Genomic DNA, 43868 nt, shown 5'->3' with positions numbered 1-43868 from the left:
TAGCGTTCACAGAGCCGGTTCAGGGGTTGGTGGGCGCCGAACTTCTCATACAGGATCATGGCCAGAAGGCTGGGGCCCGCCCATCCTCGGGGAATTACATGGAACGGTGCGGGTGTCTGGCTGACCTACTCGCAATCACGACACGTGAACTTCTCCCGCACGGTCTCGATGACTTTCCACTGCCGCCTTGGCCAAGTGCCAAAGGGTCATGAGAGCGTGGGTCTTACCGCCGCCGAAACCTGTCGAGAGACGCAGGATCGCTCCGGCCTCAGTCGTCGAGGTCAGCCGCCCGAAAACGTCCCGGCATAGCTTTGCGAGAGCTGCCGTCGGATGTGTGTTCCGGAAAAACTGATCCGGATCACGGTAGATCGTCGGTCCGTCGTTCCTGATCAGCTTACCAAAGCTTGCAGCAAAAATCGCGTCATCCAGTTCGCCCTGAAGAACGTCGTCTCGTGGGGTGCTACCCTTTTTGACACTCATGCCCGGCTCGCCTTCTCAGCGTTGGCGAGTTGCTTGTCCAATGTGACCAGCTCGGCGCCGAGTTGCCGGGCCAGCCAAAGATAGCTTGCGTCGTATGCAGTTAGACCTGTGGCACTTGCCAGCTCTAGAACACCGTCGTGATCAACTGTGGCATTCGACACCTGAAGTCGGTCACGCAAACGGAAGGCCGAAGTGAGTGCTTCCCGCTGCTCCGGATGGCGCCGGCTTTTGATCAGGCAGACATTGGCGAGCTCAAAGCCGAGCAGAGCGGGCGCCGCCAACTGTGCACCATCGAGCTGGGCAGCGATCTTTTCCGCCTCTGGTTCACTGAATAGGAGGGCAGCCAAAGCCGATGCGTCGACCACCTTAACGGCCATCGCGGTCGGCACGGATAATGGCAGCGGCCTCACTTGGCGTTTGGACGCCTAACCGACGCACCTCAGCTAAAATGTCGGCAGGTGTCGCCGGCTCATCCCCTTTAACAGCCGCTTCGATAATAGCTAGCAGTTCGCCCTGCAGGGATCGGTGATGCCGCTCAGCCCGCTCGCGCAGGCGCTGCACAACCCGATCGGGTGCGTTTTTGATAGAAAGGTTTACGGGCATGGTTCCAAATCGGCTCCAGGGCGGATGCGTGAGTAACACCTTTCGAGCAGTTTGTCAGCAAAACGACTTACCTCCCCAGCCCTACCCCCGCTCGTCAGATCGAATTCCGATTGCGGCAACCCGCCCTCCCGGCTTGCCCAGGCACGGTAAACTAGGATTATCGATGGGTTGGCGCAGCGAATTTTTCTACCCCGGATTGTGCTCGATATTCATTCAATAACCGAACGGTAGGCGACAGTGGCAAAGCCGAGTTGCGCCATTCACGTCGCTGGTCACATGCCGTGACAATCTGCACTGCAGTGTGCTGTATTTCCGTCGTTATCAGTGCACAGAGCAGAGGTCTCGATCTAGCCCGCGACCTCCAGCAGCCGTGCTCCTCTGACTATTGTCTTGGGAACTGCGGGGCTGCTGGGTTTCATTAAAAGCCCGTAACGGGTAATTTCAATGTTCGCGTTCGGATAAGCACTTTTCACCAAAGGCATCACCTGTCGGACGCTAGCACCGAGCTTGTGTGAGCGCGCCTCTGAGCCCAGCTGATTCTGGAGATGCTCCCAACGCAAATGCAGATCGGCTTTCAATCGTGGTAACCGATAGGCAAAGAGGGCGTAGAGATCGAGGCCAAGTGAGTTACCTGCCAAAATTGCGATACCTCGCTTATCTAGCGGAACGGCATGCTCGCGAAGATTCTCATGGAATTTCGCGCTCAACTCCACAGTGCCAGACCATCCATCGTTACTCGAGTTCAGGATCTCCAATCCCTCAACAATCTTGGTGTCGCTGATCGTGGTCCGCTCAAAACCCGACTCTCCTGTCTCAGTCCACTGTAGGGTGTACTGGCATCTTGCGATTCGGAGGCATTGTTCCTTCACCGCCATGATAGACCCTCTAGGCCCACCACTGACCGAAAGGCCAAGGGATCGCAGAAAAGCGCTCAGACTAGCGCCCAAAGACACGGTGCGGCTCTTGAGGCCCTCGGTCTGAAGATGGATCATGATGAGCCGCGCCTTTGGACCAAATGGAACGCCAACGTAAGCGGCAGCGTTTTCAGCGTCAGTAAGCTGCCGTCCCTTGGCCTTGCCATCATCCAAAATGCCAGGTGTGATCAGAAGAGTGAAGCGGCCACTCTCACGACGCCAGAAAGTTTGGTTATTGGCCGGTCGAGTGTGAGGCAGACACACTTGGCACAATCCCGAATGGAGGAAGGATAAATCGTCAGCCGCGGGCATACTGGTCAGAAGGCCATGACCGATTTCAGCACGTTTGACGAAGCGGTTTCTCACGGAGAGGTTTGGGCTCTCGGCTTCGATTTGCCTAATACGCTCATCCAGGCCTACGAACGTCAGCTGTGTACCGCTTTCCATCTGGGCCTCCGCGCTCTGCGGGTCATCCTTAAAGCATATTCTTAGCTGTCAAAGCGTTTTTAAGTAATGAAAACGATGGTTTATCCCTGATTCAGCGCTGATATCCCGAACTCATCGTACTGGCAGAGCCGTAGCCGTGTCCTGAGCGCTCCTGGAAGCCAGTGGACCCCCCGAAGTCGCCTTAAATATCCCTGACTCAGCGCAAATATCCCGGACTCATCGTACGTCGATAGGTCGAGTCGCCCGACGGTGGCCATTTTGGGCCTCTAAACGCGATGAGTCCGGGATATTCGAAGGATGGGCTCCGCCGGCAGTACGATGAGTTCGGGATATCAGCCTCCGTGGTTACCCGATAACGCGCTGATAAATATGCCATTCTTTGTGTCGGGGGTTCTGTGACGGGATTTGTAGGTAGTAGGCAGCGAGCGTGTGTGCACGATGAGTTTGGGATATCTTCGCTGCTTTAGAGGATGTTGGTCCTGAAGCTAATGCGATCTCAGGCCCCTCCCCCGGCAGGCTCCATTCGGCAGCGGAAGTTCCGCGAGTCTCTCCGGGGTTGTAGCCGTCAGACGAGTGCTGAGTTCAAGATATCCCCGCTGGAGGTGGAGTTGGGGTTACCCGGCGTTCGTGGCGATACGCTGAGTTCCGCATTGGTCCGGCCTTCTTTTCATCAATCACTTTTCTGATCTAGCTCTCAGTCGCGCGCCCGACCTATCAGAAGATCTTTTATAGACTCTATAGGTAAGATAGTTATCCCGAAGTCATCGTGGAAAAGCACGGGTCATATTCCAAACTCAGCGCGGGACAGTAAAAAGCGTATCCCAGAATCATCGTGTTTTTGTGCCGGACTCATCGTGGATAACTCGAAGTTCCGAAATCATCGTGGATAAGTATCGAAGTGTTATCCGCAACCTATTCCTCGCCTTCGCTGGGGTCTCGCGTCACCCTAGCATTGTCGCTGCGTCAGAATGGGAGCAGCGACACCACCGGGTGCTGCGAGCCATCTCAGCGCCAAGATGCGTCCGGTATCCTCGACGGGCGTATGATCTTGAGAATGAGATTTCTGTCCGTTCTCCGTAATGTTAGAACAACTTGCTCAGATGCGCGCGTGCATCGTAGACCGCTGTTGCTTGGCCTTCTTCTTGATTAGATGGTCAATTTCCTTCTCATATCTCGACGATAAGTCCTCGGTTAAGGCGAACGCGGCAAGTTCGCGTGGCAAAATCCGAAGCGAGGTCATCTTAGGTTGTGCATGATAGCTACATTTCGCGGCAATCATGCTTTGAAACCCGTCCAGCAAAGTGGATTTTTGTAATGATTCCTTCATGATTTGACTGCGAAATTGCTGCATATGTCCCTTACCTGGGACAAGAATTTCTCTACTTCGTCCTTGGGCAGATTCGTTTCGTTGAAGCGGATACGGATCAGACCGGGCCTCTTATCAAGAATGAAGTTTGGCGCCGTCTCCGACTGCTCGTCTGCATCACCCTTTGGCGGGAGACGGGTTAGGTGGCGCAAGATGAGGTCGAACCGCGCGTCGCTGTCCACCGAGGAGGCCTTCCGGCAACTCGTCAGTATGGTCTTCCTCTCTGATTGCCAATCGATTTGCTCTACCGCTTTCGAGAGGTCCATCCATTTGCGGCGGCCCGTTTTTGGGGCAGGGCCGATTGCCACGATCAGCTCCTGCGGTAGGACAGTTGCAATACTAACCATTCGCGACGCTTCAGTTTTGTCGATGTTCAAAGCGGAGCAGATCACGTTTCGCCCGAATTTCTTTGATTCCAAACGCGCGGCAAATGATGCCCGTTCGATGTACGACAGATCAAGACGACTCTGATTCTCCTGCCCCTGAGCGATGATCAGTTCATCATCGGTCAACGTCTTTATCATTGCCTTTATTGGCCGCCCCAAGACCTTAAGCGCACGGTAGCGCCGATGCCCGAAGGCTATTTGGTAGCGGCCCTCGGTGTCAGGGTGCGGCCTTACTAGGATCGGCGTGCGTTGACCGTAGTCTCGAATCGAGGCGATGAATTCCTCCATTCCGCTCCCGTCGCCGATGCGGTCAGTGATGAACGATGGGTCGATCAAGTCAGTGTCGATTTCAGCAACGAATTCGCCTGTTTCGATCCTATCCTTCGCCGTCCGGAGGTCGGCCGCCATGGCCTCAAAAGATTCGCTCATAGCGCCCACCACGCCTACTGCGCGCGAGCCGGGCCTCCGTGGCGCCGTGGGCGCGTAGGTTTCCTCTTCTGACGGTGGAATTAGGGCTTCAAGTAGGTTCTTCCGCCCCATCGTTAAATTTCCCATGCCTGCTCAACTAAGCGTTCGATTTCAGCATTAACTTGATTCATCGATTCCAAAGCGCGGTCGTAGGTTGACCGGGTGAACTGCTCGCGCGTCACCTCGTAAAGCGTCTGTTTCGTGATCGCCGCGTCAGATATCGCGGTGCTCTTCACCATTGCGTTCAAAAGCACGCGCTCACCAAAAAGCGAGCGCATAAAGGCCACCATCTGACTCTGGGGGGCATCGGTAGGTTCATGCCGGGTTACCAGATACCGCATCCAATCGTACTGCATATTGCCGCCGGCTTTGGCCACGACGGCGAGCAAATCAGAAGTCATAAGCAAGAACTGACACATCGACATAATGTCGAGCATCTGGGGATGGACCGTGACTAGGAGGGCGGTCGCAGCGCAGAGCGCCGAGAGTGTCAGAAAACCCAGTTGCGGGGGACAATCAATAATTACGACATCGTAATCGTCTTTAACCTCAGCCAGGGCTTGAGACACGCGCGAGAAGAACATTGTCGACCCTGACTTTTTCTCCGCTAGTGCCACGGGGCTCTCGTGTTCAAACTCCATTAGCTCGATATTGCCCGGAATTAGATCGAGCCCGGGAAAGTACGACTTCTTGATGACATCTTTCGTCGACCGCCGTCCTTTCTTATATTTAATAGCGCCGTACAATGTCTCGTCCGGCCCGACGTCAAACTCAGGCTGATATCCGTGAAGCGCCGTGAGGCTTGCTTGCGGGTCGAGGTCCACGGCAAGAACGCGGTAACCTCGTAGCGCCAAGTACTGGGCAAGGTGCGCGGCGGTTGTCGTTTTCGCTGATCCACCCTTGAAGTTGGCTACACAGATGACCTGAAGATGGTGATCTGCTTTTCGCTGTGGGAGGTAACGCCGATCTCCTTTTCCCCCCTCGTCTAGAAATTCTCGAAGCGCCCGGATATCAGCAAAAGTGTAGGATCGGCGACCATGCATAGTGGTATGTGGAATCGGGCCTTTGCCATCAAGCGTCAGCTGGCGCAGATAGCTATCGGCGACGCCGATGATCTTCGCCGTCTCAGTGGAGGAAAACCGCCGGAGCGTCTTTTCGGCCTTCGGGGGAAATAATTTAAGGCGGTGTGCGTGCAATTTATCCGAGAGTCCATTGGCGTCGTCTGCAATCAGCTCGTGGAGAGCTGTCATAGCCGTCGTTGAATTGGCCGGTTCCGTGTCTACGCGGCGCTTCGTTGGTGACGGCATTTAGCGACTTCCACAAATATTTCCGTCTAAATGTGCCCATCCTGCCAGCCTATGCAAGCAAAATCAGGCTCCGAGGGTACCGGTAGCTGACCGAAAGACCATGTAAGCTTCGTGCGCTAGGTGACGTTCCTAATACGCTATCGCAAAAGGTGCAGATGGCCCCCTGCCCTGCTTGCCATAGCTTTCCAGCTGCTCACCGATACGGCGCGCGGTGCCAAGCGTGTGCTACGCGAAGTGCTGGTCGAGCCTTGAGCTTTCGGACCATTCGACGATCCTAGGCTGGAAACCCGTCGCATTCGGTTTTCACAGGGCGATTGCCCTGACCGCGCAGTAGCTACGTTCAGCAACCCTAACGCCGGACCTTCACATCGCAGTGGAGCACAACCTTCAATCGAGCTTTGTCTCGCCCTGATCCTGGCGGGGGAAGGACAACCCGTCATAAATCTCGCTGACGGGAATTTCGATGCCGATTTCAGGCATAGGGAGGGTTTCATTATTGGTCAGAACTGTCGTTCGCCAAGCCTCGTCTGGCCCTTCCCGCTCCATTACCGTAAGTCCAATGCTCGATGATTCGAGGATGACGTAACGCCGGATGGATGGGACGGCTGCGTATTCCCGCACCTTGACGATCCGGTCGATGCGGCCGGAGGTGGGGCTGAGGACCTCAAACACGACCACAACGCCGGGCACGAGGTGATCCTCGCTCTCTACTTGTGAACACGTGACGAGGGCGTCAGGATAGCGAACGGCCTTATTTACGGTCTCAAGAGCTGAATCGGGACCGAGAGGTTCGCACGGGCCACCGCGGAGCCGGCTGTTTAATGCGTTGTGTAGTCCGCGCATTACGCGGCTGTGTCCCACGTTGCCACCGGTCATAGCTACCGGCTGAAAACCGTCGAATTCGTAGCGGGTCTGCTGGTTTTCGGCCCAGGAGAGGAACTGTTCCTGTGTCCAGGGTTTGTGTAGGGCTATGTCCATGGCTTGACCTTAGCACGGTCTGCGCCGACTTCACTACTTCTGCGGTGGGAAGGACGCGGCGCTACGAGGGGGTTGGCACCGTTTTAGCGTCGCGCGATTCCAACAGCTCAGCGCCAGGGTGGCCAGGTGACCCCTGATCGAGCGGCCCACACTCAAGCAAATCGACGTGTTGACCGCGGTCAACACGTCGTGACTGCTCGGCTCGGCACTCTCTGACCGGCGTCAAGGGCGCTGCTTGCCACCCCAAGGCTAAACGGCGTTGTCGCGAACGGCGGCTTGGCAACATCCTGAGCGAGTCGGCGAACGGTTGACCACGGTCAACTTCGCTTTCGGGCTTTTGGGTGCTGATGGTTTTGGCCTACTGGGGCGACCATCTAGGTTGCGCCGTAGCTGCGCTCATCTACTCGCCAAGGCACGCCGGGCGAAAATAGTCGCACTGCCGCTAGCCGGATCCCAACGCTGTGTGACCGCGGCCGCCGCCCAGTGGTTGAAGCGCGCCTCGGCCGGTGGCTTCGTGGACCCTGTAGCTTGGCCGTGGTCACCCGGAAGTCGTCCGATGATTGCGGACAACTTCTGCCTGCTCGAGCGCGTGGGGCTTTGGCCATAAGATTCCCACAATGCAACCTTGAAAAAGGTGTGCCATGACTGAGCCAGATGGCGAACCTGCGGGTTTGATTCACCCGGAGCGAGTTGACCGCGGTCAATTCACGGACGCGTCAGCGCGGCGGAGGTTGAGGTCGCCAGCCGATGGGCGGACATGCGCAAGCTTGCCGGACTGTTGCCATTGTTCGCTATTGAGTGGGTATCGAACTCGGCGGGCGCGGCGGAAGCTAATGTTGACCGCACCCAATTGTAGCCGGCTAGGCTGGCAGCGTTAGCGACCCTCCAGCGTGTCGCGGCAACTAACGCAATGCCGGCGGAACAATCTGAGATTTGGGCGATCCGGATCGGCGCCGCCGAAAAGGGAGAGTTCCGGACGCCGTGGAGTGTTCGACGAGAAGGCGTGGTCATCGCGGGGCCGACCTTGCCAACGACGGTCCGCCGCGGGCAGAGCAGGAGAGGGCCGCCACCCTGAACAAGTGCAGACCAAGTTCTCGTGGGTTTGATTCGTTCCCAAGCATCCTTGCACCAGTAGGGCGGGGCAGGGGACACCGCCCACAGCCCTTTGCAAGGTGCGTAACAAAAACCGCCCGACAAAATACAGTGCTGACGGCTTCAACGCCGTTCTGGCTCAAAAACCGGCGCTGTCGGACAGGTTTTAAAGATTGACCGCGGGCTTGCCGGTGGCGCCTTTCCAGCCGAAAGCCTTCATGAGTCGGTGTAGGCCCCAAAGCCGAGGCGGTCTCACTGGTTCGATTTGGTGGTAAAACTCTGATCCATGAACATCGTGCTGATACAGCTGCTCAGAAGTCGTACTAGATGCGGTGCTCGCTCAGGCATCCGGGCGATTTTCCTCTCGGTCCTCCGCCCTGACGCAGAAAAACGCTTCATCAGACGTTCGACATTCACTTATGGCAGCGTGTCAATGGCGGCGACGGCACCTGCTGGCGGTGAACAGCGGACCGGGGCGAGAGGGCCGCTCCGGATCAGTCGGACGGACTGCTGCTGCCATCGTGTGTTTGTTGTCCGAAGGCACATGAGCGCAGGGCGGGAGCATCGGCAGTGAGCTGTTGAGAACACATCCCGGCGTTTGGATTGATTGCCTCGCAAAGATAACGTTTTGGGCGGCTGACAACCCGCTGGCGTGGTATCCGACAGCAGAATCAATGACTTTTGCGCGGGTGAGGCACGGTAATCAATTATTACCGTGCCTCCATTAGGGAAACACGTTAGATGCCGCAATCGGTGGTTCGATGCTTCTGCGGCCTTGGCAATGGCCGCAGCTATTCGGCGGACTGTCGCTAATCAAGTGGAGAGGGGGAGGGGGAGGGGTGGCCGGGACCGTGGCGATCGAACGCGCTCCGCCTTTCTCCTCTTCAGCCGTTGCCGGGCAAAGCAGCCACGCCCGCTGTGGCTAGGCTTTCTTCAGTGGGGTTGTGCCAGTCCGCACCTGGACGGCCATTTTCCTGGGAGACGCTCAGATAGGAGCAGGCTTGGGCAATCGGTGTCCGTCGCGGACGTCGCGCGGCCATGCGAGAAAGGCGAAGCGCCGCACCGGCCGACTTAATCCATAGATTAAGCAGCGAGAAGCGCCCACTTCGCGAATGCGGCCCAAGTCTGCGAGATCTGGCCACCCTGGGCCGGGAAGGTCATGAAGCCGGGGGCCAACACTCAAGCTAACGATCAATAGGTCAACGGGTGGACATAGCCATGGGCGACCGCCCAGAGACGCAAGTTGAAGATCGTTAGCCCTGACCAGCATAAAATGAACCTGATCGGTTGCCGCCGGGTGATTATCGTATGGGCTTTTTCCCCGGGGGTTGTTGTCAGGGACACGGCATCGCGGCATCGTGTCTCAACTTCCGCTTCGATGAGTGTTAGGCCACCCTGGTTTACTTCGAGTCCTAAGCGAATTGCGAAGAGCCTCCTCCTGGATGACACAATGGCCGCGCTGCGGGTCCTCCTTGTTGAGGACGAAGGCCTCATTCGCCTCCTGACCGCGGAAGTTCTCCACGAGGAGGGTTTCGAGGTGGTAGAGGCGTGGAACGGTGTTGAAGCCATTCGATTGCTTGACGGTCCAGACGGCTTCGATGTGCTCTTCACCGACGTGCGGATGCCGGGGACGCTTGACGGAATAGATGTGGCCGAGCACGCCCGACGCCGAGACCCCACGATCCCGATACTTGTTGTATCCGGCTATGCTGTCGACCTCAGGAAACGCCTTAGCGCCCTGGAACCGGCCGCCGTCTTCCTCAGCAAGCCCTACAATATGACGGAGATCATGGACGCCCTGAGACGCTTAATGGCGACCCGGTAGCCTCGGCTGTCGGGCCGCTCACTTTGCCAGCCGAGCCTTATTCATCCGCATCGTGATGACCACACCGTCACCCGACCAATCGAACGCGATCGAGCCGCCGAGTTGTCCGGACATGCTCTGCTCGATGAGCCTACTGCCGAACCCGTTTGGTCGCTCGTGGGCGGCGGCTGGTGGACCGCCGTGCTCGGTCCAGATGAGGACGGCCTCATCATCGTCGGCGGTACATGAAACCCCCAGTGTGCCACCCGGCACCGAGAGCGCGCCATATTTGATCGAGTTGGTCGCCAGCTCGTGCACAATCAGGGCGAGCGTCGTGGCTCCTGCCTCTCCAACGCAGACCTCGGGCACTGAGACGTGGACGCGGTCGTGGAAAGCCTCCTCGTGTCGGTAAGGCGAAAGCAGGACGGTCAGCAGATCGCCAAGAAGCGCCGCCTTTTTGGCTGCGCCCGGTATTGGCCGGATCAGGTCGTGGGCACGCCCCAGGGCGGTCAGCCTCTGGGTCAAATCTCGGGCCATCTCCGTCGTCGTCGCTGCCGAGCGCGCGGCGATTGCCGTCAAGGCAGACGCGATGGCAAACAAATTCTTAACCCTATGGCTCATCTCCGCCGCGAGCATGTCGCGCGCTTCCTCGGCAACCTTGCGCTCAGTTACATCGAGGAAAACCCCGAACATAGTGCGATCAATGATGCCGATATCGTCGCCTTGACCGCGCGCCGATACCCAGCGGACATCGCCGTCGTTCAGGATGCGGAAGTCGATTTCGTAGGGACCCAGCACCGCGCGTGTTTCCTTGAAGGCGACCCTGACCCTGTCGAGGTCCGCCGGATGAATTCGCGCTGACAGGTCTTCGAACGTGATCGGCCCGTCCCTCGTCACGCCCCACAAGCCGTAAGCGCGCTCGTCCAGAGCGATCTCATCTGTGTCAACGTTCCACGACCACAGAGCGACCCCTGCGGCATCGGTGGCGGTGCGCAAGCGGTCAACGCCCCAGACCGGGGCGCCCGAACCTTCAAAGGACATTCTACTGCGTTCCTTCACGCCCGACCGACCCGTCCAGGTGTCCTAGGTGTTGAGGCGAAACGATCAGGCCCGTATATATGGAACAAATCAGCTTAGCGACGTGCGTGTCTAGTTGACTTTCTCGCCTGGCGGCTGAGGGCACTGCCCGGACGGAGCAAAACATGCGATCTGCGTTGGACGCGTTCCTCAAGAGGTTCGTCAACATCGGCCGGCTGACGGTGCAATGGCCTGATGGGCAAGTGCAGACCTATTCGGGGCGCGCGGGACCGGAAGCGGGTGTCGTGTTGCGTGATCGGCAAACGGTGCGCCGACTCGTGCTCAATCCGGAGATGGCGGTCGGGGAAGCCTATATGGATGGCGGCCTGAGGCCGCTCGGCGGCAGCACAATCGATGAAGTCCTTGCCGTGCTTTTGGCTAACCTCCGGGCCAATCCCAATGGGGTTCTTGTCGCTTGGCTTCGGCGCTCCGCCGCTCAACTGCGCCGACCCCTTGATCAATTCAATGCGCCCCGACGAGCACGGCGCAACGTAGCGCATCACTATGATCTGAGCGGGAGGCTCTACAGCCTCTTCCTCGATCGTGACCGGCAGTATTCCTGCGCCTACTTTCCCATGGGCACCGAAGCGCTGGAAGAGGCTCAGGCGGCCAAAAAACGTCACATCTCCGCGAAACTCTGCCTAGATCGGCCCGACTTGCACGTGCTCGATATCGGCTGCGGCTGGGGCGGCATGGCGCTGACCTTGGCGCGCGATTACGGCGCCCGCGTGACCGGCATCACCCTTTCCACCGAGCAGCTCAACGAGGCGCGCGCCCGCGCCGAGGCCGCGGGCCTGTCGGATCAGGTCAAATTCGAGCTGCAGGACTACCGGGCGGTGCGGGAGACCTACGATCGCGTCGTCTCGGTCGGCATGTTCGAGCATGTTGGCGTCAGCCACTACCGGACCTTCTTCAACGTCATTAAGCGCGCGCTCAGGCCTGATGGTGTGGCGCTGCTGCATACCGTCGGTCAGTGGGACGGACCCGGGACCAACAATCCCTGGATCAGCAAATACATCTTTCCGGGCGCCTATTGCCCGGCCCTGAGCGAAGTCATGCCCGCGGTTGAGCGCTCGGGTCTGGTGGCCACCGACATCGAGGTACTCCGACTGCACTATGCCGAGACGCTGCGCCATTGGCGGTGGCGTTTCGCCGCCAACAGGGACGCGATTGCGTCGCTTTATGACGAACGCTTTTGTCGCATGTTCGAGTTCTACCTCTCAGGCTGCGAGCTGGGCTTCCGCTACGGCAGCATGGGGGTTTTCCAAATCCAGCTCGCGTGCGAGCAGACGGCCGTGCCGCTGACCCGCGATTACATCACGGATGTTGATCGCAGTCTCATCCGTCAGGTCTGCGCACACCCTTCGGCAGCGGAAGCCGACAGCCAGCCGTCGCGCCACGGTCAATACTGATCACTATAGGCCGGGTAAGGGTTGCCCTGGATATCTGCGACCGGCGCCTTGCCCCTCCAAAACGAACAGGTCCCCCGGAAGCATGGGGACCCGCGCGGACATTTGCCGTTTGAGTGTCGTCATTCGACCGCTGTCTTGGCCGCGTTACTGAGAGCGGGAGAACATCCGGCAGAGCCACGATATCAGCCACCCGCCCCCGCAGCATGTTGCCGTGCGCGCCGGACCCGAATGTTCGCCAGCCTTTGGCTCGCCCGCATTCGCCGGATGCCAAGCTTATAGTGGCCGGACGTGTCCGTTTCCACTGCAGAACGACGCACTGCCAACGCAGGTAGGATCGGTTCTTCGACCCTGAAGCCGGTCACAGACGCTTAGTAGACGCCTTGGTAATAAATTGTATTGATCACATCTGCGTAGCGAGCTCCAGCATTGCCTGGAATCGGCAAATGTCGAACTCATTCCTGTGCGGGAGCTCACGTAGAGTATGCGAAACGGTAGAGCGTTCCCGCCGCGACTTGTAGGATCGGTATGAGCGGCAGCTTTATCGATACGATGAGGCCAATCACTCCGGGCGAGCGCCTAGGGTGGGAGGCTTTCCTTCGCCTACCCGCTGCGCACTGGAAGGCCGCCCGCACCCTATTTCGCCGTTCCTATAGTGGCTGGGATGTGGCGACGAATCTGCTGCACTTCGTCAGCCAGACGGGCGTCTACGACGCGCAGATCATCGCAGCTCGGAGGTGCTCGTTGATCGTGGGCAATCCTACCGTGCCTCAGCAGGGGAGAATGGCGGGTGGCCGCAATTGAGGGTTCGATCTGTTGGACCATCGGCGATGGCCGCCTCAGCGGTCAGGAGGGAGCGGGTCGAACTCGCTCACAGCGTTTGTTGCCTTCAACCGTTGGGGGTTAGTTAGGCAGCCGTGGTCGCTGCGGCTACGCATTCCAAATCCACTAAGGGTGGGGCCGCTCCACCATCCCCACAGAGAACCGGCTCACGCAAATATATCCGTCGACGTGGGCAGTTCGCCTTCAGCTAGCACTGGTCGTCAGCCGACCGCATTTCCCGAGCACACAACCTCAAGTGATTTTGAGGCGTTGGAAGACGGGTACCTTCACCAAGTCCAAGAGGATCGCGAAGACGACGGCCGCGGCCAGCGCGCCGGCCACCACCCACGCCGGCAGTGGTGTCATTGCGATGCCTGCAATGGCCAAGGTGGAGGCAATGAGCAGATCGGCGACGGACGATAGGAGGAGCCAGCTACTCGGACGTGAGGACCACAAATGACGACGCTCACGATTGGTGTAGGTGGTGGCCTGATTGCCGAACACGATGACAATGAAGGCCAAGGTCTGCAGGGCGCCTATCGGGAATTCCATCCTATAGGCGCCAAACGCAAGAATGCCCGTGCAGAGCAGCAACTCGCCAAGGCCCATGATGACACCGGCGATTGTTAGATCCGTAATCTGCCAGCCGTTCGGCGTGACCGACGGCCGGACATTGTCCGTCGTCAGCGACATGCCGAGAAAGTCACCAGTGATCATGATCAGGACCATCAGCAACGGGGTCAGGATCGCATGACCAGTCATAAGCAGGCCGATAGCCAGAAACAGCACCTGCACGGTTTTTTTGGTAATGGAGTTCAGCGTGTAGCTCAGGATGCGCTGGAACGTCACGCGTCCCTCCTTGACCGCGGCAACGATACCGGCGAGTCCTGGCTCGGTCAGCACCATGCCGGCTGCCGATTTGGCGACGTCGGTTGCTGTCGAAACGGCGATTCCCATTTGAGCTTGGCGCAATGCCGGCGCATCATTGGCGCCGTCGCCGCACATGCCGACGGTATGGCCGCCCTTCTGGAATGCTTTGACGAGTTTGTACTTGTCCTCGGGCAAGACACCGGCGAAGACGGCGTATTGCTCGGGGTGGACAGCATCGGGGATCGGGCCGGGCGGACAGATCGCGCCATCGAGCCCCACTGTCTTCGCGACGATGGCCGCTGTGGCCGGCGCATCGCCCGTCACCATGACCGTGCGGACACCAAGGTCATGTAATTCGCTGATCAGGGCGGCCGAGTCTTTGCGAGGCGGGTCGCTAAGCGCAACGAGTCCCGCAAGCTTCATCCCGGTCGCGGGGCCGGAGGCGACCGCCAGCACCCGGAAGCCCTTGTCCTCGAGCTCCTTTGCGGCGGTGGCGGCGGTCGGCGATGCTTGGGCAAGGTCGACAACGACGGCGTAGGCGCCCTTCACGATGCGTTGCGGGTTCCCCGTCGCATCCGTTGTGGTCGCCTCGGACATCTTCTTAGTTGGATCGAAGGCGACGAATTTAATCAACTTCGGCGCATCAGAGAGCTTCTTGCTTGCGGCCGCCGCGTGGATGGCGCCATCGACCGGGTCCTCGCCGCCATCCGAGCTGGCAAGTGCGGCCAACGCCAGAACGTGTACCTCATCGAATCCGGGCATGGGTCGGACGGTTGTGACCGTCAGCGCATTTTGGGTCAGTGTGCCGGTCTTGTCGGCACAAAGAACAACCATCGATGCAGCTTCATCCACGGCCGAGAGGCGGGTCGGAAGGACACCCAGCTTTGCCAGGGCCCGGGCGCCAAGGGCGGACGCGAGGGTGAAGGTAGCCGGGAGTGCGACGGGTATCGATGCCAGGATGGCCGTCAGGACGAGGGGAACGATGTCGACGATCGGCATCTTGAGATACCAGCAGTAGGCCACCAGCAGCACGATGACGACGCCGTTGAACGCGGCGAGATTGCGGACCACACGCAGGACCGCCTTCTGCTGAGTACTCGCGACATGGGCGGTCCGAACGAGCTCTGCAGTGCGTCCGAACTTCGTCCGAGCGCCAGTTGCTGTGACCTCCGCCTCCGCCTCGCCACGCCGAACCAACGTGCCCGCGTAGGTCTGAAGACCGGCGGCGGCCTCGATAGGCACCGATTCGCCGGTAAGCATGGATTGGTCGAGAAGAACTTCGCCACCTATCAGCTTCACATCCGCGGCGACCACGCCGCCCAGCGACAGCTTCACCAGATCGCCCGGCACGAGCTCCGCGGCTGGCGCGGACTTCCACACCCCGTCGCGTTTGACCGAAGCGGTCAGCGCGAGTCGCGACTTCAGCGCGGCAAGCGTCGCCTGAGCGCGACTTTCCTGAAAGAGCCCGAGCGCGGCGTTGAACAAGAGGAGAAGGGCAATGATCGCAGCCTCGACATATTTGCCGAGCACCAGCTCGAGCACGATGGCGGCTTCGAGCATCCACGGGATGGGCGCCCAGAACTTTTCGAGCGCCATTCGCCATGGGTGCACGCTCGTGTCTGGCATAGCGTTGGCGCCAACTTTTGCGAGCCGGCGGCCGGCTTCCTCACTCGTCAGACCGCCTGAAGCGGCTTTCTGAGCGTCCGTGGAAGTGGCGGGGGCGGCGGTTGTTGCGGGAGGAAGTTTCTGCGGCTCAACGTGTGCCAGTCTATTCGCTATGGACCCCGATCCTGACGCCGGTTCCGCGTGAGGTACAGCACTGGGCCCAATGCTCGCCTTCGCTCCCGATTCTGTATTTGAAACCGAAGCGGGGAGCGGGTCGACATTGGCCTTCATAACTGATGGTCCCTTTCTTAATGCACTCCAACGACAGCAACCACCAAGGGCGGCGCGCGCGACGTGCTGCGGCACCTCGGCAAGTGGTCTCGAAGTCAATGGGATGCCCGCCGCCCTGGGGCATTGAGGTCGGAACGGTTCGAGCGGAAGAGGCCACCGGCCTCCCGCCGCCGAAGAACGCAAGCAAAGACGTTTGCAATCGAACAAGGAGGCACAGCTGAAACACCAAAGAGAACATTCGTAGGACGCCGCGCCTAGGCTCGGAAACTACTCAGGGTGTGGGACGTATGCCGTCTGGCTGTGTCTCCAGCCAGAGGACTAAGCAGCGCTCGCCCGGGCCAACCTTGGGACTACCTTGGTCACGCTGTTCAGCGCTGGAGCCCCGGTGCGAGATATCAAGGCGCGGAATCCGAGGTTGTGACGAACGGCGCCCACTGGACTGCCCTGTCGGCAGGATAACGAGTCCGCCTACAGTGGCTGCCGGCTTGTTCGCCGGGACACGGACGCCGGAAGTCACAATGTTGGAATTGCTGGAATGGATGCTGCCCGTAAAGACAACCATCGAGCCGCGCTCCCGTAGCATTTCCAGGATACAGAAGGAGTTTCTCGAATAGGCTGGCGCGAGCCGCCTCCATGAGTAAGCTACGGCATGAGCCGCCGCCCACGTGTCTGGAAGCCGTGGCACGCTGAACCGAGCCCGGCGGACAATGCCGTCGTCCAAACTCCCGAAGAGCTCGCGGAGATCGAAGCTGGACGCGCAGATCGCCGCCGCAACATCAAGAAACGAGGCAACGCTGCCTTCAGGGCGCGACGAAAGGCTCAACTCGAGGCGGAAGATGACCTGGACGATTGACCTGAGGACCTCGGTCCAAGCCATGCAGGGTTCGGAAGACAACGGGGCGGACGTCATGGACCGTCCAGCCTCGCGCTCGAACGCGAAAAGATAAGAACCGCACAAACCAGCCCACTCCGCAGAGCGTGTGGCGCGAGTATCGCCCCCTTCGAAGACGCCCCAGGTTTTGCGTGATCCGGCCGCCCAGCGCCGCCAAAGTCATGATGCCAACGATCACCAGTACAACAGACGCGACTGGGCAGAGCTACTAGATTGCACCGCCGGCCAGCTCGAGCATCTCGCTCGTTTGAAGCTCCATCGTGGCGAGTATCCACCTCCAAACGTCCGTATGCCCACGGAAACCTGGCTGTGTCGCTCCGGGTTCCACGCTGAGGCGCGTATGCCGATGGCAACGGCAACAAATGGTTCAGCCTGCGGGGAAGCCGCTGGTAGAGCGCAAATAGCGTGTGAAACCGCCAGGAAAATCCTCCTATTTGAATTTTCATTGCGTTCCTAGTCGCCGTCCGAGAGGACACGCGCAAACTGCAGCTGCTGGCTGGAAAACGGCATGCCGACACACCTGGCATCATTTCGTTGCCATCGGGTGAGTGCGCTCGCGGCACGACTTTTAAGCCACTTGACCCTTAAGCGGCCGGCCCTCGTCGATCTCATCTGCCATAGATAGAATCATCTGAGCCGGGGTTGAGGCGAAAGAGAAAAGCCCTGGCTCGCCTTTCTTGCCTCCAAGTCTCGCCAACACGGCGACGACGACCACCTGGGCGTCATCGCGATACTCTTGAACTACTCGTTCCGTCAGAGGCCGCTTCTCCGCGTCGGCGAGGGCACGCGCAGCAGTCTCGATTAGAGCAAGAGAGAGGGGTGTCATGTTGTTGGCCTTTTCCCAGATGGCGTTCCCGTTGAAGGAGCGTCTTCGCCGGATATTCGGCCACCGTATCGCTCTCCCGCCCACACCTCTGCTTGGCCATCTGGCTTGACCTCGAACGTGGCGGCCAAGCGCGTCTCGTCGTCGGTAGCGCGCGAAACCTTCCAGCGGTCTGCAACGTGCCCATCTTCGTTTACGATATGAATTCGGTATTTCGTCATTGCAGACTTCCTCGTCCAAGCGCCGGGCAGAGCCCATCTATAACTGTTTCGAGGTCCGGATGGCAGTTTCGGAAACTACTCATGGGAAGCGAGTCGCTTTCCCCAGATGGCATCCGCACCTTAAGAAGCCGAAACAATAGGAGACGTGCACTGAATCGCATGGAAAGATGTCCTGGATTGGACCAGCAACTCCGGCAAGCGACAGCTACAACACCGTAACCTGGGTTTTTAAGTCAGGCCGACCTGCACGCACCTCATCACTCGCGATTAAGAAAACTTCCCTGACCTCGCCGTCGGGACAGCAAGCATCGGCCGGACTGTCATACGACGGACGTTAATCAGTTCATCACGACGATCTTCACAAAAGGGGAAGAGCGCGTTGCCTAAGAGATCTTCCGCAGCACCTACCGAACCAGCTACCGCAACCGGGGGCGCCTCTCCGCGAGGTGCTGAAACCAGGCTCCTGAGACCTGCAGACGCTCACTTCCACAGACCGCTTCGAGGATTCCATGTCCGGGCCGCAGTGTTCTGACCTTTACGATTGGGGATCTGCGATGGTGCGGCATCCGTCGACGACGGACAACGCAAGTCTAGCGGAATGGCGATCCTGGCTGGTTCAGCACATTGTTGGCGCCAGATGAGATCACGATCACCTCGCGGCAGGATCACCCTGCCTCCGTTGCGGAATGCCTGCTACGGCGGAAGGCTTGTTGGAGGTGTCATTGCTCTGGTTGATCGCAAGCAGCCCGCTGCCGCCAACCACCAGCGCTTGCGCAATCTCAATGAGCATGCAATCGTTCATGGTGAGTCGTCCCATTTCCAATCGCGAATCTCAGGAAGGTCTTCACCGTGCTTGTCAATGTATTGCTTGTGTTCGACCAGCTTGTCTCGCATCAGCTGCTTTAAATATGCGCCCCTGGTGCCAAAATGAGGAACCCGGTCGACTACATCCTGCACTAGGTTGAATCGATCCAGTTCATTCTGCACTCGCATGTCAAAGGCGGTTGTGATGGTGCCTTCTTCCTTGTAGCCGCGCACATGGAGGTTCCGGTTGGTTCGGCGATACGTGAGCCGGTGCACCAGCCATGGATAGCCGTGGAATGCGAAGATGATGTGCTTGTCTTTCGTGAACAGGCCGTCGTAGTCCATGTCGCTCAAACCGTGCGGATGCTCACTCGCAGATTGCAACCGCATCAGGTCCACGACGTTGATCACGCGAATCCGGATCTCCGGTAGATGCTCGCGAAGGATCGAGACGGCTGCTAGCACCTCCAATGTCGGTGTGTCTCCGCAACAGGCCATGACAACGTCCGGCTCCTCGTGCTGATCGTTGCTCGCCCATTGCCAAATGCCAAGCCCCTCTGTGCAATGTATGACGGCTTGTTCGATCGTCAGCCATTGCGGCATGGCATGTTTACTGGCAACGACCACGTTGACGTATTGGCGGCTCCGCAGGCAGTGGTCGAACACGGACAAGAGGCAGTTTGAGTCAGGCGGTAGATAGACGCGGACGACGGCCGCCTTCTTGTTAATCACGTGGTCCAGGAATCCAGGGTCCTGGTGGGTGAAACCATTATGGTCCTGCTGCCAGACGTGCGAGGCAAGCAGGTAGTTCAGTGACGATATCTTGCGCCGCCAGGGGAGTTCGTTGGTCACCTTGAGCCACTTGGCGTGCTGGCTGAACATGGAGTCGACGATGCGGATGAAGGCTTCGTAGCTGTTGAACAGGCCGTGGCGCCCGGTCAGCAGGTAGCCCTCCAGCCAGCCTTCGCACTGGTGCTCGCTCAGCATCGAATCGTGCACGCCGCCAACGGGCGCGAGGAACTCGTCATCGGCCACCTGGCGGGCGTCCCACTGCCGACTTGTGACCTCGAAAACTGCGTCCAGCATGTTGGAAAGCGTTTCATCCGGCCCGAAGATGCGGAAGTTGCGTGGCGCCTGGTTCTCGGCCGCGATGTCGCGGAGGAACTGTCCGAGCACGCGTGTGTCCTCGGACGTGACTGCTCCGGGCGAGGGAACAGCCACCGCGTGCATCCGAAAGTCGGGCATCTTCAGGTCGCGCAAGAGCGCGCCGCCATTCGTGTGTGGGTTGGCGCCCATCCGCCGGTCGCCCTTGGGCGCGAGTTCAGCCAGTTCCGGGATGAGCCGTCCCTGTAGGTCGAAAAGCTCCTCGGCCTTGTAGCTCCGCATCCAGCTTTCGAGCGGTGCTACGTGGTCTGGGTGGGCGGCGTTCACCAGAATCGGCACCTGATGCGCGCGGAACGTGCCCTCGATCTTCAACCCATCCAGCTCCTTCGGACCGGTCCAGCCTTTGGGGGACCGCAGCACGATCATCGGCCAGCGGGGGCGCGATGCGTCGTTCGACGAGCGGGCCTCGTCTTGGATGTGGCGGATATCCGCGACGGCTCGTTCGACCGTCTCGGCCATCAGCCGGTGCATGACTGCCGGGTCGTCACCCTCGACGAACATCGGTTCCCAACCACAGCCGCGCAGGAACTGCTCCAGCTCGTCGGGCTCAATGCGGGATAGGATTGTGGGATTGCTAATCTTGAAGCCGTTCAGGTGCAGGATCGGAAGCACGGCACCATCGGAGATCGGATTCAGCAGCTTGTTGGACTGCCAGGCGGTAGCAAGTGGGCCGGTCTCGGCCTCACCGTCGCCGATTATGCAAGCGACGATCAGCCCGGGATTATCGAACGCTGCGCCGAACGCGTGGCTGAGGGAATAGCCAAGCTCTCCGCCCTCGTGGATCGATCCGGGCGTCGTCGGCGCGACATGGCTCGAAATGCCTCCGGGAAAGGAGAACTGCGTGAACAGCTTCTTCATTCCCGCCTCATCTTGGCTGATGTCGGGATATACCTCGCTATAGCTGCCTTCGAGGTAGGTGTTGGCGACTAGGGCCGGCCCGCCATGGCCGGGCCCGGCAATATAGAACATGTCGAGGTCGAATTTCTTGATCACCCTGTTCAGGTGCACATAGATGAAGTTTTGCCCCGGCGTCGTGCCCCAGTGCCCGACGACCAGCGGCTTTATATGGGCGAGCGTCAACGGCTCGCGCAGGAGCGGATTGTCATATAGATAGATCTGCCCGACAGAGAGATAGTTCGCCGCACGCCAATAAGCGTCAATGCGGCGCAACTCGTCGGGGCTGCACATGGAGCTGGAGAGGGCGGCCGGATCCGTTCTGCTCGGAAGATCCAGAGTCGAGACGACTGTGTCCATAATGCAATCCTTTTGGCGATTTCGCTCGGGCCCGCGCATCAGACGCCGTGTTCAAGTCAATGCGGTTCTAGCTTCTTCCCTAGGCCATCGGCAGCTTCGGAAACTACTCAGGCGATGCCAGCGCATCCTGCTGGATGCTTACAATCATGAAGGCGCCAAGCTGGACCAGTGGTAATATACCGCCGCCCCGACCACATCCTCGCGTGGTGGGTGCTGGTCCGCGGCGAACATGAAGCTGCGATGTGTGCCCGGCTTGGCCCAAGGCCAGTAGTGCGAAACGGCGCAGACGATGTCAGCCATGCGATGTCAAGTCGCTATCGCGATTTGGGACGCGACACTGGTCAGCGCAGCAGTTAGGTGGGTCGTTCCAAACGGCTTTTGTAGCACGGCCGCATCGTCCGGGATGCCCTGGCGAGAGCCGCCCGTCATGAAGATGTGAGGCATGGCGGTGCGGCGCAGTATTTTGGCCATTGCGGGAACGCCACCGCCCTCGCGCAATCGAACATCGACGATCATCAGATCTGGGCAAAGCCGCTCTGCCGCGGAAACAGCCTCCCGCTCTGTCGTTGCAATAGTGCAAACATCATGCCCCATGTCAGCCAGCAGCTCGACGATCAGGGCGCTGATATTGCCGTCGTCCTCGACCAGTAGGATGCGCAAACGTTTCATGGTTTCTCGTCGTCGCTTTTGCCGTCGTTTACCGACGCATTGACTTTGTCCCGAAATGGTATCTCCGGACGATTGCGCGCATCCGGAACCGAGCTTGCCGACGGCTCCCGCGCCGCGCTGCACAGAGCCGTGGCGATCACAGGGGTTGATACGGCGCTCAAATTGACAGGGCAGGGGCCGGGCGGGAGCATGGTTCCCGATACAGGATGCCGATGATGGGGCGGTAGGGCCGGAAACTACTCAGAGGATGTGTCCGTGCGAGAAGACGATCAGGAGGCAGAACCGTGCTAGGGTCCGGCGGGCGAGCCTCATCGCATTTGAAAGGCCGCCGTGTCACAGACACCTGCGCACATTTTGCCTCGTCATCCCGGCCATGTACTCCCGCCCTTGGGGTTGGCGGTCATCGGCATCGGCGCCTCCGCCGGCGGGCTCGAAGCGGCCACCCAGTTGATCGAGGCATGGCCGCCGGGCAGCGGAATGGCGTTCATCCTCGTCCAGCACCTCGATCCAAGCAGCGACAGCATGATGGCCGCCTTGCTGACGCCCCATACTGCTCTCACTGTTTGCGAGGCGGCGGAAGGCATGCCGATCGTGCCCGGCCATCTGTATGTCATGCCGCCCGGAGCTTACTTGTCAGTTGGCGAGGGCATGCTGCACCTGACCAGCCCTCCTGTACGTCAAGGCGGCGCCCGCCTGCCGTTCGACTTCCTCCTCCACTCGCTCGCCCGCCAATATGGCAAGCGCGCTGCCTGCGTCGTGCTGTCGGGCACAGGGACGGATGGCAGCGCCGGATTGCGATCCATCAAGGCGCAAGGCGGTCTTGTTGCCGTGCAGGATCCAACCGAGGCGAGCTACGATGGCATGCCCCGCAACGCAATCGAGACCGGCTTGGCAGATTTCGTCTTGCCGGTGGCTGCCATTCCCGTGGCGCTGTCCGCAAATCGAGTCCCTTCTGCCGTCCTCGCGGGTCACGAAGTGTCCGACGCCCACCCTGTCAGGATAAACTTCAGTCCTTATCAAGAAATCCTCGAATTGGTGAGGGTCCAAACGGGTCATGATTTCGCAAACTACAAATCCGGCACACTAGGCCGCCGAATCGACCGCCGTATCGCTTTGGCTGGTCTTCGTTCAGCCGAGGTAGCCCATTACCGTGCCATGCTGCAGGCCGATAACGTCGAACTGGATGCATTGGCTGGCGACCTGCTGATCCACGTCACTAGCTTCTTCCGCGATCCGACGGTGTTCGACATGCTGGCATCGACGATCATCCCCGACTTGATTCAGACCCATCCAAACGGCCAGCCACTACGCGTCTGGGTCGCCGGATGCAGCACGGGCGAGGAAACCTATTCGCTGGCCATGTTGTTCCTGGAAAAGATCGAGGCAGCCGAGCGCCGAATCAAGCTGCAGGTGTTCGCCTCTGACGTGGATGCCGAGGCGATCGCTGTGGCGCGGGAAGGCGCATATCCTTCTGTGATAAAGGAGGTGGTCTCGCCGGAGCGCCTTTCGCGCTTCTTCGTACGCGAGGACGCCGGATGGCGCGCGGCCTCGAACCTACGCGCGGCCATCGTCTTCACGGTTCAGGATGTCCTGGCCGATCCGCCGTTCTCGCGGTTGGACATGGTATCGTGCCGCAACCTGCTCATCTACCTGCGTCCGGATGCTCAGGCTCGCGTCATTGAAGCGTTCCATTTTGCCTTGCGCGACGGCGGGATCCTTTTGCTGGGCAGCGCCGAAAACCCGCTTGGGGCTGAACGCGGTTTCGTGGCCGCTGCCAAGGATGAGCGCATCTATCGCCGGGTTGACCGTGCCTCGCCAGGCAAGCTTGGGCGGCCCTCAAGGCCACAGACTGCGGCCCTCGTCCGGCCGGGAGAGGAGAAACGGGTTCGATCGGAACCAGCGCCGGCGGCGCCGATCCGCCCGGCAGCCCTTGCCGAACTCGGCCGTCGCCTTGTCATGGAAGCCTATGCTCCGGCGTCGGTCCTGATCGATACGGGTAATATGGTGCTCTTCTCAATAGGCCCAACCGACCACTATCTCCGCTTGCCGCCGGGGCACGCCACCCTCGATCTGCTGGCGATGGCCCGATCCGGTGTGCGCGGGAAATTGCGCGCGGCCCTGAAGGCGGCGCGCGACGGCAAGGTGAAAGTGGTTGATGCGGGCGTCGTGGTTGGCGAGGACGGAAGCCGGCCGTTCAGCCTAGTCGTTTATCCTGTGTTCGAAGCGGGAGAGCAATTGTTGCTGGTCTGCTTTTTAGACGCGGACCGGCCGGAACGCGGCGACGGCGTTCCACTGCAGCCAGGCCAGGTCTCACGTGTTGCTGAGATAGAGCGCGAGTTGGATGCGACCAGGGCGGAGCTGCAGCGGACGGTGCGTGACCTCGAACTTTCGGGTGAGGAGCAGCGCGCGATTAACGAGGAGGCGCTGTCGGTCAATGAGGAATACCAGTCGACCAATGAGGAAATGGTCGCCTCCAAGGAGGAGTTACAGTCGCTCAACGAAGAGCTGACGGCGGTGAACAGCCAATTGCAAGAGACCCTGGAGCGCCAGCGCACGGCCTCCGACGATTTGCAGAACGTGCTGTTCAGCACGAATGTTGCGACACTGTTCCTCGACCTGGATGGGCGCATCCGCTTCTTTACGCCCGCCATTAACGCGCTATTCGCCATCATCCCAGGCGATGTGGGACGCAAGCTGACGGATTTCGCCGCGCTGGTGCCCGACGGCGCCCTGGCCGACGACGTAAAGGCCGTGCAGGACCGGCTGGAGCCGCTGGAACACGAGATCGAGGCCGCGGACGGCACTTGGTTTCGCCGCCGTATCCTTCCCTACCGCACAAGCGCGGGCCGAGTGCAGGGAGTTGTGATCACCTTTACTGACATCACATCGCGCAAGGCAGCCGGCCGGGCATTAGAGGCCGCCAAGACGGAGGCGGAAGCCGCCAATGCCGCGAAAACCCGCTTTCTGGCCGCCGCCAGCCACGACCTGCGCCAGCCGTTGCAGACGCTCGCCCTTCTTCAAGCCATGCTCGCAGAAGCTGTCACAGGCGAGAAAGCGAGAAGCCTGGTCGCCCGCCAAAATACAACCTTGGGCACGGTGACGGGCATGCTGGATACCCTCCTCGACATCAACGAGATCGAGGCGGGGGCGGTGCAGCCAGACGTCTCGGTCTTTCCCATCGACGGCCTTCTAGAACGGTTGCGGGGCGAGTTCATCTATCATGCGAGGGCGAAAGCTATCCAGCTCCGGGTTGTCCCCTGCGCGCAACATGTGAGGAGCGACCCCAAGCTGCTGGAGCAGATGATTCGCAACCTGCTGTCCAACGCGATCAAGTACACGGCCGAAGGACGCGTGCTGCTTGGTTGCCGCCGCCACGGTGGTGGCCTGAGCGTGGAGATCTGGGACACCGGAAGTGGCATCAAAAATACCGACCTTGAGATGATCTTCGAAGAATACTACCAGGTGGGGAACGCCGCACGGCAGCGAAGCCGGGGGCTTGGACTTGGTTTGTCCATCGTCAGGCGCCTGGGCAAGCTATTGGGGCACAGGGTCCAGGTCTCGTCCCGCTTTGGCCATGGTTCCCGGTTCTCGATTGAATTGCCGCGCCTTGCCCAATACGAGAGCGCGCCTATCCCAACAAATCAGCCAGAAATCGCTGTCATCCGCGCGGCACTACGGATTCTGGTCGTGGAAGACGATCCCGACCTCGCGGAACTGCTCGGCGAGCTGTTGCAAAGCCAGGGTCACGAGGTCACGACGGCGCCGAATGGCCCGGAGGCACTGGCGTGCGCGGCGCGGGCCGTGCCCGAGCTGTTATTGGCAGACTACAACCTTCCCGACGGCCCGAACGGGCTGGAGCTTGTGGGCACCATCCGGGCGGCCGCCGGTCGTACGCTGCCCGCAATCATCCTGACGGGAGATATCTGCAGGTCCACGCTGCGCGCCGTTGCCGAAGCGGGATGCTCTGTATTGAGCAAGCCGGTGGGCCTTGCTGAATTAGGGCAGGCCATCGCGCGCGCGTTAATGCCGCCCGACCTCGGTCGGCCCGTAATTTTCGTGGTCGATGACGACGAGTTTGTACGGGGCGTGCTCATGGAGACGCTGGAAGGCGACGGCCGAACGGTCGCAGGGTTCCCCAGCGGCGAGGCGTTCTTGCAGGCCTATCGCCCCGGGGCCGCCGGATGCTTGCTCCTTGACGCTGCGCTCCCTGGCATGAGCGGCATCGAGCTTCTGGAAAAACTGCGCGCTGCGGGGCAAAACCTGCCGGTGATTGTGATAACTGGGCAAAGCGACGTGCCGATGGCGATTCGGGCCATGAAAGCCGGAGCATCGGACTTCATCGAGAAGCCGATAGACCGGCCCGGCCTGCTGGCCAGTGTTGCCCGCGCATTGGAGCAATCGCTCGATGCGGCCAAGCTCACCGCTTGGCATGCAGCGGCGGCGGCACAGGTGGCCGGTCTCACGCTGCGGCAGAGGGAGATAATGACTATGGTGCTTGCTGGCCAGCCGAGCAAGAACATCGCGGCCGACCTTGGCATCAGTCAGCGTACAGTCGAGAACCACCGTGCTTCCATCATGCACAAGACGGGCATGTCCTCGCTTCCGGCCTTGGCAAGGCTCGCGCTAGCCGCAAGTTCGGCTGATCCGGTCGTGCAATAAGGATCCAAACTTCTGACGACAGTCCGACAACGGCTCGAGCGAAGCGGCAGTGTGTGATAGAAAGCGGTGTCGAAGCAGGCAACTTGGGGTTAGGCAGCCCGCGCCGCAGCCTCCACCTTCACGAACGCGCAACTCTTTCAGGTGGGTTTCCATTCGCTTCTCCCGGTGCAAACGATCACTTGGCAGCTTGCGGAATTGGTTCCGGCGCCGCCGGTGTTATGGGCTTGGCGTCCGCGGGTGCCGCGGTAGTCGCCGGCAACTCGGCATCGCTAATTGCCTTTGAGATCAGGCGCCCCGCTTCCGCGGGATCCTTCAGAACTTCTGCAAGGAGAACGTCGCCGAGCTTCGTGCCGAACAGCGCCGCGACCTTGGCGTTGGTCGTGGCAGGGTGTGACGCCGGCTCGGGTGTAGGTTGTGAGCCGGACGCTGGAGGCGGCTGGGGAGGGTGCCGGGTGCCGGAATCGGGAGTCGCGCTTGGTCGCGAAGCGTCTCCAGCCTCGGCGTTGGGAAGGGGCTTGGCTTTGGTGTCGGGCTCCGGATCGGCCTTTGGCAAAGGCTTGGTGTCTGGTCTGACAACCTCGTTAGTTTGGCAAGCCTGCGCTTTTGCTTCCGGCTTCAGTTCGACCCTTGCTGAAGTCTTGATATATGATTTGATATCGAGGACCTTATAGGCAAACAGCTTTAGCGGATCGGTGATCAGGAACCAAGCAAAGGCATAGGCCCAGACAATCCCCGCATACGTCCAGCCGAGCGGCGTCACGAGCGCGACGCCGTAGACCGCAATCAGGGTCGCCACAACCTGGGTTCCGCATACCGCAGCCAGCAGGATCCAGGCCGGGCGCGTGGACCACCACGGGCCGCGGGTGCGCGTCTGGAAGATCGTTAGATGCCCTGCAACCGACAGCATGAGGTACATCATCGTCTGGAGTTGCGGATGGCCAAGTTTGAAGTATCGGTCACCGAGGAAGAACAGGCCGAACGCGGCCACAGGGCCGACCAGACCCAGCACCGTGGCGACGCCTAGGACGAGCCGCATGTTCCAGACTTCAGGCGCGTTCCGGTAGCGGACGTTGTCATAAGCAATGGACAAGATCGCGCCATCGTTGAGCAACGCCAACATCACGATCATGATCGCCGTAAGCGGATAGAACTTGAAGACTAGGATGGCGAGCGTCATGAAGATCAGCACGCGCAGGGTCTCGGCGATGCGGTAGATCGCGTAGCTGTTCATGCGCTGGAAGATGCGCCGGCTTTCTTTGATCGCGTCGATGATTACCGAGAGCCCCGGCGTCACCAGCACGATGGAGGCCGCCGCGCGTGCCGCGTCGGTGGCGCCGGAGACGGCGAAGCCGCAGTCGGCCTTCTTAAGTGCCGGCGCGTCGTTCACCCCGTCACCGGTCATGCCGACGATGTGGCCATGTTTCTGTAGAATATCAACTATGTGGAACTTGTGCTCCGGAAACACCTGGGCAAACCCGTCAGCGCCCTGGACGGACTTGATCTCTTCTGCGGTTTCGTCGCTTTTCAAATCACCGAGGCTAGCGCCGTCGAGGATGTTCGCGCCCATACCCAGTGTCTTGGCGGTCTCCTTGGCGATGGCCAGGGCATCGCCTGTCACCATCTTGATCTTGACACCCATCGCGGCCGCCGTTGCGACCGTGGATTTGGCATCGTCACGCGGCGGATCGAACAGCGCCAAGACCCCGAGAAGCTGCCATTTGCCGTCACTATCAGCCCGCGCAACGCCGAGCGCGCGAAATCCGCGATCAGCAAAATCGTTGACCGCTTTGTTGACAGCATCCTTTACGGCCGCGGCGTCTTCCGCCAATGCCTGGATGACCTGGGGCGCACCCTTCGTGACCTTGAAAGTCGTTCCATCCGCTGCCTTGACGGTAGCCTCGGTACGCTTGTGCACCGGATCAAATGGCTGGAAGTGCATGACTTGAAATGGCTTCAGCGCTTCCTTGTCCTGTAGGCCCCCCAAGACCGCGAGGTCGATCGTGTCATCGTTATCAGGCCGTGAGGCAAGCGCGGCAGCCAGGATGAGCTTGTCGGGGGTGATCTTGTCCAGGCAGAAAGGATCGCCAAGCGTCAATTTGTTTTGCGTCAGGGTGCCGGTCTTGTCGGCGCACAGCACGTCGACGCCGGCTAGTTCCTCGATGGCGATCAGCTTGCTCACGATCGCCTGCTTCTTGGCGAGCAAGCGCGCCCCAACCGCCATTGTCACTGAAAGGACGGTAGGCATTGCGACCGGGATTGCCGCCACCGTCAGCACCAGTGCGAATTGCAGAACAGTAAAGACCGGCTCGCCCCGGTAAATTCCGACGCCGACAATCACCGACACCAACACCACCGCCAAGATGATTAGGTAGTTGCCGATCCTTAGCACGGCCTTCTGGAAATGGCTCACGGGTGCGGCTGACTGCACCAGCTCCGCTGTCTGGCCGAAATAGGTCTTGGCGCCCGTAGCGTAGACCAGAGCGCTAATTTCGCCCCGACGGACTATCGAGCCGGAAAACACCGCGTCGCCGGACTTCTTCGCGGCCGGCAAGGACTCTCCGGTCAAAGCGGACTGATCGACTGAGATCTCGTCGCCCTCTAGCAGCCGTCCGTCCGCAGGAACAATATCGCCCAGCCGCAAGCGGATGACATCACCCGGCACGACTTCCCTTGCAGGGGGTGTGACCCATTTGCCATCCCGCTGCACGCGGGCCTTGATCGCCAGTTTTGCCTTCAAAGCATCAATGGCGTTGCCAGCCTGCCGCTCTTCCCAAAAGCCGATGGTCGCGTTTGCAACGAGGAGCACCAGGATAATGAAGAAATCAGGCCAATGCCGGACGACGCCCGACAGCACAACGGCCACCTCGATCATCCAGGGGATTGGGCCCCAGAAATACTTCAAGAATTTTAGCAGAGCGTTGGTTTTCTTCTCCTCGATCTCATTGGGACCGTATTGTGCCAGCCGCTTCATCGCCTCGGCCTGGGTTAGCCCGTCCGTTGACGCGTTCAAGCGCTTCTCGACCTCGGCCAGGGGCAGCGACTTCAGGTCGTTCTTCGGGTCTGATGGCGAAGTCGGTTTCGCATCCGGCAATTTGGCGTGAGTCGCATTGGACGTCGCCATGACGGCTCTTCCTCTCATTCTTTACATCGGGTGCTCTAAGTGCGATGCAGCGGGCTGTCGGCGCAGAGCAGTTTGCTGAGGCCAAACCGACGTAAGATTATCAGGTACGTATCCAGGGACGGCCCCTGTCCCGGAAGGATCGGAATCTACCTACACTCTGCTCTGTGTGTTGGCGAGGCGCTTCGGCCTGTGCTCGAATACTTCCGAGCACAGGCCGAAGTCTGCCGCCCTGAGCTTTGCCCCGCCGACTAAGACGCTTCCGACATCGGACAAGCCACGAATTGCGACGGCATTGGTTCCGCCATTGGCGGAAATTGCCGAAGTGCATCTGCATCTTCCAGCATTTCGGCGCCGTCATCCCCAGTGAAGGCGCCCGCGATCTCAGCGTGACAGTCCTCACGTCCGGTCGCGATAGCCGATGGACCCCGCGCGCCAACGGTTCTAGACTAGGTAGTTTCCGAGCCTTCCGTATCTGGTCATTGTCGAGATACGCTCAGTGTTGGCGTTTTGAGACAAGTTAACAGACGGCAACTCAGTCGGTCTGCAAATAGATATTGACCTTCGGATCGACGCAGACGGTGCACTCGGCTCATTCGCAACGAACGGAGTCATGTCGCCAGGCGCTGAGATGATAGCTCCAAAGCGAGCGCACTCTCAAGGGAATCGAGCTATGCTACTCGTCGCGTCCGCCCTCGAAAACTGCGCAATATAGGCTCAACACGGACGGACGGGCACTCTCGACAACTTCCTGTTCGACGGCGGAACATCTCCTAGCAGAAGGTAAGAAGCAGCCCACCCTGGGGTCTCAACGCAAATGATCAACAGAGCTTTCCAAGCCCGCCTTTAGGATCATTATAGTTGGCCCGGGTAGGCATTCCATGAAGTCGCATTGGTTTTTTCGTGGTGATATCCTCGACTACACAAGGGAGAAGCAGGTGGAACGAGTCGACGCTTTTGCTTTGAAGAATTCAGATTTCAATGCCTTTCTCTTTGCCGAGGTCGGAACGGAACTGAATGGGTCAACGCTGACGATCCTCTCAATTCTGGCCCGGCTAGGTAAAGATCCCTGGGCCGAGGCGGCGAGGTGGAGAAAGCTGTCCGCAGCTGGCGCTATCGATTGCCTCGCGCAAAGTATTGTCCGAATGCCGCTTTGCCCCCAATCTATCGCGGGTGCCCGTGACACTGCTACTCAGCTCATTCTTCTCTTGCCAACGCCGCATCGACTGGTCGATCTCAGCGGAAATCGCACTAATGTCATAGGGGCGCCTATGTGGGTATCGATGGCCCTCATGGTGTCTATGCTTGTCTTTGGCCTGGCGGTGAATGCGATGCTCATGCCGAAGCAAGGCGGCCCGGCGGCCAGCTTGCGTGCTCAAATGTCCGAGGCTCGCCAGCACTAAAGCACACTTTGCGAGGCGCTAAATTGGGGGCGAGTCATAAGACCTTTGACGCAGATTAATGCCTTCGCGCATAAGCGCGTTTGGGCAGGTAGGCAAGTGAAGTTGGCTAGATTATCGAGCCCGCCTCCATCCGCGGCATCGATTCTCCTGCCGGGAACATCCTGTCGCCATATTGCTGTTTTGTGTCTTGAGCCTAAGTGGTCGAGACGTCGAGCTGATAGTGGCCGAGTGTGGCACCCCGGTGATTCACGAAAACATCCGGCACTCGTGCCTGAGGTCCGCGCCATATTCGCCGGGCGTCAGCGCCGCCATGGTCAATAGACGCACAAAATTGGCGATTGGATGGAGTGTTTACCCTTATCTAGGGTGTGCTCCACCATCTCGACGTACGCTGGATCAACATGGCGTTGTGCGGGTCATGGTGGTGCAGGGTTGGCGGAACGGAGCAGCCGCACAGTGGTTCTCTAAACGCCTGCCGCATGGGCCGCAGTACAAGCGGAGGCGCCTCGTCCCCGCTATCGTGTCGCTCAGCAAGGAATATTCCCGGATATCCAGCGTCGGACGAACCGGCACTCCCTGTACACCACGTCGGTGCCTTAAGCCCTGCTCTTTCGCCCTCGGTAATGTCCCGCGGGGGCCGAATTCATCCGCAGTTTAAATCACGACTCGCCCACCTGAGATAGTGCGTACTAGCATTGATGCTGCGGTTGCTGCTCGAGGTTGCGGGCAAGGACCTTAGGTAGTTTCCGAAGCTACCGCAGCGCCGGCGCTTTCTCTAGATGTACCATTCTTGATGCGATACACGCCTGGTTGGGTCTCCGCGCGCGCAGCCTTGGTCTTTGATTGCTTGACTACAATCCATCGGGAAAGAGAGGCTATGACGAACAAAGCAGATCTGCCGAAGGCCGAGAACTTCCCTATCATCTCTGGTGTCGAAGGCGACGCAGAGGAGAAAGGCGCAAAGACGTCCGATCTTACAGAAGGTACGCCCAGGGGCGGAGAGCCTGATGTCCAGGAGTCGCCTCGTTTGCGACAACCATCAGGGCGCAGACCGCTTTTCAGGAGTTGATGGGAGAGTGAACAACGGGGCCGGACGTCGGGCTGGGCAGGTGTTGAAGCCCGGCGGCCGGAATGATCCGGGTCCGCCGGACACCGCAATTTATTGCGGCAAAGACGCGTCCTGCGAGACCGCGCCATTCAACGCAGCTCTCGAGACGGCAGGTTTTCCTGCCTTCTCGAGGAGCTCGAGAAACGGCCGGATAATATCGATCGGCATCGGAAAGATGACCGTGGAATTCTGTTCTGCACCTATTTCCGTGAGCGTTTGCAGGTAACGGAGTTGCATCGCCGCCGGAACGCTCCCTAGGATTTTGGCGGCATTGACGAGCGTCTGTGAGGCCTGAAATTCGGCCTCCGCGTGAATGATCTTGGCGCGGCGATCGCGTTCGGCCTCCGCCTGCTTGGCAATGGCACGCACCATGTTTTCCGTCAGCTCGACCGTTCTAATTTCGACGTTGCTAACCTTGATGCCCCATGTTTCGGTCTGGGCGTCCAGGATGCTCTGCACGTCGGCACTGAGCTTCTTGCGCTCGGACAGCATCTCGTCGAGGTCATGCTGGCCGAGCACGGCGCGCAGGGTGGTTTGAGCGAGCATGTTCGTTGCCGGAAGATAAGACTGGACCTGTATGATCGCGTGCTCGGGGTTCACGACCTTGAAATATAGAACGGCATCGACCTTCATCGACACATTGTCGCGCGAGATGACGTCTTGCGTTGGAATTTCGATGACCTGAATGCGCAGATCGACCCGCACCATTTGCTGCAGAAACGGGATCAGAAGGACGAGTCCCGGCCCTTTGACCTTTTGAAAGCGCCCGAGTGTGAAAACAACCGCCCGTTCATATTCCCGCAGAACCTTCACTGCCGAGAAAAGAAGGACAGCGGCTAGGATGAGCACAATCGGTGTGAGGTAGATGGGGAGGCCGGTCATCGTGGTCAACCTTTTGAGGGTGATGTGTGCTCGGGCCGGCGATGGCCCCGAATACCCGCGAGCCTTTTCCTAAATTGCACCTTCGACGAAGGGCGGGAAGCCTCGGAAACTACCTAGAGGCGCGGCGGCTCGGTTTAAGTAGTTTCCGACCCTCACCAGCGGGTTGCCCCTCGACTAGAACTCGCCGACATTGTGAACATGCGGGAGGTGCAGATCTTTCGCGCGGGTCGCACGGAGCCGGATGTGCCGCGAGACAGGTTAGCAGCGGGGTTCAGTTGGCAGTCCTTTTCCTTCCGAGCTTCAGACGGCGTCGTGTACCCTCCTTCTGGGATACTCCTGCTCCCATCCGCGAGGAGCTGTTCAGCCTTGAGCGCATTGAAGTTCATGCGAGAACTTTGGCGGCCGCTCAGCCGACGACAATGAGCGCGGTAAGAGGGCATCCCCTTGGACGAAGGCTGGCTGAGAACGTTCCTGTCCTATTCCAAGCGTACCGGAGCATGGTGGCGACACTTGATCAGGGACACGCCATTACCCCTGCGGCCGAATGGTTGATCGATAACTATCATCTCGTCGATCGACAGTTCCGCGAAATTCGCACGGACTTGCCACCGAGCTTCTATCGAAAGCTCCCCAAGCTGGCCGCTGGGCCGTTCGTTGGATATCCGCGGGTTTTCGGTCTCGCATGGGCCTTCGTCGCGCATACCGACAGCTGCTTCGATGCGACGGTGCTGCTCCACTACGTGCGCGCGTATCAAGAGGTGCAACCCCTTACGATTGGTGAGTTGTGGGCACTTCCCGTGACGCTCCGCATCGTCCTCATCGAGAATCTGCGGCGGCTCTCGGTGCTCATCGTGCAAAATCGCGTGGAGCGTCGGGAGGCGGACAACCTCGCGGACCGGCTGCTCGGAGCTGGGGGCCGTGCGATGGTGCCCGTCTCGGTCGTTCTGACCCACAAGATGCATGAGCCGCTGCCGGACGCTTTTGCGGTCCAGCTGATGCATAGGCTACGCGACCAGGATCCCAAGGTGACGCCGGCTCTGGCTTGGCTCGATGAACGTCTGGCTGCAGAGGGGAAGACGGCGGACGTCGTGGTTCGCGACGCTCATAGAGAGCAGGGCGCCACCAATGTGTCGGTGCGCAACGTGATCACCAGCCTTCACCAAATCGGCGACGCCGATTGGAATGATGGCTTCGAGGGGATGAGCCTGGTCAATGACATCTTATCCGCAGGCGATGAATTCAAAGATATGGACTTCGCGACCCGCAATCTCTACCGAACAGCCGTGGAAGAGCTTGCACGCGGCTCGGATCACACCGAAATCGAGATCGCTCAAATGGCGGTGGCGACGGCAGGTGATGCTCCGCGCACATACAGCGCTAAAACAGACGCGCGTCATCTGGATCCGGGGTATTATCTCATTGCGGGGGGCCGACGTGACTTCGAGTTACAAGTCGGCTATCGCATACCGGCGCGTAAACGGGTCGCGCAGCTTAATCGTAAAGTGGGGATCGGGGGATATACGGGGGGCGTCGCGATCGTTACAGGGATTCTACTTGCCATTCCCCTGATTGTTCTTGCGGATGATGGGCTCGGCGCTGCAGGGCTGGCTCTTCTCGCTATTCTGGGATTGATTCCGTCGATCGATCTCGCCGTCGCCTTGCTCAATCGTGCCGTCAGCATGGGCTTTGCTGCCGGACAACTGCCGGCTCTCGAACTCCGTGACGGGATTCCCCCGCATCTACGCACCCTGGTGGCGGTTCCGACGCTGCTGACAACGATTGCTGCAGTCGAGCAGCAGGTCGAAAGGCTGGAGATCCATCATCTCGCCAGCGGGCACGGCGATCTACATTTCGCCATCGTGTCGGATTGGGAGGATTCCCGGAATGAACATGAGGCGGGTGATGATGTCCTCCTCGCGGCGGCGGCGGGTGGGATCGCGCGCCTCAATCGCCAATATGGCCCCACTCCCGCTGGGGCCCGGTTCCTGCTCCTGCACCGCAAGCGGACCTGGAACCAAGGGGAGGCGCGGTGGATCGGTTGGGAGCGCAAGCGCGGCAAGCTCCACGAGTTGAATCGTCTTCTTCGGGCGGCCACAGACACCAGCTTCATCGCGATCGATGGCCAAATGGCGCTTGCGCCCCCGGATATTCAGTATGTCCTGACCCTGGATACAGATACCCGACTGCCGCGTGACACGGTACGCCGACTGATCGGTAAAATGGCCCATCCGCTCAACCGTCCCAGGTTCGATCCGGCCAATGGCCGTGTTGTGGAAGGCTACGCCATCCTGCAGCCGAGGGTGACGCCGTCGCTCCCAGCCAGCCATGAAGGATCGCCGTTCCAACGCATATTCTCGAGCGTGAGCGGAATCGATCCTTACGCCGCAGCTGTGTCCGATGTCTACCAGGATCTGTTCGGAGAAGGGTCATACGCGGGCAAGGGTATTTATGACGTTGATGCTTTCGAGGCGTCTCTGGCCGGCCGTATTCCGGAATCCACGGTCCTCAGCCACGATCTTTTCGAGGGTGTCTTCGCCCGTGCCGGTCTTGCATCCGACGTCGAGGTCGTGGAGGCATTTCCGACCCGCTACGATGTCGGCGCGCGACGACATCACCGCTGGACCCGAGGGGACTGGCAGTTGCTGCCCTGGATCTTCGGCTTCGGACGGGTGGCTGGACCTACGACGTCGCGGATCGGACGTGTTCCGGCTATCGGCCGCTCCAAGATGCTGGACAATCTGCGTCGTAGTCTATCGGCGCCGGCGGCGGTTCTCGCTTTGCTCGCAGGCTGGACATTATCCCTCCATCAAGCGCTGATTTGGACGAGCCTTGTCATTGCTACGCTGGTCGTGCCGGCGGTGATTCCTGTCGTCGCGGCACTCCGGCCGCGCCGTTCCGGCATAACGCTTTCCAGTCACGTCCGGGGGCTCGGAGCGGATCTGCGTCTCGCGATGTCGCTGTCTGCTTTGAATATCGTCTTCCTGGCGCACCAGGCGTGGCTGATGGGAGACGCCATCCTCCGCACGCTGTGGCATGTTCTCGTCAGCCGCCGAAATTTGTTGGAATGGACACCCGCCGCAGCGTCGACGATCGCTCCGCGCCTCGACCTCGTCGGCTTTTACCGCAGGATGGCGGGCGTTGCGGTCATCGTTGGCATATCGGCATGTGTCGTGTTGGCCACCGCAAACCGAACATGGGTCGTGGCCGCGCCCTTCTTGTTACTTTGGCTTCTCTCGCCAGCCGTGGCGCGCTGGGTGAGCCTATCGCCCCGGCGCCGTGACCTTCTGTCCGAAGACCCGGTTGATCGCCGTCGCTTACGCCTGACGGCCCGGCGCACCTGGCGCTTCTTCGAGACCTTTGTCACCGCGGCGGAGAACAACCTGCCCCCGGACAACTTTCAGGAGGAACCGACGCCGGCGGTCGCCCACCGGACGTCACCGACCAATCTTGGTCTTTATCTTCTGTCCGTGGTTACCGCCCGCGATCTTGGATGGTCCGGCACTCTGGACGCCGCTGCTCGGCTTGAGGCGACGCTGGCCACCATGGCCGGCCTCGCGCGTTTTCGAGGTCACTTTTACAATTGGTATGATACGACGGATCTGCGTCCGCTTGATCCTCAATACATTTCTTCCGTTGATAGCGGAAACTTGGCGGGTCACCTCATAGCGCTCGCGAATGCCTGCGGCGAATGGCGGGCGGCCCCCGTTTCAGCGGCCGCGCGTCTCGCCGGCATCGCGGACGCACTTAGTTTGACACAGGAGGAAGTGGCGCGCTTGCGCGCTGGCCCGCAGACGCGGACGGTTACTTGGGGTCAGCTCGATGAGTCGCTCCTCCGCCTCGTGGTGGCCATGCGGCCAAATTCCTCTTCCACCAACAACATCGCGCAGCAACTGGAGGGGATTGCTGCGCAGTGCGCTACAATGATCGATATCGCCCATGCTCTTGAGGATGAGCGCGGCGACAATTCGGCGGCGGACCTGTTGTTTTGGGCGCAGGCAAGCGGGGACGCGATCGAGAGTCATCGCCGCGATCTCAGGTTTTTGGCGCCCGCGGACCGATCGATGGAAGCACGGCTTGCCGCGATCGAAGACAAGGCCCGATCTTTCGCCCTCGCCATGGATTTCTCATTTCTGTTTGACAAAAAGCGGAAGCTTCTTTCAATCGGCTATGTGGTTGCTGGCTCGGCGCTCGACGAAAATTGCTACGATCTTCTGGCGTCCGAGGCACGTCTGGCGAGTTTCTTCGCCATCGCCAAAGGGGATGTTCCGGCGCGCCACTGGTTCCGGCTTGGTCGCTTGGTAACGCCGATCAGGCACCGCGCTGCGTTGATTTCATGGTCCGGGTCGATGTTCGAATATCTGATGCCGTCTCTAGTGATGCGGGCGCCCACGGGGAGTCTCATCGAACAAACAAGCCGCCTGATCGTCGACCGGCAGATTGCCTATGCAACCGACCTAGGACTGCCGTGGGGTATTTCCGAATCAGCTTACAATGCCCGCGATCTCGAGTTCACTTACCAGTATTCGAATTTCGGCGTGCCGGGGCTTGGCTTGAAGCGCGGACTCGGTCAGAACCGCGTCATTGCCCCCTACGCGACCGCCTTGGCGACGATGGTTGATCCCAAAGCCGCGTCCGGTAACCTCCACCGGCTGACGGAGGTCGGCGCCCTGGGCCGCTACGGCTTTTATGACGCCTTGGATTACACGCCGGTCCGTGTGCCCGATGGCCAAAGCGTCGCCATTGTGCGTGCCTTCATGGCGCACCATCAGGGCATGACAATCGTTGCGATCGCTGATGCGCTGCTGGACGGTGTGATGCGGACGCGCTTCCATGCCGAGCCCATCATCCAGGCAACAGAACTGCTGTTGCAGGAGCGGCCGCCGCGCGAAATCTCTGTCGCCCCCCTGCGCGAGGCCGAGTTGCGGGCTAGGGCAGGGGAGGTCGAGGCACCCGGTGGACGCCGCTTCGTTTCGGTCCATCAGGCGGCGCCGGCCACCCACATTTTGTCGAATGGCCGTTTCACCACAATGCTCACGGTCGCGGGCTCCGGCTACAGCCGCTGGGGCGACCTTGCGATCACGCGGTGGCGCGAAGACGCGACGTGCGACGATTACGGCTCATACATCTATCTCAGGGATGTTCGGAGCGGCGCGGTATGGTCGGCGACCTATCAACCAACCGGCGTGGAGCCCGATGATTATCAGGTCGTCTTTAGCGAGGATCGGGCCGAGTTTACGCGGCGCAACGGGCGGCTGACGACGACCGTGGAGGTGCTGGTCTCTGCTGAAGACGATGCAGAGGTGCGCCGCGTTTCGATCTCAAACACCAGCCCCTATGAGCGTGAGATCGAACTCACATCTTATGCAGAACTGGTGTTGGCACCGCAGGCGACGGATGTTGCTCATCCGGCCTTCGCGAAGCTCTTCGTACAGACTGAGTTTCTCAACGATGTCGGGGCCATCTTGGCGACGCGGAGACGGCGCACACCGGAAGAGGCTGAGGTGTGGGCCGCGCATCTGGCCGTGGTCGATGGTGAGGCGGTCGGCACGATTGAGATCGAGACTGACCGGGCGCGGTTTCTCGGGCGAGGCTATCAAGCGCGTGCCCCGATTGCGATGATCGACGGGCGATCCCTGTCCAATACGGTTGGCACCGTGCTCGATCCTATCTTTGCTTTGCGTCGCCGGGTTCGCGTCCCACCTTCGGGCCTCGTACATGTCGATTTCTGGACGGTGGTCGCGACGACGAGGCAAGAGCTGCTCGACAGTGTCGACAAGCATCGCGAGCTCAACGCCTTCACCCGGGCTACGACGCTGGCCTGGACGCAGGCCCAGGTACAGCTACATCATTTCAGTATCTCAGCCGGAGAGGCGGGCCTCTTCCAGCGGCTCGCAGGTTACGCGATCTTTTCGACGGCAGGGTTACGCCCAGCATCAGCCGCGATCCTGCGCGGCGCGGGGCCGCAATCAGGCCTTTGGGGGCAGGGGATTTCCGGCGATCTCCCCATCGTACTTCTCAGAATCAGCGACCTCGGGAGTCTCGACGTCGCGCGACAGCTGCTACAGGCGCATGAATACTGGCGGATGAAGCGGCTTGCAGTCGACTTGGTCATTCTGAACGAGCGTCAGTCGTCCTACGTACAGGATCTCCAGATCGCGATTGAGACAGAGCTTCGTATGAGCCAGTCCCGTTGGCGAACGGGTGGTGATGCGTCCTCCGGGCGCGTCTTCGTGCTGCGGGCCGATCTCGTTCCCGCCGAAACCAGCGCCCTGCTGGTGTCCGTGGCACGCGTCGTGCTGGTGGCGCAACATGGCAGCCTCTTCGACCAACTCGAACGCATTTCGGAAACCGGGGTGGCCGCTCGGAAGGCCACGAAAGGTCACGCAACGCCTTCGGAAAAGCGGACCTCACATCCTGTGCCCGATCTCGAGTTCTTCAACGGGCTTGGGGGCTTCGCGGAGGGCGGCAAAGAATACGTGATCGTGATCGGCCCAGGCCAATCCACGCCGGCGCCGTGGATCAACGTCATTGCGAATCCTACCTTCGGCTTCCAGGTGGCGACTGAAGGCAGCGGCTATAGCTGGTCGGTCAACAGCCGCGAGTATCAACTGACGCCTTGGTCAAATGACCCCGTCAGGGATCGGGGGGGCGAAGCGTTCTATCTGCGCGACGACGAAACCGGGGAGGTGTGGTGTCCGACTGCCTTTCCCAAACGGGACGATGGCGCGACCTATATTGCGCGTCACGGACGCGGATACTCCCGTTTCGAGCATATGGCGAACGGCATCGGCAGCGAGCTTCTCCAATACGTGCCGATGGATGCGTCGATGAAGATATCCCGGCTGTTGTTGCGGAACCGCTCTGGCCACGTCCGGCACCTGAGCGTTACCGCCTACTTGGAGTGGGTGCTTGCCCCAAATCGCTCGGCCTCGTTGCCCTTCGTCGCCACGGAGGTCGATTCAGTGACCGGCGCGATGATTGCACGCAATTCGTGGAACATGGATTTCCCGTCGCGGGTCGCCTTCGCAGATATGCGCGGCGGCCAGGCGGAATGGACGGGCGATCGGCGTGAGTTCATCGGGCGCCACGGGACGCTCGCAGACCCAGCATCACTCCGCGATGGAACTCCCCTATCCAACAAAACTGGTGCCGGTCTAGATTCCTGCTGCGCTATGCGAAGGACGGTTGCGGTGCCGGCAAACGGCACTGTAGAGATCGTCTTCTTTCTAGGTGACGCGCCAGGCGTTGATGAGGCGCGGCGGCTAATCACCCACTACCGCACGGCCGACCTTGATGCGATTCTGGCGACCGTCGCGGACTACTGGGACGATGCGCTCGGTCGGATCCAGGTCAAGACGCCCGATCGGTCCTTGGACATCATGGTCAATGGCTGGCTCCTGTATCAGACGCTGGCCTGCCGTGTCTGGGCGCGATCCGCCTTCTATCAGGCGAGCGGAGCCTACGGCTTCCGTGACCAGCTCCAGGACGGCATGGCACTGACCGTGACGCGCCCCGCTCTGACACGCGCGCATCTGCTGGAATCCGCGTCCCGGCAGTTTATCGAAGGCGATGTGCAGCATTGGTGGCTGCCGAATTCCGGGCGAGGCGTGCGAACCCGTATCTCCGACGATCGCGCCTGGCTAGTTTACGCCGTCAGCCAATATATTTCTGCCACGGCTGACGTCGCGGTGCTTGAGCAATCAATCGACTTTCTCGAGGGTCAATTATTGGCGCCGGGCGAGCACGACAACTTCTTCTTGCCGACCGTGTCAGATCAACAGGCCACCTTGTTCGAGCATTGTGCGCGCGCGCTGGATCACAGTCTGGCGGTGGGCCGCCATGGCCTGCCGCTGATGGGCACCGGCGATTGGAACGACGGCATGAACCGCGTTGGTGAAAAGGGGCAAGGCGAGAGTGTTTGGCTTGGATGGTTCCTCTATGCCGCCTTGGAGAACTTCATTCCGTTCGCCAAGATGCGTGGCGACACCGTACGCGCCGCGAGTTGGGAGACCCATATGGCGGCCCTGAAGGCCGCGCTCGGGAGTGAGGCCTGGGACGGCGCATGGTACCGGCGTGGATTTTTTGACGATGGAACACCCCTCGGATCGGCGACGAATGACGAATGCCGGATCGATTCTATCGCGCAGTCCTGGGCCGTGCTCTCGGGGGCATCCGCACCGGAAAAGGCCGCGCTCGCCATGGCGGCGGTGGAGCGAGACCTTATTCAGCCTGAAAAAGGGCTGGCGCTTCTCTTTGCGCCGCCTTTCGACAAGACAGCACTCGATCCTGGCTACATTAAGGGCTATCCGCCAGGCGTTCGCGAGAATGGCGGGCAATACACGCATGCCGCTCTCTGGTCCGTGATGGCTTTCGCGGCAATGGGAAACGGGGACGCTGCGGCTGCTCTCTTCGCGCTCCTCAATCCCATCAATCATGCCCGGACGCGCGCAGATGTGCATCGTTACAAGGTGGAACCTTACGTCGTGGCGGCCGATATCTACGCCGTGGCGCCACATGTTGGACGGGGCGGCTGGACTTGGTACACCGGGTCGGCGGGCTGGATGCAGCGCGCCGCGACGGAGGCCATCCTCGGCTTGCGCCTGCGAGGCGATGTGCTGTGTCTTGACCCGCGCATCCCAAAGGCCTGGCCTGGCTTCGAGATTGTGCTTCGTCACGGCTCCAGTCACTACGAGATTCACGTCGAAAATCCGCACCAATCGGGGTCGGGGATCGCGTCAGCCGCGATGGATGGGCAGGTCATCACTGAGCGGCCGCTGCGTTTGACGCTGACCAATGATGGCGCGACACACCGCCTGCAGGTCCAACTTGGTGTGATTAAAATGGGCGTAGCCGAGACGCCCGCTGCGGCATGATCCCGAAGGAAATCGCACAATGACCTCTCATGTCAGTCCTCTTGCGGGAAAGGTCCTCGACCCGTCGCTCCTCGTGAACGTTCCGCGGCTGATGACGGCCTACTTCTCCGCGAAACCGGATCCCGCGGTGCCGGCGCAACGCGTGGCTTTCGGCACCTCCGGTCATCGTGGCTCGGCCTTCGACCATTCCTTCAACGAGGCCCACATCCTCGCAATCAGCCAGGCGATCTGCCAATATCGCGCAAACGAGGGCATCAATGGTCCGCTCTTCATTGGGATCGACACGCACGCCCTTTCAGAAGCGGCATTGGCGACCGCTATCGAGACCTTCGCAGGCAATGAGGTGGATGTGATGATCGACGAGAAGGGCGGCTATACGCCGACCCCTGTGATCTCCCATGCAATCCTTTGCTACAACAAGGGGCGCACAGCAGGGTTCGCAGACGGTATCGTCATCACGCCGTCACATAATCCGCCGGAGGATGGTGGCTTCAAATACAACCCACCGTCCGGCGGCCCCGCTGATACGAGGGCGACAGGCACGATTGCGAAAATCGCGAACGAGTTGCTCGAGAACACGCTCAATGGCGTGCGCCGGATCTCCTACGACCGCGCCATCCGGTCGCCCCAGGTTCATCGCCACAACTACGTCGGCACCTATGTCGCGGATCTCGCCAATATCGTAGATATGGAGGCGATCCGCGCGTCCGGCGTGACGATCGGCATCGACCCCTTGGGCGGCGCGAGCGTTAATTATTGGCAGCCCATCATCGATCGCTACGGAATCGGGGCCACTGTCGTGAGCGAAGCTGTCGACCCGACGTTTCGCTTCATGTCTGCCGATTGGGACGGCAAGATCAGAATGGATTGCTCATCCTCCTACGCTATGACCCGGTTGATCGGGATGCGCGAGAATTTCGATATCGCCTTTGCGAATGACACCGATGCGGACCGCCACGGCATTGTCACGAAGTCCCATGGCCTGATGAAGCCCAATCACTACCTCGCTGCGGCGATTTCATATCTTTTCCGCAGCCGCACCCATTGGGGCGCGAAGGCGGGCGTCGGAAAGACCATGGTCAGCAGCGGAATCATCGATCGGATTGCTAGCAGGCTCGATCGACCGCTCGTCGAGGTCCCCGTCGGCTTCAAATGGTTCGTTGAGGGACTAGCCGACGGATCGCTAGGATTTGGAGGCGAGGAGAGTGCCGGAGCCTCCTTCCTGAGGCGCGACGGTTCGGTCTGGACAACCGACAAGGACGGCCTCATTCTCGGGCTTCTCGCAGCCGAAATGATGGCGCAAACTCAGCGTGACCCGGGCGAGATTTACGATGGCCTGACGCGGGAGTTGGGGACTTCGTTCTACGAGCGGACAGATGCGCCGGCGACCGCCGAACAGAAAAAACTTCTTGTTGGTCTGGCGCCCGTCCAGTTCGCCAGGACGACCCTTGCGGGGGAGACAATCGAGGCGAAGTTGAACACCGCGCCCGGCAACGGCGCTCCGCTGGGTGGCCTCAAGGTCGTCACGGCTGGCGGTTGGTTCGCGGCACGGCCGTCGGGCACCGAAGACGTGTACAAGATCTACGCCGAGAGCTTTCATAGTGACGAACACCTCCGCCAAATCCAACGCGAAGCGCAGGAAAGCATCGACGAGGTGCTTGCGCACTAAAGATACCACTGGTGTCGGTGCCTTCGATGCCGGGGAGGGCATTGTCACGGCAACTGGCGGCAGGCGCAGCGCTTCCTGTTCGCCCACGCTTTCATCTATGGCCACTTCCGTCCGCAACGTCATCGAACCACAGCCAGGAACTACGGGGTCGCGCGTACCCTGGCCTTCAAGATCTGGACGGAGGAGACGTGCGCCAGAAACGCAGCATAACCGCGCCGTGGTCCCCGCCTCCAGCCCAAACAAGACCATGGACGGTTAAGTTGACAATGCGCTCCGAAGCCGCCCAAGCTTCCGAAGTGGCAGGGGGCCGCACAGTAAGCGGACCAGCGGGCGTCGCTAATCCTACGGCGTCAGGATCAACAACTTACGGGCAGAAGCGGCTGGACGGTTATTCACCGTCCAGTCTGACC

General features: G+C 60.1%; 21 protein-coding genes and 1 pseudogene. 7 read left to right on the top strand and 15 right to left on the bottom strand.

Annotated features, from left to right (window positions below; genetic code table 11):
* From GSQ92_RS06255 to GSQ92_RS06220, 8 genes and pseudogenes are all read right to left on the bottom strand, one after another.
* A pseudogene (locus GSQ92_RS06255) lies at positions 1–185 on the bottom strand (IS66 family transposase); the annotation flags it as partial.
* The gene (locus GSQ92_RS06250; RefSeq protein WP_159013148.1) at positions 136–480 is read right to left on the bottom strand and encodes a hypothetical protein; all 345 of its coding nucleotides are present in this window, start codon (positions 478–480) and stop codon (positions 136–138) included. The pseudogene GSQ92_RS06255 and the gene GSQ92_RS06250, both read right to left, overlap by 50 nt.
* Positions 477–890: a type II toxin-antitoxin system VapC family toxin gene (locus GSQ92_RS06245; RefSeq protein WP_254066570.1), complete on the bottom strand. Its 414-nt coding sequence runs from the start codon at positions 888–890 to the stop codon at positions 477–479. Before GSQ92_RS06245 ends, GSQ92_RS06250 begins: the two co-directional genes overlap by 4 nt.
* Positions 847–1083 (bottom strand): FitA-like ribbon-helix-helix domain-containing protein, encoded by a 237-nt coding sequence (locus tag GSQ92_RS06240; protein ID WP_159013146.1) that lies wholly within the window; start codon positions 1081–1083, stop codon positions 847–849. The genes GSQ92_RS06245 and GSQ92_RS06240 overlap by 44 nt, the downstream gene beginning before the upstream one ends.
* 347 nt (positions 1084–1430) lie before the next feature.
* On the bottom strand, positions 1431–2444 hold the full coding sequence (locus GSQ92_RS06235) for a replication protein RepA (RefSeq protein WP_159013145.1): 1014 nt from the start codon (positions 2442–2444) through the stop codon (positions 1431–1433).
* 1323 nt (positions 2445–3767) lie between these two features.
* Positions 3768–4736, bottom strand: coding sequence for a plasmid partitioning protein RepB (gene repB, locus GSQ92_RS06230; RefSeq protein ID WP_159013144.1), 969 nt, complete (start codon positions 4734–4736; stop codon positions 3768–3770).
* Positions 4737–4738: 2 nt separating this feature from the next.
* Positions 4739–5971: a plasmid partitioning protein RepA gene (repA, locus tag GSQ92_RS06225; RefSeq protein ID WP_159013143.1), complete on the bottom strand. Its 1233-nt coding sequence runs from the start codon at positions 5969–5971 to the stop codon at positions 4739–4741.
* Between the two features lie 387 nt (positions 5972–6358).
* On the bottom strand, positions 6359–6949 hold the full coding sequence (locus tag GSQ92_RS06220) for a Uma2 family endonuclease (protein ID WP_159013142.1): 591 nt from the start codon (positions 6947–6949) through the stop codon (positions 6359–6361).
* Positions 6950–9491: 2542 nt separating this feature from the next.
* Between GSQ92_RS06220 and GSQ92_RS06215 the strand changes: the two genes are divergently transcribed.
* Positions 9492–9866: a response regulator gene (locus GSQ92_RS06215; protein ID WP_159013141.1), complete on the top strand. Its 375-nt coding sequence runs from the start codon at positions 9492–9494 to the stop codon at positions 9864–9866.
* Positions 9867–9884: 18 nt separating this feature from the next.
* Here GSQ92_RS06215 and GSQ92_RS06210 read toward each other — a convergent pair whose 3' ends face one another.
* The gene (locus GSQ92_RS06210; RefSeq protein WP_159013140.1) at positions 9885–10886 is read right to left on the bottom strand and encodes a sensor histidine kinase; all 1002 of its coding nucleotides are present in this window, start codon (positions 10884–10886) and stop codon (positions 9885–9887) included.
* A 161-nt stretch (positions 10887–11047) separates the two neighbouring features.
* On the opposite strand from GSQ92_RS06210, the gene GSQ92_RS06205 reads away from it, so the two are divergent.
* Together GSQ92_RS06205 and GSQ92_RS06200 are read left to right on the top strand one after the other, a co-directional pair.
* Positions 11048–12334 carry a cyclopropane-fatty-acyl-phospholipid synthase family protein gene (locus GSQ92_RS06205; RefSeq protein ID WP_159013139.1) on the top strand — a complete coding sequence of 429 codons (1287 nt, stop codon included), beginning with the start codon at positions 11048–11050 and terminating at the stop codon, positions 12332–12334.
* Positions 12335–12859: 525 nt separating this feature from the next.
* Positions 12860–13135 (top strand): hypothetical protein, encoded by a 276-nt coding sequence (locus GSQ92_RS06200; RefSeq protein ID WP_159013138.1) that lies wholly within the window; start codon positions 12860–12862, stop codon positions 13133–13135.
* A gap of 270 nt (positions 13136–13405) precedes the next feature.
* Here the strand turns inward: GSQ92_RS06200 and GSQ92_RS06195 are convergent, their stop codons facing one another.
* From GSQ92_RS06195 to GSQ92_RS06180, 4 genes are all read right to left on the bottom strand, one after another.
* Entirely contained in the window at positions 13406–15919 is a 2514-nt protein-coding gene (locus GSQ92_RS06195; RefSeq protein ID WP_159013137.1) for an HAD-IC family P-type ATPase, read from the bottom strand.
* Positions 15920–18504: 2585 nt separating this feature from the next.
* Positions 18505–18645 carry a hypothetical protein gene (locus GSQ92_RS06190; protein WP_159013136.1) on the bottom strand — a complete coding sequence of 47 codons (141 nt, stop codon included), beginning with the start codon at positions 18643–18645 and terminating at the stop codon, positions 18505–18507.
* Between the two features lie 8 nt (positions 18646–18653).
* The gene (locus tag GSQ92_RS06185) at positions 18654–21077 is read right to left on the bottom strand and encodes a phosphoketolase family protein (protein ID WP_159013135.1); all 2424 of its coding nucleotides are present in this window, start codon (positions 21075–21077) and stop codon (positions 18654–18656) included.
* 306 nt (positions 21078–21383) lie between these two features.
* Positions 21384–21869, bottom strand: coding sequence for a response regulator (locus tag GSQ92_RS06180; RefSeq protein WP_216856749.1), 486 nt, complete (start codon positions 21867–21869; stop codon positions 21384–21386).
* 207 nt (positions 21870–22076) lie between these two features.
* Between GSQ92_RS06180 and GSQ92_RS06175 the strand changes: the two genes are divergently transcribed.
* Entirely contained in the window at positions 22077–26405 is a 4329-nt protein-coding gene (locus GSQ92_RS06175) for a chemotaxis protein CheB (protein ID WP_254066569.1), read from the top strand.
* Between the two features lie 175 nt (positions 26406–26580).
* Here the strand turns inward: GSQ92_RS06175 and GSQ92_RS06170 are convergent, their stop codons facing one another.
* Positions 26581–29526 carry a plasma-membrane proton-efflux P-type ATPase gene (locus GSQ92_RS06170; protein ID WP_254066568.1) on the bottom strand — a complete coding sequence of 982 codons (2946 nt, stop codon included), beginning with the start codon at positions 29524–29526 and terminating at the stop codon, positions 26581–26583.
* Between the two features lie 878 nt (positions 29527–30404).
* On the opposite strand from GSQ92_RS06170, the gene GSQ92_RS06165 reads away from it, so the two are divergent.
* A complete protein-coding gene (locus tag GSQ92_RS06165) occupies positions 30405–30926 on the top strand; it encodes a hypothetical protein (protein WP_159013134.1) in 522 nt (173 codons plus the stop codon).
* Between the two features lie 1159 nt (positions 30927–32085).
* Here GSQ92_RS06165 and GSQ92_RS06160 read toward each other — a convergent pair.
* Positions 32086–32847: a slipin family protein gene (locus GSQ92_RS06160; protein ID WP_254066567.1), complete on the bottom strand. Its 762-nt coding sequence runs from the start codon at positions 32845–32847 to the stop codon at positions 32086–32088.
* Positions 32848–33413: 566 nt separating this feature from the next.
* Between GSQ92_RS06160 and GSQ92_RS06155 the strand changes: the two genes are divergently transcribed.
* Both GSQ92_RS06155 and pgm read left to right on the top strand, forming a co-directional pair.
* Positions 33414–41789: a GH36-type glycosyl hydrolase domain-containing protein gene (locus tag GSQ92_RS06155; RefSeq protein WP_254066566.1), complete on the top strand. Its 8376-nt coding sequence runs from the start codon at positions 33414–33416 to the stop codon at positions 41787–41789.
* A gap of 19 nt (positions 41790–41808) precedes the next feature.
* Positions 41809–43458 (top strand): phosphoglucomutase (alpha-D-glucose-1,6-bisphosphate-dependent), encoded by a 1650-nt coding sequence (gene pgm / locus GSQ92_RS06150; RefSeq protein WP_159013131.1) that lies wholly within the window; start codon positions 41809–41811, stop codon positions 43456–43458.
* Positions 43459–43868 lie beyond the last annotated feature (410 nt).

Origin of the sequence: Acidisoma sp. S159 (genome assembly GCF_009766125.1) — a bacterium.
GTDB lineage: Bacteria > Pseudomonadota > Alphaproteobacteria > Acetobacterales > Acetobacteraceae > Acidisoma.
This window is presented reverse-complemented; position numbering and strand designations above follow the sequence as displayed.

Coding starts and splice junctions, on each gene's coding strand:
- GSQ92_RS06250 (WP_159013148.1), bottom strand. CDS start 480: ATGAGTGTCAAAAAGGGTAGCACCCCACGAGACGACGTTCTTCAGGGC.
- GSQ92_RS06240 (WP_159013146.1), bottom strand. CDS start 1,083: ATGCCCGTAAACCTTTCTATCAAAAACGCACCCGATCGGGTTGTGCAG.
- GSQ92_RS06235 (WP_159013145.1), bottom strand. CDS start 2,444: ATGGAAAGCGGTACACAGCTGACGTTCGTAGGCCTGGATGAGCGTATT.
- repB (WP_159013144.1), bottom strand. CDS start 4,736: ATGGGGCGGAAGAACCTACTTGAAGCCCTAATTCCACCGTCAGAAGAG.
- repA (WP_159013143.1), bottom strand. CDS start 5,971: ATGCCGTCACCAACGAAGCGCCGCGTAGACACGGAACCGGCCAATTCA.
- GSQ92_RS06220 (WP_159013142.1), bottom strand. CDS start 6,949: ATGGACATAGCCCTACACAAACCCTGGACACAGGAACAGTTCCTCTCC.
- GSQ92_RS06215 (WP_159013141.1), top strand. CDS start 9,492: ATGGCCGCGCTGCGGGTCCTCCTTGTTGAGGACGAAGGCCTCATTCGC.
- GSQ92_RS06210 (WP_159013140.1), bottom strand. CDS start 10,886: ATGTCCTTTGAAGGTTCGGGCGCCCCGGTCTGGGGCGTTGACCGCTTG.
- GSQ92_RS06205 (WP_159013139.1), top strand. CDS start 11,048: ATGCGATCTGCGTTGGACGCGTTCCTCAAGAGGTTCGTCAACATCGGC.
- GSQ92_RS06200 (WP_159013138.1), top strand. CDS start 12,860: ATGAGCGGCAGCTTTATCGATACGATGAGGCCAATCACTCCGGGCGAG.
- GSQ92_RS06195 (WP_159013137.1), bottom strand. CDS start 15,919: ATGAAGGCCAATGTCGACCCGCTCCCCGCTTCGGTTTCAAATACAGAA.
- GSQ92_RS06190 (WP_159013136.1), bottom strand. CDS start 18,645: ATGCTCATTGAGATTGCGCAAGCGCTGGTGGTTGGCGGCAGCGGGCTG.
- GSQ92_RS06185 (WP_159013135.1), bottom strand. CDS start 21,077: ATGGACACAGTCGTCTCGACTCTGGATCTTCCGAGCAGAACGGATCCG.
- GSQ92_RS06170 (WP_254066568.1), bottom strand. CDS start 29,526: ATGGCGACGTCCAATGCGACTCACGCCAAATTGCCGGATGCGAAACCG.
- GSQ92_RS06165 (WP_159013134.1), top strand. CDS start 30,405: ATGAAGTCGCATTGGTTTTTTCGTGGTGATATCCTCGACTACACAAGG.
- GSQ92_RS06155 (WP_254066566.1), top strand. CDS start 33,414: ATGGTGGCGACACTTGATCAGGGACACGCCATTACCCCTGCGGCCGAA.
- pgm (WP_159013131.1), top strand. CDS start 41,809: ATGACCTCTCATGTCAGTCCTCTTGCGGGAAAGGTCCTCGACCCGTCG.